Origin of the sequence: Nonomuraea sp. ATR24 (assembly GCF_041950485.1) — a bacterium.
GTDB classification, from domain to species: domain Bacteria; phylum Actinomycetota; class Actinomycetes; order Streptosporangiales; family Streptosporangiaceae; genus Nonomuraea; species Nonomuraea ceibae.
Genome location: NZ_JBGNUU010000037.1, coordinates 1 through 48977 on the forward strand (window position 1 = coordinate 1; position 48977 = coordinate 48977).

Annotated in this window: 47 protein-coding genes and 1 rRNA gene; 35 read left to right on the forward strand and 13 right to left on the reverse strand. The window is 72.5% G+C overall.

What is annotated here, in order from left to right; all coding sequences use genetic code 11:
* Nucleotides 1–116, forward strand: a 5S ribosomal RNA gene (gene rrf, locus ACBI99_RS44350).
* A 126-nt stretch (nucleotides 117–242) separates the two neighbouring features.
* Here the strand turns inward: rrf and ACBI99_RS44355 are convergent.
* A complete protein-coding gene (locus tag ACBI99_RS44355; protein ID WP_375075260.1) occupies nucleotides 243–989 on the reverse strand; it encodes an SAM-dependent methyltransferase in 747 nt (248 codons plus the stop codon).
* 273 nt (nucleotides 990–1262) lie between these two features.
* Nucleotides 1263–2858, reverse strand: a complete 1596-nt coding sequence (locus tag ACBI99_RS44360) for a hypothetical protein (protein ID WP_375075261.1) — start codon at nucleotides 2856–2858, stop codon at nucleotides 1263–1265.
* Here ACBI99_RS44360 and ACBI99_RS44365 point away from each other — a divergent pair.
* Nucleotides 2796–4025, forward strand: coding sequence for a hypothetical protein (locus ACBI99_RS44365; RefSeq protein WP_375075262.1), 1230 nt, complete (start codon nucleotides 2796–2798; stop codon nucleotides 4023–4025). The two genes, ACBI99_RS44360 and ACBI99_RS44365, sit on opposite strands and share 63 nt — an antisense overlap.
* A gap of 39 nt (nucleotides 4026–4064) precedes the next feature.
* Here the strand turns inward: ACBI99_RS44365 and ACBI99_RS44370 are convergent, their stop codons facing one another.
* On the reverse strand, nucleotides 4065–4991 hold the full coding sequence (locus ACBI99_RS44370) for an MBL fold metallo-hydrolase (RefSeq protein WP_219519529.1): 927 nt from the start codon (nucleotides 4989–4991) through the stop codon (nucleotides 4065–4067).
* A gap of 110 nt (nucleotides 4992–5101) precedes the next feature.
* On the opposite strand from ACBI99_RS44370, the gene ACBI99_RS44375 reads away from it, so the two are divergent.
* On the forward strand, nucleotides 5102–5494 hold the full coding sequence (locus tag ACBI99_RS44375; RefSeq protein ID WP_375075263.1) for a single-stranded DNA-binding protein: 393 nt from the start codon (nucleotides 5102–5104) through the stop codon (nucleotides 5492–5494).
* Nucleotides 5495–5609: 115 nt separating this feature from the next.
* On the opposite strand, the gene ACBI99_RS44380 is transcribed toward ACBI99_RS44375, so the two are convergent.
* On the reverse strand, nucleotides 5610–7223 hold the full coding sequence (locus tag ACBI99_RS44380) for a DUF1015 family protein (RefSeq protein WP_375075264.1): 1614 nt from the start codon (nucleotides 7221–7223) through the stop codon (nucleotides 5610–5612).
* 111 nt (nucleotides 7224–7334) lie between these two features.
* Here ACBI99_RS44380 and ACBI99_RS44385 point away from each other — a divergent pair, with 111 nt between their 5' ends.
* Together ACBI99_RS44385 and ACBI99_RS44390 are read left to right on the forward strand one after the other, a co-directional pair.
* The gene (locus ACBI99_RS44385; RefSeq protein ID WP_219519537.1) at nucleotides 7335–7760 is read left to right on the forward strand and encodes a M48 family metallopeptidase; all 426 of its coding nucleotides are present in this window, start codon (nucleotides 7335–7337) and stop codon (nucleotides 7758–7760) included.
* 836 nt (nucleotides 7761–8596) lie between these two features.
* On the forward strand, nucleotides 8597–9568 hold the full coding sequence (locus ACBI99_RS44390) for an HAD-IIA family hydrolase (protein WP_375075265.1): 972 nt from the start codon (nucleotides 8597–8599) through the stop codon (nucleotides 9566–9568).
* Nucleotides 9569–9911: 343 nt separating this feature from the next.
* Here ACBI99_RS44390 and ACBI99_RS44395 read toward each other — a convergent pair whose 3' ends face one another.
* Nucleotides 9912–10259, reverse strand: coding sequence for an SCP2 sterol-binding domain-containing protein (locus tag ACBI99_RS44395; RefSeq protein WP_219509895.1), 348 nt, complete (start codon nucleotides 10257–10259; stop codon nucleotides 9912–9914).
* Nucleotides 10260–10385: 126 nt separating this feature from the next.
* Between ACBI99_RS44395 and ACBI99_RS44400 the strand changes: the two genes are divergently transcribed.
* The 13 genes from ACBI99_RS44400 to ACBI99_RS44460 all read left to right on the forward strand — a co-directional run bounded on the left by ACBI99_RS44400 (nucleotide 10386) and on the right by ACBI99_RS44460 (nucleotide 23074).
* Nucleotides 10386–10544 carry a hypothetical protein gene (locus tag ACBI99_RS44400; protein ID WP_219509896.1) on the forward strand — a complete coding sequence of 53 codons (159 nt, stop codon included), beginning with the start codon at nucleotides 10386–10388 and terminating at the stop codon, nucleotides 10542–10544.
* Nucleotides 10541–11353 (forward strand): TlyA family RNA methyltransferase, encoded by an 813-nt coding sequence (locus tag ACBI99_RS44405; RefSeq protein WP_357586626.1) that lies wholly within the window; start codon nucleotides 10541–10543, stop codon nucleotides 11351–11353. Before ACBI99_RS44400 ends, ACBI99_RS44405 begins: the two co-directional genes overlap by 4 nt.
* Nucleotides 11350–12261, forward strand: a complete 912-nt coding sequence (locus ACBI99_RS44410) for an NAD kinase (RefSeq protein ID WP_219509898.1) — start codon at nucleotides 11350–11352, stop codon at nucleotides 12259–12261. The genes ACBI99_RS44405 and ACBI99_RS44410 overlap by 4 nt, the downstream gene beginning before the upstream one ends.
* A 75-nt stretch (nucleotides 12262–12336) precedes the next feature.
* Nucleotides 12337–14046 carry a DNA repair protein RecN gene (gene recN / locus ACBI99_RS44415; protein ID WP_219509899.1) on the forward strand — a complete coding sequence of 570 codons (1710 nt, stop codon included), beginning with the start codon at nucleotides 12337–12339 and terminating at the stop codon, nucleotides 14044–14046.
* 74 nt (nucleotides 14047–14120) lie between these two features.
* Nucleotides 14121–15317 (forward strand): putative cytokinetic ring protein SteA, encoded by a 1197-nt coding sequence (gene steA, locus ACBI99_RS44420; protein ID WP_219509900.1) that lies wholly within the window; start codon nucleotides 14121–14123, stop codon nucleotides 15315–15317.
* On the forward strand, nucleotides 15314–16306 hold the full coding sequence (locus ACBI99_RS44425; RefSeq protein WP_375075266.1) for a copper transporter: 993 nt from the start codon (nucleotides 15314–15316) through the stop codon (nucleotides 16304–16306). Before steA ends, ACBI99_RS44425 begins: the two co-directional genes overlap by 4 nt.
* Before the next feature lies 1 nt (nucleotide 16307).
* The gene (locus ACBI99_RS44430) at nucleotides 16308–17159 is read left to right on the forward strand and encodes a hypothetical protein (protein ID WP_357586628.1); all 852 of its coding nucleotides are present in this window, start codon (nucleotides 16308–16310) and stop codon (nucleotides 17157–17159) included.
* A gap of 70 nt (nucleotides 17160–17229) precedes the next feature.
* A complete protein-coding gene (gene murJ / locus ACBI99_RS44435) occupies nucleotides 17230–18828 on the forward strand; it encodes a murein biosynthesis integral membrane protein MurJ (RefSeq protein ID WP_375075267.1) in 1599 nt (532 codons plus the stop codon).
* Between the two features lie 53 nt (nucleotides 18829–18881).
* Complete coding sequence (locus ACBI99_RS44440; RefSeq protein ID WP_357586632.1) at nucleotides 18882–20018, forward strand: glycosyltransferase family 4 protein; 1137 nt, start codon at nucleotides 18882–18884, stop codon at nucleotides 20016–20018.
* Between the two features lie 183 nt (nucleotides 20019–20201).
* Nucleotides 20202–21185 (forward strand): TerC family protein, encoded by a 984-nt coding sequence (locus ACBI99_RS44445; protein ID WP_219509906.1) that lies wholly within the window; start codon nucleotides 20202–20204, stop codon nucleotides 21183–21185.
* Nucleotides 21186–21296: 111 nt separating this feature from the next.
* Nucleotides 21297–21938: a phosphatidylserine decarboxylase gene (locus ACBI99_RS44450; protein ID WP_219509907.1), complete on the forward strand. Its 642-nt coding sequence runs from the start codon at nucleotides 21297–21299 to the stop codon at nucleotides 21936–21938.
* Complete coding sequence (pssA, locus tag ACBI99_RS44455; protein WP_219509908.1) at nucleotides 21925–22746, forward strand: CDP-diacylglycerol--serine O-phosphatidyltransferase; 822 nt, start codon at nucleotides 21925–21927, stop codon at nucleotides 22744–22746. Before ACBI99_RS44450 ends, pssA begins: the two co-directional genes overlap by 14 nt.
* A gap of 64 nt (nucleotides 22747–22810) precedes the next feature.
* Entirely contained in the window at nucleotides 22811–23074 is a 264-nt protein-coding gene (locus ACBI99_RS44460) for a hypothetical protein (RefSeq protein WP_219509909.1), read from the forward strand.
* Between the two features lie 14 nt (nucleotides 23075–23088).
* On the opposite strand, the gene ACBI99_RS44465 is transcribed toward ACBI99_RS44460, so the two are convergent.
* Nucleotides 23089–23745 (reverse strand): MBL fold metallo-hydrolase, encoded by a 657-nt coding sequence (locus tag ACBI99_RS44465; RefSeq protein ID WP_219509910.1) that lies wholly within the window; start codon nucleotides 23743–23745, stop codon nucleotides 23089–23091.
* Nucleotides 23742–24518, reverse strand: coding sequence for a maleylpyruvate isomerase family mycothiol-dependent enzyme (locus ACBI99_RS44470; RefSeq protein ID WP_219509911.1), 777 nt, complete (start codon nucleotides 24516–24518; stop codon nucleotides 23742–23744). Before ACBI99_RS44470 ends, ACBI99_RS44465 begins: the two co-directional genes overlap by 4 nt.
* Nucleotides 24519–24752: 234 nt before the next feature.
* Here ACBI99_RS44470 and uvrA point away from each other — a divergent pair, with 234 nt between their 5' ends.
* On the forward strand, nucleotides 24753–27593 hold the full coding sequence (uvrA, locus tag ACBI99_RS44475) for an excinuclease ABC subunit UvrA (RefSeq protein ID WP_219509912.1): 2841 nt from the start codon (nucleotides 24753–24755) through the stop codon (nucleotides 27591–27593).
* A 77-nt stretch (nucleotides 27594–27670) separates the two neighbouring features.
* The gene (locus ACBI99_RS44480) at nucleotides 27671–28891 is read left to right on the forward strand and encodes a CdaR family transcriptional regulator (RefSeq protein WP_219509914.1); all 1221 of its coding nucleotides are present in this window, start codon (nucleotides 27671–27673) and stop codon (nucleotides 28889–28891) included.
* A gap of 69 nt (nucleotides 28892–28960) precedes the next feature.
* Here the strand turns inward: ACBI99_RS44480 and ACBI99_RS44485 are convergent, their stop codons facing one another.
* On the reverse strand, nucleotides 28961–29824 hold the full coding sequence (locus ACBI99_RS44485; RefSeq protein WP_375075268.1) for an SGNH/GDSL hydrolase family protein: 864 nt from the start codon (nucleotides 29822–29824) through the stop codon (nucleotides 28961–28963).
* 63 nt (nucleotides 29825–29887) lie between these two features.
* Nucleotides 29888–31033 carry an alkaline phosphatase PhoX gene (locus ACBI99_RS44490; RefSeq protein WP_375075269.1) on the reverse strand — a complete coding sequence of 382 codons (1146 nt, stop codon included), beginning with the start codon at nucleotides 31031–31033 and terminating at the stop codon, nucleotides 29888–29890.
* 211 nt (nucleotides 31034–31244) lie between these two features.
* On the opposite strand from ACBI99_RS44490, the gene ACBI99_RS44495 reads away from it, so the two are divergent.
* The 7 genes from ACBI99_RS44495 (at nucleotide 31245) to whiA (ending at nucleotide 37652) form a co-directional block, all read left to right on the forward strand.
* Complete coding sequence (locus tag ACBI99_RS44495; RefSeq protein ID WP_246646025.1) at nucleotides 31245–31649, forward strand: Rieske (2Fe-2S) protein; 405 nt, start codon at nucleotides 31245–31247, stop codon at nucleotides 31647–31649.
* A 106-nt stretch (nucleotides 31650–31755) separates the two neighbouring features.
* Nucleotides 31756–32229, forward strand: a complete 474-nt coding sequence (locus tag ACBI99_RS44500; RefSeq protein WP_357586642.1) for a Rieske (2Fe-2S) protein — start codon at nucleotides 31756–31758, stop codon at nucleotides 32227–32229.
* 46 nt (nucleotides 32230–32275) lie between these two features.
* The gene (locus ACBI99_RS44505) at nucleotides 32276–32734 is read left to right on the forward strand and encodes a Rieske (2Fe-2S) protein (RefSeq protein WP_375075270.1); all 459 of its coding nucleotides are present in this window, start codon (nucleotides 32276–32278) and stop codon (nucleotides 32732–32734) included.
* Between the two features lie 125 nt (nucleotides 32735–32859).
* A complete protein-coding gene (gene uvrC / locus ACBI99_RS44510; RefSeq protein ID WP_375075274.1) occupies nucleotides 32860–34761 on the forward strand; it encodes an excinuclease ABC subunit UvrC in 1902 nt (633 codons plus the stop codon).
* The gene (gene rapZ, locus ACBI99_RS44515; RefSeq protein ID WP_219509921.1) at nucleotides 34758–35627 is read left to right on the forward strand and encodes an RNase adapter RapZ; all 870 of its coding nucleotides are present in this window, start codon (nucleotides 34758–34760) and stop codon (nucleotides 35625–35627) included. The genes uvrC and rapZ overlap by 4 nt, the downstream gene beginning before the upstream one ends.
* Entirely contained in the window at nucleotides 35624–36601 is a 978-nt protein-coding gene (gene yvcK, locus ACBI99_RS44520) for a uridine diphosphate-N-acetylglucosamine-binding protein YvcK (protein ID WP_357586646.1), read from the forward strand. Before rapZ ends, yvcK begins: the two co-directional genes overlap by 4 nt.
* Before the next feature lie 70 nt (nucleotides 36602–36671).
* Complete coding sequence (gene whiA / locus ACBI99_RS44525) at nucleotides 36672–37652, forward strand: DNA-binding protein WhiA (RefSeq protein WP_219509922.1); 981 nt, start codon at nucleotides 36672–36674, stop codon at nucleotides 37650–37652.
* A gap of 24 nt (nucleotides 37653–37676) precedes the next feature.
* Here whiA and ACBI99_RS44530 read toward each other — a convergent pair whose 3' ends face one another.
* Nucleotides 37677–38330, reverse strand: coding sequence for a hypothetical protein (locus ACBI99_RS44530; RefSeq protein WP_357586648.1), 654 nt, complete (start codon nucleotides 38328–38330; stop codon nucleotides 37677–37679).
* Between the two features lie 185 nt (nucleotides 38331–38515).
* Here ACBI99_RS44530 and gap point away from each other — a divergent pair, with 185 nt between their 5' ends.
* The 5 genes from gap (at nucleotide 38516) to ACBI99_RS44555 (ending at nucleotide 42297) form a co-directional block, all read left to right on the forward strand.
* A complete protein-coding gene (gap, locus tag ACBI99_RS44535) occupies nucleotides 38516–39520 on the forward strand; it encodes a type I glyceraldehyde-3-phosphate dehydrogenase (RefSeq protein WP_219509925.1) in 1005 nt (334 codons plus the stop codon).
* Between the two features lie 66 nt (nucleotides 39521–39586).
* Nucleotides 39587–40774 carry a phosphoglycerate kinase gene (locus tag ACBI99_RS44540; protein WP_364169950.1) on the forward strand — a complete coding sequence of 396 codons (1188 nt, stop codon included), beginning with the start codon at nucleotides 39587–39589 and terminating at the stop codon, nucleotides 40772–40774.
* A 1-nt stretch (nucleotide 40775) separates the two neighbouring features.
* A complete protein-coding gene (gene tpiA / locus ACBI99_RS44545) occupies nucleotides 40776–41552 on the forward strand; it encodes a triose-phosphate isomerase (protein WP_281427240.1) in 777 nt (258 codons plus the stop codon).
* A 99-nt stretch (nucleotides 41553–41651) separates the two neighbouring features.
* Nucleotides 41652–41882 carry a preprotein translocase subunit SecG gene (secG, locus tag ACBI99_RS44550; RefSeq protein WP_049564200.1) on the forward strand — a complete coding sequence of 77 codons (231 nt, stop codon included), beginning with the start codon at nucleotides 41652–41654 and terminating at the stop codon, nucleotides 41880–41882.
* 70 nt (nucleotides 41883–41952) lie between these two features.
* Nucleotides 41953–42297, forward strand: a complete 345-nt coding sequence (locus tag ACBI99_RS44555; RefSeq protein ID WP_090942943.1) for an RNA polymerase-binding protein RbpA — start codon at nucleotides 41953–41955, stop codon at nucleotides 42295–42297.
* Nucleotides 42298–42350: 53 nt separating this feature from the next.
* Here the strand turns inward: ACBI99_RS44555 and ACBI99_RS44560 are convergent, their stop codons facing one another.
* Together ACBI99_RS44560 and ACBI99_RS44565 are read right to left on the reverse strand one after the other, a co-directional pair.
* Nucleotides 42351–43958 (reverse strand): amidohydrolase, encoded by a 1608-nt coding sequence (locus tag ACBI99_RS44560; protein WP_375075271.1) that lies wholly within the window; start codon nucleotides 43956–43958, stop codon nucleotides 42351–42353.
* Between the two features lie 27 nt (nucleotides 43959–43985).
* Nucleotides 43986–45377, reverse strand: coding sequence for an NAD(P)/FAD-dependent oxidoreductase (locus ACBI99_RS44565; protein WP_375075272.1), 1392 nt, complete (start codon nucleotides 45375–45377; stop codon nucleotides 43986–43988).
* 109 nt (nucleotides 45378–45486) lie between these two features.
* Here ACBI99_RS44565 and ACBI99_RS44570 point away from each other — a divergent pair, with 109 nt between their 5' ends.
* On the forward strand, nucleotides 45487–46515 hold the full coding sequence (locus ACBI99_RS44570; protein WP_219509933.1) for a GNAT family N-acetyltransferase: 1029 nt from the start codon (nucleotides 45487–45489) through the stop codon (nucleotides 46513–46515).
* Here ACBI99_RS44570 and ACBI99_RS44575 read toward each other — a convergent pair.
* The gene (locus ACBI99_RS44575) at nucleotides 46507–47058 is read right to left on the reverse strand and encodes a Clp protease N-terminal domain-containing protein (RefSeq protein ID WP_219509934.1); all 552 of its coding nucleotides are present in this window, start codon (nucleotides 47056–47058) and stop codon (nucleotides 46507–46509) included. The two genes, ACBI99_RS44570 and ACBI99_RS44575, sit on opposite strands and share 9 nt — an antisense overlap.
* Nucleotides 47059–47129: 71 nt before the next feature.
* Here ACBI99_RS44575 and ACBI99_RS44580 point away from each other — a divergent pair, with 71 nt between their 5' ends.
* Nucleotides 47130–47909, forward strand: coding sequence for a hypothetical protein (locus ACBI99_RS44580; protein ID WP_375075273.1), 780 nt, complete (start codon nucleotides 47130–47132; stop codon nucleotides 47907–47909).
* A 458-nt stretch (nucleotides 47910–48367) separates the two neighbouring features.
* Nucleotides 48368–48835 carry a hypothetical protein gene (locus ACBI99_RS44585; RefSeq protein WP_357586654.1) on the forward strand — a complete coding sequence of 156 codons (468 nt, stop codon included), beginning with the start codon at nucleotides 48368–48370 and terminating at the stop codon, nucleotides 48833–48835.
* Nucleotides 48836–48977 lie beyond the last annotated feature (142 nt).

Genomic DNA, 48977 nt, shown 5'->3' on the forward strand with positions numbered 1-48977 from the left:
ACGGCGGTTATGGCGGGAAGGAAACACCCGGTTACATTCCGAACCCGGAAGTTAAGCTTCCCTGCGCCGATGGTACTGCACTCGGGAGGGTGTGGGAGAGTAGGTCACCGCCGGACAATCTTTCAGAAGAAGGCCCCGACAAGCTGATTGTCGGGGCCTTCTTCGCGTTCCAAACTTTTTGCGTTCCAAAAGGGCCTCCGGCACTGCCGGGGGCCCTTTTGGCGTTGTGGAGGACTGCTCTGTCAGACGTTCTTCTGGCGGAGCACGAACACGCCCCAGCCCAGATACTGCCGGCCGTACTCGAGATGGGACCGCCTGGCACGGTTCAGGAAGTCGCGCACGGCGGCGTGATCGGGATCGGCGGGGTTGTCGCGCAGCCAATCGCTCAGCGTCCACCACTGGCTGGCCATGTATCGGTCCCAGTCGTCCTGATTGGAGAGAACCATGTCCAGCAGCTCGAACCCGGCGGCGTCGAACACCTCCTCCGTTTCCGCGAGTGAAGCGAAGCTGCCCATCGGCACCTGCAGGGACTCGTACGCCTTCTCCGGCGGCGGGGAGATCCAGTAGCACTCGCCCACCAGGGCGAGGCCGTCGCGGCGCAGCGGGCGGCGCATGAGGTCCAGCGTGCCGGCCAGGCCGCCGCCGATCCAGGTGGCCCCAACGCAGGACACGATGTCGTACGTTTCTGGAGTGTCCTCATAGGTCCCGGCGTCGGCTTCGACGAAGCGGACGCGGTCGGCCACGTCCAGTTCGTTCACACGGGCTCTGGCGGCGTCCAGGAAGACCTTGCTGATGTCGACGCCCACGCCGTGCAGGCCGTACGTGGCGGACCAGGTGGCGAGCAGCTCGCCCTTGCCGCACGCCAGGTCGAGCTGGCGCGTACCGGGAGTGATGCGGCACATCTCGCCGAGCTGTTGAAGTTTGAGCTCGTTGAGTGGGTTAAGGATGTTGTGGCGGGATTCGGCGATCTCGTGGAAGCGCAAGGACATGCGGAGAGTCTGCCCGGGGGGGCCGCCTGCGTGCGATCGAATATGTGTCGGCCAAGGGACACGGTGTGGCTTGCTACGCTTGAGGGTACCGGGCCACCCCCCACGGGTGGCCTTCGTCGCGTAAGGCCTTCGACAGGCGGCGACCAGCCACGGCGGACCGCCGTACAGGTAGCAAGGGTCCGCTGAGTGAGCCAACGAAATGGACCAGAAGTGAACAGAGATAGCGGATCGGACGGCGGACAGCGCGAGCGCGGCGACTACGGGGAGAGGCGCTCAGACGGAGGCGACAGGAGCGGCGGGCAGGGTTCCCGCGAACGTGACTCCCGGGGCGACCGTCCGTTCCGCGCCGATGCCGATAGATCGCGGTCGTATAGCCGGGACAACCGGGATGACCGTGGCGGCCGTCGTGACGACGGCAGCAGGGGACCGCGCAGTGAGGACCGGCGGCCCTACCAGGACCGCAACTCGGGCGACCGCAGGTCGTGGGACGACCGCGGCCCCCGCCGCCCGTTCAGGGAGGGCGACGACCGGGGTCCGCGGCGTGAGGGCGGGTTCCGCGATGATCGTGGGCCGCGTAGCGACAGTGGTGGTTACCGAGGTTCGCGTGACGCCGGCGAGCGTCGGCCCTACCGCGACCGTGACGATCGCGGTCCGCGTAGCGACAGTGGTGAGCGTCGCCCCTTCCGTGACCGGGATGACCGTGGGCCGCGCAGTGACAGTGGTGAGCGTCGTCCGTTCCGGGATCGGGATGACCGGGGTCCGCGGCGTGAGGGCGGGTTCCGCGACGATCGTGGGCCGCGTAGCGACAGTGGTGGTTACCGGGGTCCGCGTGACGCCGGCGAGCGCCGTCCGTTCCGCGACCGCGATGACCGTGGCCCGCGCAGTGACAGCGGTGAGCGTCGCCCGTTCCGCGATCGGGATGACCGGGGTCCGCGGAGCGACAGTGGCGAGCGTCGTCCCTTCCGGGATCGCGATGACCGTGGTCCCCGTCGCGAGGGTGGATACCAGCGGGATGACCGGGGTCCGCGTCGTGAGGGCGGGTTCCGCGATGACCGTGGGCCGCGTTCCGACAGCGGTGGTTACCGGGGTTCGCGCGATGGCGGCGAGCGCCGTCCGTTCCGCGACCGCGATGACCGTGGCCCGCGCAGTGACAGTGGCGAGCGTCGCCCGTTCCGTGACCGGGATGACCGGGGTCCGCGGAGCGACAGTGGCGAGCGTCGCCCGTTCCGGGATCGCGATGACCGGGGTCCGCGCCGCGAGGGCGGATACCGTGACGATCGTGGGCCGCGTAGCGACAGCGGTGGTTACCGGGGTCCGCGTGACGCCGGCGAGCGCCGTCCGTTCCGCGACCGTGACGACCGTGGCCCGCGTAGCGACAGCGGCGAGCGTCGCCCCTTCCGTGACCGCGATGACCGCGGCCCGCGCAGTGATGCCGGCGAGCGTCGTCCGTTCCGGGACAGGGATGACCGGGGTCCGCGTCGCGAGGGCGGGTTCCGCGACGATCGTGGGCCGCGCAGCGACGGTGGCGGTTACCGGGGCTCGCGCGATGGCGGCGAGCGCCGTCCGTTCCGCGACCGTGACGACCGAGGCCCCCGAAGCGGTGGATACCGGGACGACCGTTCGCGGCCGTTCTCGCGTGACGAGCGGCCGGGCGGCACCCGGGCGCGGTTCGGCAGGCCGGAGGACGAGGCCGGCGCTCCGCAGCGCGAGAGGCTGCCCGAGGTCGAGCCCGACATCACCGCCGACGAGCTCGAGAAGGAAGTACGCGAGGAGCTGCGTTCCCTGCCTGGCGACCTGGCCGAGCTGGTGGGCAGGCACCTCGTCGCCGCCGAGCGGGCGCTCGAGGCGGACGACCCGGACAAGGCTCACGAACACACCAAGGTGGCCCGCCGTTTCGCGGCCCGCATCGGTGTCGTACGGGAGGCCGCCGGCATCGTCGCCTACCGTGCCGGGCACTTCTCGGAGGCGCTGAGCGATCTGCGCGCCGCGAGAAGGATGACCGGTTCGGAGGCGTACCTGCCGGTCATGGCCGACTGCGAACGCGGGATGGGTCGGCCTGAGCGGGCGCTCGACCTCGTACGTTCGCCCGAGGCCGAACGCCTCGACAGGGCCGGGAAGATCGAGCTGAGCATCGTGGAGTCCGGCGCCCGCCGGGACCTCGGCCAGCACGACGCCGCGGTCATCACGCTCCAGCGCCTGCCCGAGCTGCGCGACCCGCAGCCCCGGCCGTGGTCGGCGCGGCTCGCGTTCGCGTACGCCGACGCGCTGGCCGAGGCCGGGCACCAGGAGGCGGCCACCGACTGGTTCGGCCGGGCGATGGCCTTCGACGAGGACGGTGAGACGGACGCCGCCGAGCGGTACGCCGAGCTGACCGGAGCCGTCATCGAGGACGTCGAGGAGGAGTTCGACTACGAGGACGACTTCGACGACGCCGGCGCGGCCTCGGACCAGCCCGAGGAGGACGACTCGCCTGACGACGCCGAGGCGCTCGCCGAGGCCGGCGACCTGCTCGCCACCCCGGAGGCGGAGACGGTCGATGCCGAGCTTGAGCACCTGAGCGAGGCGCCGGACGAGGACGCCGATGCCGGGCAGTCCTCGGCGGAGACGGCCGCCGTCGGCTCTGTCCTGGATGATGCCGATTCCAGGGACGCCGATGAGGCGGCTGACGGGTCGGCCGGTGCCGACCGCGAGACGTCCGAGGAGGCGGCTGCGGCTGCGAGCGCCGAGTCTGCCGACGTGGTCCCGGACGCCGAGCCGTCGCCGGAGCCCCGGGCAGCCGAGGATGACGCGGACTCCCAGGAGCCCGAGTCGAAGCCCGAGGCCCAGGCCCCGAAGCAGGAGGCCCCGAAGGCGGGAACTCGTCAGGCGGAAACCCGCTCGGCGGAGGCTCCGAAGGCGGACGCCGGCTCCGAGCCGGTGAAGTCCGGTGATTCGGCCGCCGTGGCCGGTATCAACCCTGCCTTCATCGAGCCGGACTTCGGTGACGACCTCGACGAGGGCGACGAGGCCGACGAAGCGGCCAAGCGCGACGAGTAACACCTTGTGCGGGTACGGGTCCCGTACCCGCACAAACAATTACGGCGAGACGCGGTCGAGCCAGTGGAGGATGCCCGCGACGTTCGACGGGGCGCCGCTGAGGAGCTCGAAGTGCTCGGCCGTCTCGTCGTCGGCGGCGAGCGCCGTGTAACGCTCCTTGGTGCGGTCGCGGACCATGGCGACGGCGTGGTCGAGGTCCATGCCCTCCGCGTGCGCCTGCCGGGTGAGATCAACCCAGATGCGCAGTTCCTCCGCCGACCTTTCGAGCGTTTCCTGTACCGCGCCGACGGGCCCGTAGTGGCTGAACAGCAGCCGCTGCGGCCCGAGTGCCTCGAACAGCGCGATCGAGTCGAGCGCGGTCTGCAGGTCGAAGTCCGGCGGCGGGGTCGCCGGGCGCAGGTCGCCGGTCTGGGGCAGGTAGACGCCGGCCGCGTCGCCGACATACAGGTCCCCGGTGTACGAGTCGATCAGGCCGACGTGGTGCTTGGCGTGGCCGGGGGAGTAGTGGCTGCTCAGCGTCCTGCCGTTGCCGAGATCGATGGCGCCGGTGTCGCCCAGCGCGACGATGCGCTCGGCCTCGGTGGGGGACAATTCACCGAACAGCGTGTCGAGACGGTCTCCCCACACCATCCGGGCGCTGGCCATCAACCGTGACGGTTCGGCCAGGTGCCGCGCCCCCTTCTCGTGGACGACCACCTGGGCGGACGGGAAGAACCTCGCGATGTCTCCCACTCCGCCCGCGTGATCCAGGTGGATGTGCGTGACCACGACCGTCGCGAGGTCGCCCGGCCCGACGCCGAGCGAGGCCAGCGCGTCACGCACCACGGGCGCGGACGTGGACGTACCGGTCTCCACCAGGCATGGGCGATCGCCCAGGATCAGATAACCGGCCGTGATGCCCGAGTAGCCGGCCATTTTCGTGTCGATCTCATAGACGTCGCCGCCGAGGGCGGTGATGTTGTCCACAGGCAACTCCTGAACCGCGTCCGCTATCCCCAGAACGGCGTTCCAGCCGAACCGGCCTCGTCCTCATCGTAGAGAGTGATCCTCACCCGAACACCAATGGGAGGACGACTGTGGACCGTAACGAGGTCTTGCTGGCGGGCCGGCTGTCGGCGGGTGTCGAGGACCGCGAGCTGCCCAGTGGCGACACGATGACGAAGTGGCGGCTGCTGGTGCGCCGTCGCAGGCACCGGCGCCACGGCACGATGACCGACAGCATCCCGTGCGTCACGTTCGACACCGAGGTGGCCGACCTGGTCCGGAGCCTCAAGCCGCGAGACACGCTGGAGCTCACCGGCGCCTTCCGCTGCCGCATCTTCGGACCGGCGCAGGCCAAGGTCTGGAGCTACGAGGTGGAGGTGTCGTCGGCCAGGGTCATCGAAGCCGACCCCCTGCCCCAGGAGCCTCCCGAGCCGCCGCCACCGACCACTCCGCGCCCCGTGGCGGTCCTCGCCGAGACCGGCTGACCCCGCCACCCGGGTAGGCGGTCGCGGAGCCCATGCGAGCTGGGGGCGCGCATGGGCCACTCGCTCCGTCGTGGACGGCGTGCGAGCACCTCGGGAATGGCGCGACTGCCGGAGGTCAATCGATGGCGAAAGTCCTCAGGACGAGGCCCGTACGGGGCTTGGGGCCGAAGGAGGTGGATTTCCGGGGCACTCGTTCTCCACCGGCCGCGACCGCCAGCACATCATCCACGGCCAGCGGCTTGAGGAGCACGGCGGTGCCACCGGTCTCGACAGCCAGGCGCAGTGCCGCGTACGGGTCATGGTGCACGATCCGCACGGTCTTCTCGTCGTCCTGCAGCCCCCACACCTTGGGCAGCACGAACTGGGTGAGGATGGAGGTGTTCAGAGAGTTCCAGCGGTCCGAGCGGTCGGCGGGCATGGCCAGCGCGAGCTGCACCGGATCGGGATGGGTCAGCAGGTGGACGCCCTCCGCTCCGGCCAGCAGGAAGGCCGGGTTCTCGGCGGCGTCGAGGGCGGCCATGCCCTCTGCCAGATTCCCCTGGTCCTGAACCCGCCACGCGCCCTTGGCACGCGCGGCTGCCTCAGGCAAGGGGAGCCCGGGGATGACGCGGTGGATGGCCTTCAGGTCGGGCGGATACGCACGTGAGTCGACGAGCAGAGCCAGCCCGAAGTCCCACGGCCCGCCGCCGGCCCGACGGCTCAGCGGGGACGCACCGGAGGGAACCTGACTTCCTGCGGGCTGGGGGCGGGTTGCGTGTTCCTGGCGCTGGAGCATGCGGTAGGTGGCGTATCTGTGGTGGCCGTCGGCGATCAGGGCCTGGCGCGCGTGGAGGTCGGCGTTGACGGCATCGATCTCGGCCTCGTCCGTGATGGCCCAGAGGCGGTGCGTCAGGCCGTCTTCCGTATGGGCGGTCACCAGGGGCGGGCGGGTCGCGGCGACCTCGTCCACCAGGGTCGTCGCCGTGCCGGTGGCGCCGTCGTAGAGGAGGAAGATGGGCTCAAGGTTGGCCTGGGTGGTGCTCATCAGGGCGAGGCGGTCCGCGATGGGGCCGGGCATGACGTCCTCGTGGGGCAGGACGATGCCCTGCGCGGGGTCCGCCAGGCAAACGTCCCCGATGAGGCCGCGCTGCACGACGTGTTCGCCGCGCTGCTCGTACACGTAGAGAGCGGGACGGTCGTCGACCATCAGGACACCCGAGGCCAGCCACGCCTGCAACGTGTCGCGCGCCTGGCCATAGCGGGCCGGCGGCGCTTCGCTGCTGCGGGCCTCCGGGGTGACAGCGGCACGTCCGGGCTGTTCCGCGGTTGCGGGACGTCCAGATGGTGGCGCTGCTGCGAGGCGTCCAGGCTGCGGCGCGGCTGCAGGGCGTCCAGATGGTGGCGCTTCTGCGGGGCCTCCGGGCGTGGAGGCGGGCTTTGCGGGCGCATGGCCGTGCGGCTGGGAATGCGCGGGTGGTGTGCGTGGGTTTGCCGGGGTACCGGGGGCGGGAGTGCTCTCGCCGGAGTGGTCAGCGGGAGCCGGCTGGTTGGCGTCTCCCGGGGGCGAGATGGGAAGGATGAGACGGACGACGTTGTAGGGATGGGAGTCCAGCAGCGCGTGGACATCACCGTCCGAGATCAGGTCGTACGGCGGGGAGGTCACCTTGGCGGGATCGTCGACGGCGAATCGTACGCCCCGGAAGGGGCGCAGTTCGAGACCATCCGGTATCGGCAGTTCGGAATTCCCCATACCGGGCATGCTGTCATAGACGTCCGTGTCTTTCCGTGGTCGCCCCGACGCTCCGCCGGTGCCCGATTCCCCAGCGAACCCGTCGATTGCCGATGAAGGAGAGCTCACGCAATGGTCCAAGGTGAAAACCCTCACGAAGATTCCCCGACGGGCGCTCCGAGGGGTGACGTTTACGACTGGTACCAGCGTGGAGTGAAGTTGCTCAAGGAAGGCAGCCCGGCGGCCGCGGCCGCGCTGCTGGAACGGGCGGCCGGCGCCGAGCCGGACTCCCGCAGCATCAGGGAGGCGCTGGCCAGGGCCCAGTTCAACTCGCGGCAGTACGCGGAGGCGGCCGACAGCTTCCGGCGGATCGTCGACGCCAACCCCGCGGAGGACTACGCGTACTTCGGGCTCGGCCTGTCGTTGTGGCGCACCGGTGACATCGAGGGAGCGCAGGAGCCGCTCGCGATCGCCGTGGCGATGCGGCCCGATGAGGGGCACTACGTGTCGGCGTTGAAGAGCGTACGGGCGACCCTCCGCGCCCGACGGGAGATGTGACCCCGCCGCCAAGGCGGCCCATACGTCTGCGTCCCACCTCACCCTGCCTACTGCCACCGACGCCAACGAGCAGATGGACGTACGTGGACAGGGCGGGGCGACCAGTGAGCGGCGAGGGGCGACGTCGCTGAGAGAACGGCGCATGTTGCAAGGACGCCTACCCCGGCGGTGCTGAGCGGCGGCGAATGACGCTGGGGGCCCGGTGACCGGGGGGCGCGCGTGAGCCCACGATGGGCTGGCGTGTGCGGGCGAGCCTGCGTGAGGGTCGCGCTCGCAGTCGGGGGAGGACGCGTAGCCGGGAGGGACGCGTAGCCGGGAGGAGGGCGTGGCCGGGGAACGGGGTGTCGGCTGTCGTGGGCCGTGTGGCGGCCTGCTGAGCCCGGGGCAGAGGGGCGGCCGGTCGGGCGAGGGCAGGCCGATGGCCGGGGGCTACGCGAGCGCACGCGGTCACGCCCCCGGTGGCCGGTTGTTCAAGGGGCAGGCTCGGGGCTGGTAAGCCCGTCGAGGGCGGACCGGGCGGACCGGGCGATGGGGCGAGTCGAGCGGATCGGGTGGACCCGGGTGGACCGGGCGATGGGGGAGAGTCGGGCGGATGGGGCGGTCAGGCGGGGATGGGCCAGCCGGTCGGGCAGTGGTAGTCGGTGGGGCCCGGGGGCGGTCTTGGGGCAGACGGGGCGATCGGGCATGGGGGAGGGCCGGGCTTCGGCAGCGGGGAGGTCGGGCACCGGGGTGGTCCGGCTTCGGCAGCGTGGGGGGCGGGGGTGGGGCATCAGGGCGGGAGTTGGGGCGCGGTTAGAGTCTCACGGGATGTGGGTGGGCTAGGGGAATGAGGCATTGTGCTGATCGACGGCTATGACACCCTGCTGCTTGACCTTGACGGCGTTGTCTATCTGGGGCGGTACGCGGTGCCCGGGGCGCCGGAGGCGTTGGAGCAGGCTCGGCGGCGCGGGGCGCGGCTGGCGTACGTGACGAACAACGCCTCGCGGACGCCCGCCGCCATCGCGACGCATCTGCGGGAGCTGGGGGTGCCCGCTGAGGCGACGGACGTCGTCACGTCGGCGCAGGCGGCGGCGCGGGTGGTGGCCGAGCGGGTGCCCGCCGGGTCGAACGTGCTCGTGGTGGGCGGGTCGGGGCTGCGGCTGGCCGTACGGGATCGGGGGCTGAGGCCGGTGACCACGGCGGCGTCGGAGCCTGCGGCGGTGGTGCAGGGGATCGCGCCCGGGTTGTCGTACGAGCTGCTGTCGGAGGGGGCGCTGGCGGTGCGGCGGGGGGCGTTGTTCGTGGCGTCCAACGGGGACGCCACCATGCCGACCGGGCGAGGGGAGCAGCCGGGGAACGGGGCGATGGTACGGGTGATCGCGCATGCGACCGGGGTTGAGCCGGTCTATGCGGGTAAGCCTGATCCGCCGTTGCATCGGGAGTCGGTGATCCGTACAGGGGCGCGGCGGCCGCTGGTCGTGGGGGACCGGCTCGACACCGACATTGAGGGCGCGGTGAACGCGGGCGTGGACGGGCTGCTGGTGCTGACGGGGGTGGCAAGGCCGGTCGACCTGCTCACGGCAGCGCCGCGGCATCGGCCGACCTACGTGGGCGAGGACCTGGGGGCGTTGCTGGAGCCGTATCCGCCGGTGCGCGACGGGGAGTGCGGCGGGTGGCGGGCGCGATGGGCCGGAGGGGCGCTGCGGCTCGACGGTGGCGGGAGCCGGATCGACGGGCTGCGGGCGGCGTGCGACGCCGTGTGGGCGGCCGTCGGCGACGGCCGCGCCGAGGAGGATGCGGTCAAGGAGGCTCTCGACCGCATCGGCTGACGCAGGGGCACACGAACCGCGGGCACGCCAGGGCGGGTCAACCAGCGTGGGCGCTCTGAGCCGGCTCACCAGAGGGTGCTCAGAGCGCCCACCAGGGCGGGGGCTCAGAGCGGGCCTACCAGGGCGGGCCTACCAGGGCGGGTGGGTCTGAGCGCGCGCGGTCGGCGCAGGACCGGGTCGGCGCAGGACCGGGTCGGCGCAGGCCGGGCCAGGTCCTGCGGGACGGGTCCTGCGGGGCGGGGCGAGGGCCAGGTCCTGCGGGACCTGCGGGTCTGGGCCGGCGGGTCAGGTCCTGCGGGACAGAGCCTGGCGGTCAAGGCGGGGGCAAGTGGGGGTGGCGGGGTCAGAGGAGGCGGCGGAGGCGCAGGAGGTCGCCGAAGCTGGCGTCGATCTTGACGCGGCCGCCCAGCAGCGCGCGGGCCAGGTCGAGCTCCCCGTCGACCAGCGCGATGAGGTCGTCGGACACGATCGTCAGCTTGACCTCGGCCGGTTTGCCGTTCGCGGGCGGCTCCTCGGTGAACGGGTCGAGGCCGCCGTGGTGGAGCCGGCCGTGGAAGGTGACGTCGAGGTCGGACACCCGGCAGCTGACCGTGCGCTCGACCACGTGCTTGGCCCGGTCCTGCTCGTCGATCTCGTCGAACTGGGCGACGAGCTTGACCAGCGCCTCCCGGCACTCCTCGACGCTTGCCATGATCCGCCTTCCTTTCCTTGTCTTCAGGGTCCGTAGCGTTCCACATCGGAGCACCCGTATGACCCTCCAACGTGTGACACGCCCGCCAAGGTGCCGGGCGCTCGCCCGAGGCGTTACCGTCGAGTCATGAGTGAGCTGCCAGAGGCAACCGGCGACGAGCGGGTCGACGCGGTCCTCGCGGATCTGGGCCGCCTGGCCGGGCTGCCGGTGGGCGAGCACGTGGCGGTGTTCGAGGAGGCGTTCTCCGGGCTGGAGGCCGCCCTCGGCGCCGTGGAGGCGCGGTGAGCCGCAGGGTCCGGCTCGACACCGAGCTGGTGCGGCGCGGGCTGGCGCGTTCGCGGGAGCAGGCGGCCCAGCTGATCGAGGCGGGCCGAGTCGCCGTCGGAGGCCAGCGGGCCGGCAAGCCCGCCACCCAGGTCGACACCGCCTCGGCCATCGTCGTCGCCGAGTCGCCCGGCGGGCCTGATTACGTCTCGCGCGGCGCGCACAAGCTGCTCGGGGCGCTGGAGGCGTTCCCCGAGCTGGACGTGACGGGGCGGCGCTGCCTGGACGCGGGCGCGTCCACGGGCGGGTTCACCGACGTGCTGCTGCGCCGCGGCGCCGCGCACGTGGTCGCCGTCGACGTCGGCTACGGGCAGCTCGCCTGGTCGCTGCGCAGCGACGAGCGGGTCACGGTGATGGAGCGGCTCAACGTGCGCGACCTCACGCCGGGCATGGTCGGTGAGGCGCCCACGCTGGTCGTCGGCGACCTGTCGTTCATCTCGCTGCGGCTCGTGCTGCCCGCGCTGGCCGAGGTCGCCGCGCCGCGCGCCGACTTCGTCATGCTGGTCAAGCCGCAGTTCGAGGTGGGCAAGGAGCTCGTGGGGGCCGGTGGCGTGGTGCGTGACCCGGAGCTGCGGGCGGGAGCGGTGCGGCAGGCCGCCGCGAAGGCCGGTGAGCTGGGGCTGGCGGTGCGCGGCGTGACCGCGAGCCCGCTGCCGGGCCCGTCGGGCAATGTCGAATACCTGCTGTGGCTGGGCAAGGGCGAAGGGGCGCCGCCGGTCGCCGACCTGGAGTCCGAGATCCGGCGCGCCGTGGCGGAGGGGCCCCAATGAGCCGGGCAGCGAGCCGGACCGTCCTGGTCACCGCGCACACCGGGCGGGAGGCCGCCGTGGAGAGCGCCAGGCTGGTCATCGGGCGGCTGGTGGCGGCCGGGCTGAGCGTCCGGGTGCTCGACGGCGAGGCCGCCGACATCGGCTGCGGCGGCGTCGACGTCGTGCCCGCCGAGCCGGGCGCGGCCAAGGACGCCGAGGTGATGATCGTGCTCGGCGGCGACGGGTCGCTGCTGCGCTCGGCCGAGCTGGCCAGGCCCGCCGGCACCCCGCTGCTCGGCGTCAACCTGGGCCACGTCGGCTTCCTGGCGGAGGCCGAGGTCGCCGACCTGGCCGCCGCCGTCGACAGCGTGGTCGCGGGCCGCTACGACGTCGAGGAGCGCATGACGATCGACGTGCTGGCCCGGCAGAACGGCCGCGTCATCGCCGACACGTGGGCGCTCAACGAGGTCACCGTCGAGAAGCGGGAGCGGATGCTGGAGGTGGTCGCCGAGATCGACGGGCGGCCGCTGTCGCGCTGGGGCTGCGACGGCGTGATCTGCGCCACGCCGACCGGCTCCACCGCCTACGCCTTCTCCGCCGGCGGCCCGGTGGTGTGGCCGGAGGTGGAGGCGCTGCTCATGGTGCCGATCAGCGCGCACGCCCTGTTCGCGCGCCCGCTGGTGGTCTCGCCGCGCTCGACGCTCGCCGTCGAGATCCTGCCCGACACACCCGTCGGGGTCCTGTGGTGCGACGGGCGCCGCCATTTCGACCTTCCCGCCGGCACCCGCGTGGAGGTGCGGCGCGGCAGCGAGCCGGTACGGCTGGCCCGGCTGCACGGTGTGGAGAGCACCGGGGCGCCGTTCACCGACAGGCTGGTCGCCAAGTTCGAACTACCCGTCCAGGGGTGGCGCGGAAGGGTGCGACCCTGAGTGAATGGGGACGCGAACGCGTAGGATCGCATCCGCACGAGTGTTCGGAAAGCACGTAAGTGACGGGAGTGGGCAGTGCGACCAAGGGTCGAGGAGGTCCGCATCCAGGGGCTCGGCGTCATCGACGAGGCCGTGCTGGAGCTTTCGCCGGGCTTCAACGTGGTCACCGGCGAGACCGGCGCGGGCAAGACGATGGTCGTCACGGGTCTCGGGCTGCTGTTCGGCGGCCGGGCCGACCCCTCCCGGATCCGCCCCGGCGCCGACAAGGCCAGCGTCGAGGGCACGCTCGTCATCGACCCGGGCGGCCGGGTCGCCCAGCAGGTCGAGGACATCGGCGGCCAGGTCGACGACGGCGAGCTGATCATCTCCCGCACCGTCTCGGCCGAGGGCAGGTCGCGCGCCTGGCTCGGCGGCCGCACGGTGCCCGTCGGCACCCTGACCTACCTGGCCGACGACCTGGTGGCGGTGCACGGTCAGATGGACCAGCAGCGGCTGCTGCAGCCCGCCAGGCAGCGCGCCGCGCTCGACCGCTATGCCGGCAACGACCTGGTCAAGCCGCTGCGCGCGTACGCGCAGGCGTACAAGAGGCACAAGCAGGTGGCGGCGCTGCTGGAGGAGCTGACCACGCGCGCCCGGGAGCGGGCGCAGGAGGCCGACCTGCTCAGGTTCGGGCTGGAGGAGATCGAGAAGGTCGACCCGAAGGCCGGTGAGGACGCCGACCTGCGCGGCGAGGAGGAGCGGCTGTCGCACGCCGACGCGCTGCGCGGCGCGGCGACCACCGCGCACTCGGCGCTGCTCGGCGACCCGATGGAGGCCGCGGGCGGCGCGCGTGACGTGATCTCGCTGCTGGGCGAGGCGCGGGCGGCCGTCGACGCGGTGCGCGACTTCGACAGCCAGCTCGCCGGGATGGCCGACCGGCTGGCCGAGGCGGGCTACCTGATCTCCGACGTGGCCACCGACCTGGCCGCCTACGCCGAGTCGATCGAGGCCGACCCGGCCCGGCTGGCGGCCGTCCAGGAGCGGCGCTCCGCGCTGACCGGGCTGATCCGCAAGTACGGCGAGGACAGCGCCGGCGTGCTGGCCTGGGCGCAGCGCTCGGCCGCCCGGCTGGCCGAGCTGGAGGGCGACGACGAGCGCATCGGGGAGCTCACCCGCGAGCTGGAGGAGCTCACCGCGCGCCTCACCGACCTGGCCGCCGAGCTGACCAAGGTGCGCCAGGCCGCCGCCGAGCGGTTCGGCGCGGCCGTCACCGAGGAGCTGACCGCGCTGGCCATGCCGCACGCCCGGGTCGTCGTCCAGCTCTCCCGGGCCGCCGAGTTCGGCCCTGAGGGCGTCGACGAGGTCGAGCTGCGCATGGCCGCCCACCCGGCCGCGCCGCCGCTGCCGCTCAACAAGGGCGCCTCCGGCGGTGAGCTGAGCCGGGTCATGCTCGCCATCGAGGTGGTGTTCGCCGGCGCCGACCCGGTGCCGACGTTCGTCTTCGACGAGGTCGACGCGGGCGTGGGCGGCAAGGCCGCCGTCGAGATCGGCCGCCGCCTGGCCCGGCTGGCGCGCACCGCGCAGGTGATTGTGGTCACACATCTGCCCCAGGTCGCGGCCTTCGCCGACCAGCATCTGGTGGTCGAGAAGGCCAGCGACGGCAGTGTCGTGCGCAGCGGCGTGGTCACCCTCAACCACGAGGGCAGGGTGCGCGAGCTGTCGCGGATGCTCGCCGGACTGGAGGATTCCGAGCTGGGCAGGGCACACGCGGAGGAGCTGCTGGGACTGGCCGCCGCCGACAGGTGATCCTGGGTGACATAGCGGACACGCCCCGCAGTGCGTGACCTCCCACGTGTTTCCCTCTGGCAGGATGGTCACTGATGAAGGTTCCGGGGAACAAGATGCCGGGCCTCCGCGGAAGGAAGGTCAACGACCTTCCCGGTGTCACGGGTGTGGCGAGGATCGACCGGCGGACCAAGAGGCTCACCAAGCGCCTCAAGCCAGGCGAGATCGCCATCATCGACCATGTCGACGTGGACCGGGTCAGCGCGGAGGCACTGGTGGCGTGCGAAGCCGCGGCCGTGGTCAACGTGGCCGCGGGCATCAGCGGGCGCTACCCCAACCTCGGACCGAAGATCATCCTTGAGGCCGGCATCCCGTTCGTCGACAACGCCAGCCACGAGCTGTTCGAGCGCGTCAAGGACGGCGACGTCGTCCGGCTGCACGAGGGCGTCATCCACCTCGACGACGAGGTCGTCGGCAAGGGCGACGAGCAGCACATGGAGGCCGTCGAGGCGGCCATGGCCGAGGCCCGCGCCGGGCTGGCCGTGCAGATCGAGGCGTTCGCCGTCAACACGATGGAGTACGTGCGCGGCGAGGGCAAGCTGCTCATCGAGGGCGTCGGCGTGCCCGAGATCCGCACCCCCATCGAGGGCAGGCACGCCCTCATCGTGGTGCGCGGCTACCACTACAAGGAAGACATCGCCACCCTGCGCCCCTACCTGCGCGAATACCGCCCGGTGCTGATCGGCGTCGACGGCGGCGCCGACGCGCTGCTGGAGGCCGGCTACCTGCCCGACATCATCGTGGGCGACTTCGACTCCGTCTCGGCCAAGGCCCTCACCTGCGGCGCCGAGCTCGTCGTGCACGCCTACCGCGACGGCCGCGCGCCCGGCCTGGAACGGGTCCGCCAGCTCGGCCGCGACGCGGTGATCTTCCCGTCGACGGGCACCAGCGAGGACATCGCCATGCTCATGGCCGACGACAAGGGCGCCTCGCTCATCGTCGCTGTCGGAACCCACGGCACGCTGGAGGAGTTCCTCGACAAGGGGCGCTCCGGCATGGCCAGCACCTTCCTTACCCGGTTGCGCGTCGGCAGCAAGCTCGTCGACGCCAAGGGCGTCAGCCGCCTCTACCGCAGCCGCATCTCCACCCCGCAGCTGCTGCTGCTGGCGATCACCGCGCTGATCACGATGGGTGTCGCCCTGTCGTTCTCCCCGCTCGGCCAGACCTGGCTGAACGGGCTGCAAGACTTCTGGAACGCGTTCATCTTCTGGTTGGTCGGGCTCTTCTCGTGATCGATTTCCGTTATCACCTCGTCTCCATCGTCGCCATCTTCCTGGCGCTGGCCGTGGGCATCGTCATGGGCACCACGCTGCTCCAGGACCCCGCGATCAGATCGGCCGAGGAGCTCACCCGCCAGCTCACCGCCGACAAGCAGGAGCAGCGCGGCCAGATCGACGACCTGCGCAGCCGGGAGCAGGCGGGCGACGCGTTCGTCACCACGCTCACGCCCAAGCTCGTCGCCGGTGAGCTCACCGGCGAGGAGGTGCTGCTCGTGGAGGCGCCCGGAGCGGGCGCGGCGCAGCGCGAGGCCACCCAGGAGGTGCTGACCGACGCGGGCGCGACCATCACCGGCAGGCTCTCGCTGACGGAGAAGTTCTTCGACCCCAAGAGCGGCGGCGTCCTCGACGGCCTGGCCGGGCAGCTCAAGCCGGCCGAGATGACCTTCCCCACGCCCGCCACCGCCTACGAGAAGGCCGCCACCCTGCTGGCCGCCACCGTGACCACCACCGACCCGGCCGTCGCTGGCACCCCCAACGCGGCCACCGCCTCGGTGCTCGGCGGGCTGGAGACCGGCGGGTTCGTCAACCTCGACGGCGACCCGGCCAAGCGGGCCACGCTCGTCGTCATGTTCGCCCCGGACGTCCCGTACGAGGGCGAGAACGCCGAGACGCAGGCCGCCGCGTTCGTGGCGCTGGCCTCCGGGCTCGACGCGGGCGGCCGAGGCCTGGTCGTGGCGGGCACCGTCCCCGCCACCGGGCCCGGCGGCGCCGTCACCGCCGTGCGCGACAGCACCGAGGTGGCCAAGCGCGTCTCCACCGTCGACAGCGCCGATATCCCGGCGGGCCGCGTCGTGATCGTCTACGCTCTGCGGGAGCAACTGGCCGGGGCCGCCGGGCAGTACGGCATCGGCACCGGGATCACCGCGTTCCAGCCGGTGGTGCCGAGCCCGGCGCCGACCACGCCCCAGCCGACCCCGTCGTCCTCCGACTCAGGGAGCTGACATGGCCCGCAGCCTGCTCTACGCCGTCGCCGGCGCCGCGATCGGCGCCGCCGCCGCCCGCGCCGCCTACACCGCGTTCACCCGGGCGCGCGGCGTCGACCCGGGCAGCCGCTGGACCCGTAAGAACCACCGGGGCGAGGCTGTCACGCTGCTCGAAGGGCCCGCGTTCGTGGCCGGCGCGGGAGCTGCCGCCGCGCTCGCGCCCGGCCTGCCGCCCCGGGTACGGGCGGCCGCGCTGCTCGCCGGGGCGGGCAGCGGCGCGCTCGGCGCCTACGACGATCTCTACGGCACCACCTCCTCCAAGGGCTTCAAGGGCCACCTGACCGCGCTGGCCCGCGGCGAGGTCACCAGCGGCGCCGTCAAGATCCTCGGCATCGGCGCGACCGGGCTCGGCGCCGCCGCGCTCGTCTCCCGCGGCCCGGCCGACACGCTCGTCAACGGCGCCGCCATCGCGGGCGCCGCCAACCTGGCCAACCTGTTCGACCTGCGGCCCGGCCGCGCCATCAAGGTCGGCCTGCTCACCGGCGGCCCTCTCCTGGTCAGCGCGGTCGCGGGCGGCTCACCGGCGACCGCCGCGCTGGCCGCCGTGCCGCTGGGCGCCGCCGCCGCGCTGCTGCCCGACGACCTCGGAGAGCGCGCCATGCTCGGCGACGCCGGGGCCAACGCGCTCGGCGCGCTGCTCGGCCTGGCCGCCGTCACCCGGCTCGGCCGCCCCGGCAGGCTCGTCCTGCTCGGCACCGTCGCCGCGCTCACCGCCGCCTCCGAGAAGATCAGCTTCACCAAGGTCATCGCGGGCAACCCGGTGCTCAACCGGCTCGACCTGCTCGGCCGCCGCCCCGCCGACGCCGTCTGAGAGACCGCGTGACGCGCCTGTCCGTACGGCCTGCCATGATGTCCGGAATGACCGGAGAGGCGGGCAGGGCGTGACCCCACGGCTGGCGCGCGGCGTGGCCGGAGGCGCGCTGCTCATCGCGGTGATCACCGTGCTGGCGCGCGTCGCGGGCTTCGCCAAGCAGTACGCCCTGGCCCAGACCGTCGGCACCAACTGCCTGACCAGCGCCTACTTCACCGCCAACCAGATCCCCAACATCGTCTTCGAGGTGGTCGTCGGCGGCGCCCTGGCCGGGGCGGTCGTGCCGGTGCTCGCCGAACCCGCCGCCACGGGCGACCGCGAGCGGGCCGGGCGGATCGGCTCGGCGCTGCTGACGTGGAGCCTGGTCGTGCTCGTCCCCGTGGCGGTGCTGACCGCGCTGCTGGCGGGGCCGATCATGGGGCTGTTCGGCGGCGGCGACTGCGAGATGCACGCGGTCGCCACCCGGATGCTGGTCGTCTTCGCGCCGCAGATCCCGCTCTACGGCGTGGTCGTCGTGCTCTACGGCGTGCTGCAGGCGCACCACCGCTTCACCGGGCCCGCCGTGGCGCCGCTCGTGTCGAGCCTCGTGGTCATCGTGGCGTACCTGCTGTTCGTGCCGCTCAGCGACGGCCGGGCCGGAAGCGCCGAGGTGCCGCTCGCGGCGGAGCTCGCGCTGTCCGTCGGCACCAGCCTCGGTGTGCTGGCGCTCGTGCTCACCGTCGCCGGGCCGGTGGCGGGGCTCGGGCTGCGGTGGCGGCCCGCGTTCCGCTTCCCCGGCGGGGTGGCCGTGCGGGTGCGGCGGCTGGCGCTGGCGGGCATCGCGGCGCTGCTCGCCCAGCAGGCGGCCATGGCCGGGGTGCTGGCGCTGTCCAACAACGTGATCGGCGGCGGGGCGCTGGCCGTCTACAACTACGCGTGGGCGATCTACCTGGTGCCGTACGCGGTGCTCGCCGTGCCCATCGCCACCAGCGCCTTCCCCCTGCTGTCGGCCGTGGAGGGGGACCGGGCGGCGTTCGCGGAGCTCGCCGCCCGCACGACCCGGGCCGTCGTGCTCGTGTCCGGGGTGGCGGCCGGGGTGCTCGCGGCGGCGTCCGGGCCGGGGGCCGTGGTGTTCCTGGGGGACAAGTCGACCGTGTCGTCGCCGGTGGAGCTGGCGCGGGCCGTCGCGCTGTTCGCGCCGGGGCTGATCGGCTACGGGCTGATCGCGCACCTCAGCCGGGTGCTGTACGCCGCCGGGCGCGGGCGGGCGGTCGCGGCCGGGACGGTGGCCGGGTGGGGCGTGGTGATCGTGGCCCAGACCGTGTTCGCGCTGGCGTTCCCGCGCGAGTGGCAGGTGGCGGGGCTGGCGCTGGGGATGAGCGCGGGCATGACCGCCGGCGGGGCGCTGCTGCTGGCGTCCGTCGTACGGGCGCGGGGGGCCGCGGCGATCGCCGGGCTGGGCCGGGCCGGGGCGGCGGCGCTCGCCGGGGGTGGGGCTGGGTTCGTGGCGGGCGGCTGGCTCGCCGGGCTGTTCAGCGGGGCCGGGACGTGGGGGAGCGTGGCGGGCACGCTGCTGGCGGCCGTGGTGGCGCTGGCGGCGGGCGTGGGCGTCGTGGCGCTCGTGGACCGCGCCGACGCCGCCGCCGTGGCCGCGCTGCTGCGCCGCCGAGGCGGGCCGGCGGGTGGATGAGGTGGATGGTCCGGGTGGATGAGGTGGGCGGGCGAGTGAGCGGAGGAGCGGCTGTGCGGGTGGCGTTCGTGCTGGGGACCACGTCCGGCGGGACCGGGCGGCACGTGGCGATGCTGGCCCGGGGCCTGGTGCGGCGCGGGCACCGGGTGCTGGTGGTGGCGCCGCGCGAGGTCGGGGAGGGGTTCGCGTTCCGGGAGGCGGGGGCGCGGCTCGCGGAGGTGGAGGTCACCGACCGGCCCAGGCCGCTCGCCGACGCGCGGGCGGTGCTCGCCGCCGGGCGGCTGACCCGGGGCGCGGACGTCGTGCACGCCCACGGCCTGCGCGCCGGGGCCCTGGCCGGGCTCGGGCTCACCCTGGCCGGGCTCGGGCTCACCCTGGCCGGGCTCGGGCGCGTCCCGTCCCGGGGCCGGACGCGGCCACGGCTGGTGGTGACGCTGCACAACGCGCTCACCGCGGGCGGGACGGTCGGCCTGGTGTACGGGGTGCTGGAGCGGATCGTGGCGCGGCTGGCCGACCGCGTGCTGGTCGTCTCGCCCGACCTCGGGGAACGGATGCGGGCCCTGGGCGCGCGTGACGTGCGGGCCGCGGTGGTGCCCGCGCCGGTGCCACGCCCCGCCGGGCGGCCCGCCGCCGAGGTTCGCGCCGAGCTGGGGGCCGGGGAGCGGCCCGTCGTGCTCACCATCGCCAGGCTCGCCCAGCAGAAGGGGCTGGAGACCCTGCTCGACGCCGCCGCCGGGCCGTGGCCGGGGCCGGAGCCGCTGTTCGCGATCGCCGGGGAGGGCCCGCTGCGCGAGACGCTGCAGCGCCGGATCGACCGCGACGGGCTGCCCGTGGTGCTGCTGGGCAACCGGGACGACGTGCCCGACCTGCTGGCCGCCGCCGCCGTGGCCGTGTGGCCCAGCCGGTGGGAGGGGCAGCCGCTCAGCCTCAGCGAGACCCTCATGGCCGGCCGCCCGGTGGTCGCCACGGCCGTCGGCGGCATCCCCGAGCTCGTCGGCGACGCCGGTGCGCTCGTGCCCTACGGTGACGTGCCCGCCCTGCGCGCGGCCGTACAGGAAGTGATCGCCGATCCTGAGAAGGCGGCCGGACGGGCCGCGGCGGCGGCCCGGCGTGGCGCCGAGCTGCCGGACGAGGACGACGCCGTGCGGGCGGTGCTGGACGCCTACGGTTCGTCAACATCATCCGGATGATTAGGTGAGGCTTTCGCGTTCTCGTATACTGCGTGCGTTAAGGGAGGGGAGTATCCCTTCGCGGCAGCCTCGTCATCACGGTGCAGTCCCGCTCCATGGGGCCCCCGGGGCTGCCGGTCCGCCATGCCCAGCGGGCGGGAGAGACCTCCGGCGTTCTGACGTGTATGCCGGAGGTAATACAACGTGAGCGAACCATTGTGGGCCTGGATCGTCGTGATCGGCGGGCTCCTGCTCGTCCTGGCCGTCGACCTGTGGATCGTCGACCGCGGTGAAGCCCGCGAGTTCTCGATGCGCCAGGCGGGATTCTGGGTCACCTTCTACATCACGCTGGCCGTGATCTTCGGGGTGATCCTCTGGGTGACGACGGGGCCGGAGAAGGCGGGCGAGTTCTTCGCCGGCTACATCACCGAATACAGCCTCAGCGTCGACAACCTGTTCGTCTTCTTCATCATCATGAGCCGGTTCGCCGTGCCGAAGGCGTACCAGCACAAGGTGCTGCTCGTCGGCATCCTGCTCGCCCTGGTCATGCGGGGCATCTTCATCGCGCTCGGCGCCGCGGCGCTGGAGCGGTTCGGCTGGTTGTTCTACGTCTTCGGCGCGTTCCTCGTCTACACCGCGATCAACATCGTCCGCCAGCACGTCAAGGGCGAAGAGGAGCAGGTCCCCGAGAACGTCCTGCTCCGCTGGGTGCGGCGGGCCTTCCCCACCACGGACGGCTACGTCGGGTCCAAGGTCACCGTCAAGATCGACGGCAAGCGCATGGTCACTCCGATGCTGATCGTCATGATCGCCATCGGCAGCACCGACCTGCTGTTCGCTCTCGACTCGATTCCGGCGATCTTCGGGCTCACCACGGACCCGTTCATCGTCTTCACCGCCAACGCCTTTGCCCTGATGGGACTGCGTCAGCTCTACTTCCTGCTCGGTGGGCTGCTGCAGCGCCTGGTCTACCTCAGTTATGGTTTGGCGTTCATTCTGGGCTTCATCGGGGTTAAGCTGATTTTGGAGGCTCTGCACCACAGCGGGTTCTCCTGGGCCCCGGCGATCCCGATCTGGGTTTCGCTGTCGGTCATCGGCGCCACGATGGTCATCACCACCGTGGCGAGCCTGGTCAAGGCCCGCAGGGACACCCGCAAGAGCGAGGAAACCCACTCGGAGCAGGTCTAGAAAAACGGCTTTCGAGGCGCTTTGCTGGTGTAGTTGCGTCGTGTCATAGTTGTGCGTTCTGTAGCATCACGGCAAAGCGCTTCCGTTCCAGTCACCATCCAAAGGTTGTACGTGTCAGTCGATTCTGCCAAGCCGGGCCGTGTCAGGCTCGCACGCGGGGTCTCCCCGTGGCTCCTCCCGACGGCGGCCGCGGCGGCCGCCACCGCGTTCCTGACGCGACGGGACCGTCGCTGGGCGCTCGCGGCCGTGCCGCTGGGCGCCCTCACCGGTGGGATGCTCTGGTTCTTCCGCGACCCCGACCGCAGGCCGGGCGAGGGGCGGATCCTGTCACCGGCCGATGGGGTCGTCCAGAGCGTCGACCCGTGGCCGGACGGCCGCACCCGGGTCGCGATCTTCATGAGCCCGCTGAACGTCCACGTCAATCGGGCGCCACTTGCGGGAAATGTCACCTCCGTGCAGCATGTGCCAGGTGGGTTCCTGCCGGCTTTCAACAAGGACAGCGACCAGAACGAGCGCGTGGTGTGGCATTTCGAGACCACGCTCGGCGACATCGAGATGGTGCAGATCGCGGGCGCGGTCGCGCGCCGGATCGTGCCGTACCTGACCGCTGGGGCGAAGGTCGCGCAGGGCGAGCGGATCGGGCTCATCAGGCTCGGATCCAGGGTCGACATCTACCTTCCCGAAGGGATCTCACCCGCGGTGTCCGTGGGCGAGAAGACGGTTGCGGGGGTGACCAGAATTGACCACAGCTGACGCCGGCGGCTGGCCGGCCGAAGAGGAAGAACCTCGCGGCCCGGTCGGCAAGGCGTTCCGCCTGTCCGCCGCTGACTCTCTGTCCCTGGGCAACGCGCTGTGCGGCTTCCTGGCCGTGTGCGTGCTGGCCGCCTCGGCCATCGAGGCGCTGCGCACCGACGGCAGCTTCACCCCGGCGCCCAGCTACTTCGCGACGGCCGTGGTGCTGCTGCTCATCGGCGCCACCTGCGACCTGTTCGACGGGCTCGTCGCGCGGCGCTTCCGCGCCTCCGCGATGGGCGCCGAGCTCGACAACCTGGCCGACGTCATCAGCTTCGGCTTCGCGCCCGCGTTCATGGTCGTGATCTGGGGCGGGTTCACCCACCAGGTGCCGTTCTTCGCCGTGGTGGGCGCCGCCGCGGCCGTGCTCGTCGCCGGTGTCGTACGGCTGGCGCGGTTCGCCTGCGTCAAGACCAAGAGCGGCGACTTCATGGGGCTGCCGATCCCCATGGGCGCGATGACCGTGATCTCGATCGTGCTGCTGTTCGAGCCGGGGATCTGGTCGCTGCTGGCCGTGCTGGGCGTGGCCTGGCTCATGGTCAGCCGGATCGAGTACCCCAAGCCCAAGGGGCAGCTCGCCGCCGTGGTCCTCGGATGGATCATGGTGAACGTCGCGTTCCTCACCTTCTGGGTCGCCTGGCCCGAGGGCGGTGACCTGCCGATCAAGATCGGCGCCACCATGCAGATCGCGCTCGTCGCGGCCATCCCGCTGCGGATGCTCTTCTACAAGCGCGAACTGCGCCGTGAGGCCTCCCGCATCGGGCAGTGACCATTCGAGCAAGCGGCGCCGGAAGAAGCGGGACTTCTCCGGCGCCTTCGGCTTTGATGGAGCCATGCCGGTCGAGCACACGCGCACGTACTTCCTCGGCAAGCTCGCCGCCGAGCTGGAGCGGCGCGGGCTGACCGCCACGCTGAGAGCCGACCCGCCCGTGCTGCGGGTCAGCGATCCCGGCACCGCGCTGCTGGCCGAGACCGTCGACTGCGTGCCGCTCCAGGACGGATGGTTCTATCGCTGGTCGTGGGGCGAGCTGGTCGGGCAGGCCGACCAGCCGGGGCCGGCGGCCGAGCGCATCGTGCGCGTCCTGGCCCGCCGCTGACCCCCTTCCGCCGGCTACCAGCCCCGGGCCTTCCACTCGGGTAGGGACGGGCGCTCGGCGCCCAGGGTCGTGTCCTTGCCGTGGCCCGGGTAGACCCACGTGTCGTCGGGCAGCCGGTCGAAGACGCGCTCCACCACGTCGGTGTAGAGCTGCTCGAAGCGCTCGGGGTCCTTCCACGTGTTGCCCACGCCGCCGGGGAACAGCGAGTCGCCGGTAAACAGGTGCTTGTTGCCCTCGCCGCCGTCGTACAGCAGGGCGATCGAACCCGGGGTGTGGCCGCGCAGGTGGATCGCCTCCAGGGTGACGACGCCGACGGCGATGCGGTCGCCGTGCTCGACCAGGCGGTCGGCCGGGACCGGCAGGCCGGGCGCGTCCAGCGGATGGGCCAGCACCTTGGCGCCCGTCACCTTGCGCACCTGCTCCAGCGCCTGCCAGTGGTCGCCGTGCTGGTGGGTGGTGACGATCGCGCTGATCGGCTGGTCGGCGATCAGGGCCAGCAGCCGGTCCGGCTCGGCCGCCGCGTCGATGAGCAGGCCGTCGCCCGTCTCGGTGCAGCGCAGCAGGTAGGCGTTGTTCTCGTACGGGCCGACGGCGAGCTTGCAGATCGTCAGATCGGGCAGCTCCCGCACGTCGGCGGGGCCGCCTACCTGGACGTCGCCGGTGTAGGTCATGGGTAGTCCTTCGGGGGCGTCGCGGGCAGGTCAGCGGGCGCGGTCGTGGTCAGCCACGGCGGTGGCGGCGGGCACGGCCGTCCCTCGGGCACCACTTTAACTCCCTCACCTGCCGAGCGGCCGGTCAGCCAGGCCAGCACGTCGGCCGGCGCGCCCTCCACCACGGGCCCGTCGCCGAGCCCCTCCCACCCGGCGGCGACCGGGCCGTTCGCGGGGGTGACGAACCGCACCGCGCTCACCGTGCTGCGGTCGTGCGGCCAGGTGCGCAGGCAGTCGTGCAGCTCGCGGCGGACGAACGTCTCGGGCCAGTCGGCCGGGCCGTAGCCGGCGCCCAGGTCGGCATGGTGCAGCCCCACCTCACGGAGGCGGCGTACCAGGACGTACCAGGCGGGGTGGTGCGGCGGGCGCAGGCCGCCGACCGGGGTGGCCCAGGCGGGCTCGGGGACGGCGTCGGCGGCGGCGTCCAGGCGGCCGGCGCTCTCGCGCAGGTCGGCGAGCTGCTCGGCGGCGGGCCGGTGGCAGCCGGCCTCGATGCCCGCCTCGCGCGCCCGCGCGTCCGGGTACTGCGGCGTCGAGACGCCGGTCCGCGCCCAGGTGAGGAGGTTGACGAGGCTGTCGGCGTTCCTGGCGAGGTGCGTGAGGACGTGGCCGCGCGACCAGCCGGGCAGCCGGGAGGCGGAGGCGACGTCGGCGTCGGACAGGGAGGCGGCCGTGGCGAGCAGCCCGGACGTCGCCTCGGTCAGCTCGGCACGCAAGCTCTGAAGGACGGTCATAAGGGGATATTTCATCATCTGGAGGCCGGGTGCCGGCGGCGGACGGGCATAAAGCCGCAGGTCGCGGCGTTGATATGGCGTTGACAGGGAAAGGCCTCCTGCCCGGGTGGGCGCAGGCCGTAACCTGGGAGGGACGGATTTTCGCCAGGGCGGTATGCGGCCCTGCCGAAATTGTCGGAGCCCCCGTCTACCATCCCCCGTGGACCTATCCGCCTTTTCGACATCGGGATCGCCGTGGCTGACCGCCTGATCGTGCGTGGCGCACGTGAACACAACCTCAAGGACGTCTCGCTCGACCTGCCGCGAGACGCGATGATCGTCTTCACCGGCCTGTCCGGCTCCGGAAAGTCGAGCCTGGCCTTCGACACGATCTTCGCCGAGGGGCAGCGGCGTTACGTCGAGTCCCTGTCGGCCTACGCCCGGCAGTTCCTCGGGCAGATGGACAAGCCCGACGTCGACTTCATCGAGGGCCTGTCGCCCGCGGTGTCGATCGACCAGAAGGCCACCAGCAAGAACCCGCGCTCCACGGTCGGCACGATCACCGAGGTCTACGACTACCTGCGGCTGCTGTGGGCGCGCATCGGCAAGCCGCACTGCCCGGTGTGCGAGCGCCCGATCGCCAGGCAGACGCCGGAGCAGATCGTCGACCGGGTGATGGACCTGGAGGAGGGCACCCGCTTCCAGGTGCTGGCCCCGGTCATCAGGGGCCGCAAGGGCGAATACGCCGAGCTGTTCCGCGAGCTGCAGACCAAGGGCTTCGCCCGTGCCCGGGTCGACGGCACCGTCGTGCGGCTGGAGGAGCCGCCGGTGCTGAAGAAGTACGAGAAGCACGACATCGAGGTCATCGTCGACCGGCTCTCGGTCAAGGAGTCGTCGCGGCGCAGGCTCAACGACTCGGTCGAGACGGCGCTGCAGCTGTCCGGCGGCACGATCACGCTGGAGTTCGTCGACCTGCCCGAGGACGACCCGGGCCGCGAGCGCTTCTACTCCGAGCACCTCTACTGCCCCTACGACGACCTGTCGTTCGAGGAGCTGGAGCCGCGCTCGTTCTCCTTCAACTCGCCCTTCGGCGCCTGTCCGGAGTGCACCGGTCTCGGCACCAAGATGGAGGTCGACCCCGACCTCGTCGTGCCCGACCCCGAGCGCACGCTGCGCGACGGCGCGCTGCACCCCTGGTCCGGCGGCCACACCAGCGAATACTTCGTCCGGCTCGTCGAGGCGCTCGGCCACACCATGGGCTTCACTCTCGACACGCCGTGGGACAAGCTCCCGAAGAAGGCGCAGAAGTCGCTGCTGTTCGGCCACGACGAGCAGGTCCACGTCCGCTACGCCAACCGCTACGGCCGCCAGCGCTCCTACTACACCACCTACGAGGGCGTCATCCCGTGGGTGCAGCGCCGTCACGCCGAGGCGGAGAGCGACTCGACGCGCGAGCGCTTCGAGGGCTACATGCGCGAGATCCCCTGCCCGGCGTGCAAGGGGGCCAGGCTCAAGCCGGTCACGCTGGCCGTCACGGTCGCGGGCAAGTCGATCGCCGAGGTCGCGTCCATGTCGATCGGCGAGTGCGCCAAGTTCCTGGCCGCGCTCAAGCTGTCCGACCGCGACATGCACATCGCCGAGCGGGTGGTCAAGGAGATCAACGCGCGGATGGGCTTCCTGCTCGACGTCGGCCTCGACTACCTGAGCATGGACCGCGCCGCCGCCACCCTGGCGGGCGGCGAGGCGCAGCGCATCCGGCTGGCCACGCAGATCGGCTCCGGCCTCGTCGGCGTCCTGTACGTGCTCGACGAGCCGTCCATCGGGCTGCACCAGCGCGACAACATGCGGCTGCTCGACACCCTGATCCGGCTGCGCGACATGGGCAACACGCTCATCGTGGTCGAGCACGACGAGGACACCATCGCCGCCGCCGACTGGGTGGTCGACATCGGCCCGGGCGCGGGCGAGCACGGCGGCCAGGTCGTCGTCTCCGGCACCGTCCAGGACCTGCTCAACAGCGAGGAGTCGCTGACCGGGCAGTATCTGTCGGGCCGCCGGAGCATCCACGTGCCCGCCAAGCGCCGCAAGCGCGACAAGAAGCGGCAGATCACCGTCAAGGGCGCCCGCGAGCACAACCTCAAGGGCGTCGACATCGACTTCCCGCTCGGGCTGTTCACCGCCGTGACCGGCGTGTCCGGGTCCGGCAAGTCGACGCTGGTCAACGACATCCTCTACAACGCGCTGGCCAAGGAGCTCAACGGCGCCCGCACGGTGCCGGGCCGCCACTCCCGGGTCAACGGCATGGACCAGGTCGACAAGGTCGTGCACGTCGACCAGTCGCCGATCGGGCGCACCCCGCGCTCCAACCCGGCCACCTACACCGGCGTGTTCGACCACGTGCGCAAGCTGTTCGCGGCCACGACCGAGGCCAAGGTGCGCGGCTACCAGCCGGGCCGCTTCAGCTTCAACGTCAAGGGCGGGCGCTGCGAGGCGTGCGCGGGCGACGGCACCATCAAGATCGAGATGAACTTCCTGCCCGACGTGTACGTCCCGTGCGAGGTCTGCCACGGCGCCCGCTACAACCGGGAGACGCTGGAGGTCCACTACAAGGGCAAGACGATCTCCGAGGTGCTCGACATGCCGATCGAGGAGGCGCTCGCCTTCTTCGACGCGATCCCGGCGATCAAGCGCCACCTGCAGACCCTCAACGACGTGGGCCTCGGCTACGTGCGGCTCGGCCAGCCGGCCACGACGCTGTCCGGCGGCGAGGCGCAGCGCGTCAAGCTGGCCTCCGAGCTGCAGCGCAGGCAGACGGGCCGGACGGTCTACGTCCTGGACGAGCCGACGACCGGGCTGCACTTCGAGGACATCCGGCGGCTGCTGGGCGTGCTGGGGAGGCTCGTCGACGGCGGCAACACGGTCATCGTCATCGAGCACAACCTCGACGTCATCAAGACCGCCGACTGGATCATCGACATGGGCCCGGAGGGCGGCTCCCGCGGCGGCACGCTGGTCGCGGCCGGCACGCCGGAGGAGGTGGCCCAGGTGGACGAGAGTCACACCGGCCGCTTCCTGCGCAAGCTCCTGGGGTCCTGACGACGCGGGAACGCGGATGCGATAGCGCCACGGTTGGGTGCCTTGTTTACCGACGGGGGATTTGACAGGGTCTGACCGTGGCGGATCATGCGCTCCGGGCGCTCACGCTGGGCGGGTGCCCGGTGCACGAGCTCCTGGAGCGTCAGGCGGTGCGGCTGGCCAGGGAGCTGGTCGCCGCGTTCGCCGAGGAGATCCCGCTCTACCGGCGGCTGCCCCGCGAGGAGCTCGACGGCGACATCACCGGCATCACCGTGCACAATCTGCGCATGATCTGCGGGATGTTCCGGGAGCGGCGCCCGCCGACCCGCGCCGAGCTGGCGCCGCTGCGGGCGTCGGCGGCGCGGCGGGCGCAGGAGGGGGTGCCGCTGGACGCGCTGCTGTCGGCCTACCACCTGGGGGTGACCCGGGTGTGGGAGCACCTGTTCGCGCTCGCCGGGCCCGGCGACCTGGACGACGTGCTGGCCGCCAACCGCCTCATCCTCTCCTACACGGGCACCGTCACGTCCGCCGTGTGCGGCGCGTACCTGGGGGAGCGGGAGGCGATGCTCAGCCAGGAGCAGCACGCCATGCACGCCACCGTCTCGGCGCTGCTGGCGGGCGACCGGGCGGCGCTGGCCGGGGTGCGGCTGGCGCCCGGCTACCTGGTGGTGGCCACGGCGCTGGGCGCGCACCCCGACGAGGCCGGCGACCGGGTGAGCCGCGCCATCGCCGGGCGGCGCAAGCTGCACCGGGTCCGCACGGCCGTCCAGCGGCACGCCGCCGAGCAGGTGCTGTCGGCGCTCGACGCCACCGGCGGGCTGGTGCTCGTGCCGCTCGCCGAGGAGCCGGCCTGGTGCGAGGTCGGCGAGATGGTCGCGGAGGCCGCGCGGGCCGCCGGGGCGCCGGTGTGGGCGGCGGCGGAGTGGGCCGAGCCGGCGGGCGTGCCCGAGGCGGCCAAGCTGGCCGAGGAGGTGCTGGAGGTCGCGCGCGGGGCCGGGCTGCCGCCGGGGGCGCACCGGCTGGCCGACGTGCTGCTGGAGTATCAGCTGACCCGGCCCAGCGCCGCCGTGGCCGGGCTCGCCGGGCTGCTCGACCCGCTGGGCGCCCATCCCGACCTGCTGCGGACGCTGACCGCGTACCTGGACACGGGGCTGGACCGGCGGCGGACCGCCGAGTTGCTGCACGTCCACCCGAACACCGTCGACTACCGGCTGCGCCGGGCGGTGAGCCTGACGGGGCTCGACCCGATGGACCCGGCCCAGCTCCAGCGGATCGGGGCCGCGCTGACGGCCCGGCGGCAGCTCGGCCGCCGGGCCTGAGGAGCGCGCCCGGTCCGGGAGGGTGCCGGTCCCGGGCGCGTGCCCGGCCTGAGAGCGGGGCGGGCGGGGTCAGCGGGCCGCGGCGGTGACGGCGCCGGTGACGATGGTGGCGAAGTTGCGCATGCCCAGCGCGTTCGGGTGGAACGGCGCGGCGGGCGAGGCCGGGATGTACGGCTCGATCCAGCGCACCCCGGGGGAGGCGCACGGGTCGTGGCCGGCGCTGGGCGTCTGCAGGTCGATGAAGCCGATCCCGGCGGCGGCGGCCTGTTCGGCGAGCATCCGGTTGAAGTACATCAGGGTCGCCCGGATGTAGTTGGCGTCCTGCCGGATGATCGGGACGCGCGGGTAGCAGCCGTCCGGCCGGGCGTAGGTGGCGTAGCCGACCAGGAAGATCCGCGCCTGCGGCGAGCGGGCCCGGATGTCGCCGGCCAGCGTGACGAGCGTCGGGCGCAGCGCCTCGGTCTTGACCCGCCAGGTGTCCTGGCCGTTCTCGTCGGTGTAGTCGTTGTAGCAGGCGTCGCCGACGGGCGGCGGCAGCAGGTTGAGGCAGTCCTCGATGAAGCCGGTCAGGCCGACGTCGTTGGCGCCGATGTGCACGGTGACCAGCGTGGTGTCCGGGCGCAGCGCGTCGAGCTGGGGCGGCACCGAGCCCAGCTCGGTCTCCTGCGGCTGGTACATGTGCCGCGTCTTGGCCCCCGAGCACGTGACGTCGCGGAAGGACGCCGCGCCGAGCGCCCGCGCGGTCAGGTGCGGGTAGTTCCGGTCGGAACGCAGGCAGCCCAGGTCGGGCAGCACCTGGTCGGGCACGAGCGGCCCGGCGGCGGCCGAGTCGCCCAGCGCGACGTAGGACTCGCCCTGCTGGGCGTGGGCGGGAGGAGCCAGGCCGGCCAGCAGCAGGGCGGCGGCGAGCGCGACCGTCGTTCGTCGGAGCATGCGGGCATCCTTCGGTGGGGGGTGGGGGTCCGCCGCGGGGTGACGGCGGCCGGGCAAGAGGGATCAGTGACGGAACGGGCCCGTCACCTCGTAGGTGATGCCGCCGGTGCCGGCGCGCTCGCCGCTGGTGCCGCGCTGCGAGGAGAAGTAGAGGCGGGTGCCGTCCGGGGAGAACGCGGGCCCGGTGATCTCCGAGCCGCCGTGGCCGTCGAGCCGCAGCACCGGCGCCACCACGCCGTCGGGCGTGATGATGTTGATCTCCATGTTGCCGCCGTCCTCGGCCACGTACAGGTCGCCGGTGGGCGCGCCGGTGATGTTGTCGACGCCGTCGAGCGTGCCGCCGCCGTCGTAGACCCAGCTCAGGCTCTGCCGCACGGCGTCGTACGCCCACACCCTGCGGTCGCCCTTGGCCGTGAAGTAGCAGATCCCGGCCGCGTAGTGGCAGCCCTCGCCGCCGTCGAAGTGCCGGGCGGCGCTCACCTGGTGGCGCGTCTGCCGCTCCAGCACGCCGGGCGCCGGGTCGGGCACCGGACGCCACTCCACCGGGCCGCCGGACGCGTCGCCGCACAGCACCTCCAGCCGCCCGCTGGACAGGTCGCCCCACGTGTCCGGGACGAACCGGTAGAAGCAGCCGTCGGACTCGTCCTCGGTCAGGTAGACGACCCGCCGGTCCGGGTCGCAGGTCGCCGCCTCGTGCTTGAACCGGCCCATCGCGGGCCGCGACCGTGCCGCGCGCTCACCGTACGGGTCGGTCTCGTACACGCGGCCCCGGAAGATCTCCTCGCAGGACAGCCACGTGTTCCACGGCGTACGGCCGCCCGCGCAGTTGACGTTGGTGCCGTCGAGGATGCGGTAGGCGCGCTCGACCGAGCCGTCCGGGCGGAACCGGATCGCGGTCGCGCCGCCGACCAGCGGCACCTCCGAGTTGGACACGTAGATCCAGCCCGTCCCCGCGGCGAAGCAGGCGCCGCCGTCGGGCGCCGGGTGCCACAGCGTGCCGCCGATCGGGTGGCCCGTCCTGGCCACCACCCGGCTGGTGAACCCGGCGGGCAGCGCGACGCCGTTCGCGTCCGGCGGGCCGAGCGGGCCGTACGGGCTCGCGCCCGCGGCGACCGCCGACGTGCTCGCCGCCTCGTGCCAGAGGGCGCCCGAGAAGGCGACGGCGCCCAGCCCGGCGGAGACGGTGCGGAGGAACGTGCGACGCTGCATGGCGACTCCCGTGCGTGCGTGAGGGCGTTCGCAGCACACGATGATCCGTCGGCGGCATCCTGTGAATTGGACGGCGCGGCAAAGTCGGCGGGCCGCCGCTGTGACCCGTCACAAAGCCCGCACCCGCACCCGCTTACCGGACCGGACATCACCGCCCCTAGGGTGAACCGTGACCTGCAGGGGGTCATCGATCATGGAGGGGGGCTCCGCCATGCCTGGAGTCGGCCGGCGTGAGGCGCTGGGAGCTGCCGGGGTGATGGCGTGCGGGGTGGCGCTCGGCGCGTGCGGCACCGGTGACGCCAAGACACGCCAGACGCCCGGGGTCAAGGGCCACGTCATCGCCAAGGTCGCCGACGTGCCCGTGGGCGGCGGCAAGGTCATCGGCAAGTGGAAGATCGTGGTGACGCAGCCGTCGGAGGGCGTCTTCAAGGCGTACAGCGCGAGCTGCCCGCACCGCGGATGCGCGGTCGGCTCGCCCGAGGACAACGTGATGCGGTGCCCGTGCCACGGCAGCGAGTTCGCCGCCGACACCGGCGCGGTGCTGAGCGGTCCGGCGCAGGGGCCGCTGACGCCCTACGCGGTCAAGATCGAGGGCGACGCCATCGTGGTGGTGTGAACGGGTAATTGTGCGTGGTTCCCGGGATCGGGGCGCGGGAGGCTGAACCGGCTCACGGCCGCCGGCCGTACCTGCGAGTGAGACCCGAAACCTGGAAGGACGCACCATGACCGATACGACGCGCCGGGCGGTGGTGTTCGGAGCCGGAGGCGCCGGGCTGGCCGCGGTCCTGACCGCCTGCGCCGCCTACGGGCAGCCCACCGGGGAGGCGGCCGTCGACGCCGCCGTCGACGCGGCCGAGGAGCCGCCCGCCGAGGAGTCGCAGGCCGCGCCCAAGAAGAAGAAAGAGCCGAAGGCGGCGCTGGCCGAGACCGCCGACATCCCCGCCGGCGAGGGCGTGATCTTCGACAAGCAGAAGGTCGTCGTCACCCAGCCGGTCGAGGGCGAGTTCAAGGCGTTCACGGCGACGTGCACCCACGCGGGCTGCACGGTCGCCGAGGTCGTCGGCGGGACGATCAACTGCCCGTGCCACGGCAGCAAGTTCAGGATCGAGGACGGTTCCGTGGCGGAGGGCCCGGCCACCGAGCCGCTCGCCGAGAAGAAGATCACCGTGTCCGGTGGCAAGATCAGGCTGGGCTAAGGGGTTCTTCATCGAATTCTCACCTGGATGCGGTTGGCTGGCCGGCATGGGACGAGACCTTCAGAGCCGCAGAGCGGTGATCGCCGGGGTGGGCGCGAGTGGCCTGGCCGTGGCCCTGACCGCGTGCGGCGGCGACAGCGGCACGACCGGCGCGACCACCGCCACTACCGCGACCAGCGCGCCCGCCGCGCCCACCGAGTCCGCCGGGAGCGCGCCGCAGGGCGGGCTGGCCAAGACCTCCGACATCCCCGTCGGCGGCGGGACGATCTTCAAGGAGCAGAAGATCGTCATCACCCAGCCGGCGGAGGGCCTGTTCAAGGCGTTCAGCGCCGACTGCACCCACAAGGGCTGCCCGGTCGCGAGCGTGGAGAACGGCACCATCGACTGCCCGTGCCACGGCAGCAAGTTCAAGATCGAGGACGGTTCCGTGGCCCAGGGCCCCGCGACCGAGGCGCTGCCCGCCCGGCAGATCAAAGTCGAAGGCGACCAGATCTCCCTCGCCTGACCCACCCCTGCCCGCCGTGCCTACCCGTCGTGCCCGCCCGTCGTACCCGCCCGGGGGCACGGCGGGTGAGCTTGTCGGTGGCGGCCACTAGGCTGGAAAACGTGGCGAGATCAGCGGGCAGCCCCTTGAGTTTCCGGCCGAAGTCAGGGTCGATCCCCGATTCCCCCGGGGTCTACCGGTTCCGCGACCCCCACGGCCGGGTGATCTACGTCGGCAAGGCCAAGAGCCTGCGCCAGCGGCTCAACTCCTACTTCGCCGACTTCTCCACGCTGCACCCGCGCACCCAGAGCATGCTCACCACCGCCGCCGGCGTCGACTGGACCGTCGTCGGCACCGAGGTCGAGGCGCTGCAGCTCGAATACTCCTGGATCAAGGAGTACGACCCGCGCTTCAACGTCAAGTACCGCGACGACAAGTCCTACCCCTACCTCGCCGTCACCATGGGCGAGGACTTCCCGCGCGTGCAGGTCATGCGCGGCGCCAAGCGCAAGGGCACCCGCTACTTCGGCCCCTACTCCCACGCCTGGGCCATCCGCGAGACCGTCGACCTGCTGCTGCGCGTCTTCCCGGTGCGCACCTGCAGCGCCGGGGTGTTCAAGCGGGCCGGGCAGATCGGCCGGCCCTGCCTGCTCGGCTACATCGACAAGTGCTCGGCGCCGTGCGTGGGCCGCGTCACGCCCGAGGAGCACCGCGACCTCGCCGAGGACTTCTGCGACTTCATGGCGGGCAACACCGGGCGCTTCATCAAGCGCCTGGAGAAGGACATGCGCGAGGCCGCCGCCGAGCAGGAGTACGAGCGCGCCGCCCGGCTGCGCGACGACATCCAGGCGCTCCAGCGGGCGCTGGAGAAGCAGGCGGTCGTGCTCGGCGAGGGCACCGACGCCGACGTCGTGGCGCTCGCCGAGGACCCGCTGGAGGCCGCCGTCCAGGTCTTCTACGTACGCGGCGGGCGCATCAGGGGCCAGCGCGGCTGGGTCGTCGACAAGGTGGAGGAGACCTCGCCGGGCGAGCTCGTCGAGCAGTTCCTGCTGCAGATGTACGCCGAGGCGAGCCCCGAGTCGATGCCCCGCGAGGTGCTCGTCCCGGCGCTGCCGCCCGACGCCGAGGCCGTCGTCGAGCTGCTGTCGGAGCAGCGGCGCGCCCGCGTCGACGTGCGCGTCCCGCAGCGCGGCGACAAGCGCTCGCTCATGGAGACCGTCGAGCGCAACGCCAAGGAGTCGCTCGCCCAGCACAAGGTCCGCCGCGCCGGCGACCTCACCACGCGCAGCAAGGGCCTGCAGGAGATCGCCGACGCGCTCGACCTCGACCAGGCGCCGCTGCGCATCGAGTGCTACGACGTCTCCCACCTGCAGGGCGAGAACGTGGTGGCGTCCATGGTGGTGTTCGAGGACGGCCTGGCCCGCAAGTCCGAATACCGGCGCTTCGCCGTCAAGACCAAGGAAGGCGACGTCGCCTCCATCCACGAGGTGATCCTGCGCCGCTTCCGCCGCTACCTGGAGGAGCGCTCGGCCACGGGCGAGCTGGCGGCCGACGACGGCGCCCACAGCCCCATCGACCCCGAGACGGGCAAGCCGCGCAAGTTCGCCTATCCGCCCAACCTCGTCGTCGTCGACGGCGCCGGGCCGCAGGCCGCCGCCGCCCAGCGGGCGCTCGACGAGCTCGGCATCGACGACGTGGCCGTCGCCGGGCTGGCCAAGCGGCTGGAGGAGGTGTGGCTGCCGGGCGACGACCAGCCGGTCATCATGCCGCGTTCCAGCGAGGGCCTCTACCTGCTGCAACGGGTCAGAGATGAGGCGCACAGGTTCGCCATCACCTACCATCGAGCCAAGAGGTCCAAGACGGTGAAGGAGAGCGCGCTCGACAGCGTGCCCGGTCTCGGCCCGGCTCGCCGCCAGGCCCTGCTCCGGCACTTCGGCTCCGTCAAGAAGCTGCGCGAGGCCACCGCGGACGAGATCCGCGAGGTCCCGGGCATCGGCCCGGCCACCGCCGAGGTGATCGTGTCGACCCTGAAGGGGGAGAGTCAGTGAAGTCCACCGAGCCGGCGTTCGTCATCGTCACCGGCATGTCGGGGGCCGGGCGGAGCACCGCCGCCAAGGCCCTGGAGGACCTCGGCTGGTTCGTCATCGACAACCTGCCGCCGGGGCTGCTGTTCGCCATGGCGGAGGAGGCGGGCAAGGTCAAGCTGGCCGCCGACAAGGTGGCCGCCGTCGTCGACGTGCGCAGCCTGGCGTTCACCACCGACCTCAACGCCGCCATCGAGGAGCTGCTCGGCCGCGGCGTCCGGGTGCGCGTGGTGTTCCTGGAGGCCAGCGACGAGGAGCTGGTGCGCCGCTTCGAGGCCGTGCGCCGCCCCCACCCGCTGCAGGGCGAGGGCCGGCTGGTCGACGGCATCACCCGCGAGCGCGGCATCCTGCGCGAGGTGCGGGCCAACGCCGACCTCGTCATCGACACCAGCGCCCACAACGTGCACGAGCTGCGCAACAAGATCGTGGCCTACTTCGGCGGCGAGGACCGGCCGGGCCTGCGGGTCAACGTCGTCTCCTTCGGCTACAAGTACGGCCTGCCCGTCGACGCCGACCTGGTCGTCGACTGCCGGTTCCTGCCCAACCCGCACTGGGTGCCCGAGCTGCGGCCGATGAACGGCACCGACGCGCCCGTCCGCGACTACGTGCTGGGCCAGCCCGGCGCCAAGGAGTTCCTCGACGCCTACGAGGAGGTGCTGCGCGTCATCGCCGGCGGCTACTCGCGCGAGGGCAAGAGCTACGCCACGCTCGCCGTGGGCTGCACCGGCGGCAAGCACCGCAGCGTCGCCATGGCCGAGCAGGTCGCCTCCCGGCTGCGCGACCGGGGCATGGAGGTCCAGGTCAGCCACCGGGATGTGGGCCGGGAGTGACGGATGAGGGCTTCGCCGATCCGCTGAGCGGCATCGACTTAGAGACGGGCCCGCGGGTCGTGGCGCTGGGCGGCGGCCACGGCCTCTACGCCGCGCTGTCGGCGCTGCGCGCGGTGACCGACGCGCTGACCGCCATCGTCACCGTCGCCGACGACGGCGGCTCCAGCGGCCGGCTGCGCCGCGAGCTGGGCGTGCTGCCGCCCGGCGACCTGCGCATGGCGCTGGCCGCCCTGTGCGGCGACGACGAGTGGGGCAGCACCTGGAGCGAGGTCGTCCAGCACCGCTTCCGCAGCGAGGGCGAGCTGCACGGCCACGCCGTCGGCAACCTGCTCATCGTCGCGCTGTGGGAGCTCCTCGGCGACCCCGTCGCCGGGCTCGACTGGGTGGGCCGGCTGCTCGGCGCGCACGGCCGGGTGCTGCCGATGGCCTCGGTGCCGCTCGACATCGTCGCCGAGGTGGAGCTCGACGGCGTCGTCTCCACGGTGCGCGGCCAGGTGGCGTGCGCGCTCACGCCCGGCCGCGTGCGGGCCATCTCCCTGGTGCCCGAGGACCCGCCCGCGCGGCCCGAGGCCGTCGAGGCGGTGCTGGAGGCCGACTGGGTGGTGTTCGGGCCCGGCTCGTGGTTCACCAGCGTGCTGCCGCACCTCAAGGTGCCCGAGCTGGCCCGCGCGCTGCACCGCACCGAGGCCCGCAGGCTGGTCACGCTCAACCTCGCGCCGCAGCCGGGCGAGACCGACGACTTCTCCCCCCAGCAGCACCTGGAGGTCCTGCGGCGGCACGCCCCCGAGCTCTCCCTCGACGTCGTCCTCGCCGACACCGGCGTGGTCGACGACCCCGCCGCGCTGGAGAAGGCCGCCGCCGCGTTCGGCGCCCGGCTGGTTCTGGCCGACGTCGCCGCCCGCGACGGCTCGCCGAGGCACGATGCACGACGTCTTGCCTCCGTCCTGGACGAGATTTTCCTCCAGAAGCGTTGATCCTGGTCGGCGTGGCGAGAAGGTGCGAGAGACTGCTAGGACCGGTCTGATGGGGGAGGACTAAACGCTTATGGCAATGACGGGTGTGGTCAAGGACGAGCTGAGCCGGCTGCCGGTGCTCAAGCCCTGCTGCCGCAAGGCGGAGGTGTCCACGCTGCTGCGCTTCGCCAGCGGCCTGCACCTCGTGGGCGGGCGCATCGTGATCGAGGCCGAGCTCGACACCAACGCGACCGCGCGGCGGCTCATCAAGGACATCGGCGAGGTGTTCGGCCACAAGGCGGAGGTGCTGGTGCTCGCGCCGGCCGGGCTGCGCAAGGGATCACGTTACGTGGTCCGCGTCTACCGCGACGGCGAGGCGCTGGCCCGCCAGACCGGGCTGATCGACAACCACGGACGGCCCGTGCGCGGCCTGCCCCGGCAGGTGGTCGCGGGGGCGGCCTGCGACGCCGAGGCGGCCTGGCGCGGCGCGTTCCTGGCCCACGGCTCGCTCACCGAGCCGGGCCGGTCGATGTCGCTGGAGGTCACCTGCCCCGGCCCGGAGGCGGCGCTGGCCCTGGTCGGCTCGGCCCGGCGGCTGAAGATCCACGCCAAGGCGCGCGAGGTGCGCGGCGTCGACCGGGTCGTGGTCCGCGACGGCGACGCCATCAGCGCCCTGCTCACCCGTCTCGGCGCCCACGACAGCGTGCTCGCCTGGGAGGAGCGGCGGATGCGCCGCGAGGTCCGGGCCACCGCCAACCGGCTGGCCAACTTCGACGACGCCAACCTGCGCCGCTCGGCCCGCGCCGCCGTCGCCGCCGGCGCCCGCGTGCAGCGCGCCCTGGAGATCCTCGGCGACGAGGCGCCGGACCACCTCGTGGTGGCCGGACGGCTGCGGGTGGAGCACAAGCAGGCGTCCCTGGAGGAGCTCGGCCAGATCGCCGACCCGCCGCTGACCAAGGACGCGATCGCGGGCCGCATCCGGCGGCTGCTCGCCATGGCCGACAAGCGCGCCTCCGACCTCGGCATCCCCAACACCGAGGCCAATCTCACGGTCGAGATGCTCTCCTCCTGACGTCCCCCGTACGGGACCGCCGGGTCACGTCGCGTCGCGGTCGGGCGGCGTGAAGAGGCTGGGCGGGGTGGTGGCCGGCTTGGCCGCCTGCAGGGGCTCGAAGGGAGCCCGGTACTCGGGCTCCTCCCCCTCCTCGGGCTTCTCGGGCTTCTCGGCGGCCGCCGCCGCCCTGGCCTTCCTGCGCAGGCGCAGGACGCGTACGAGGACGAGCAGGAAGGCGGGCAGGGCCGCGGCGGCCACCACCGCGGGGATCTGCCACGACCGATACAGCTGCGGCCAGACGAGGGCGGCGGCGTCGGGCAGTGCGGCCAGGAAGTCCTCGAGCGGGAGAAGCGGCGGCTTCCACGGCTCCGAGGCCGGCGTGTAGGCGAAATACTCGGGGACCGCCGCCGTGCTCGCGATCGCGCCGGCCACGACGGCCCCGGCCGCGTACAGGGCCGCCACGAGCGGGAGCACGAGGGCGCGCGGGCGGATCAGGCAGATCGCCGCGCCGACCAGGAGACCGGCGACCAGGGCGATCCCGGCGGACAGCGGGACGCCGTCGCCGAAGGCGCGCACGGCCTCGGGAACGAGGTCGCCGTCGTAGAGGAAGGCCGCCGCGACGCCGGCCGCGCACAGCAGCATCGCGATGAAGCCGATGATCAGGCCGGACAGCAGGCCGGATCGGTGTTGTGACATCTCAGCCCCCAGAGAATGCCTGAATTTACTCCGACGAGTCGGGCACTTTACTCGAACCTCACAAATTGTGCTTACCGAACCTCGATTCTCCAGGCGGGGGTGGCAGTGGTCTAAACCAATTTGGTTCCGATAGGGTTCGAGAGTTGAGGTATCAGCCCGTCATCACGTACGAGGAGATCGGTTCCGTGAGCATCCGCGTAGGCGTCAACGGCTTCGGCCGCATCGGTCGCAACTTCTGGCGCGCGGTCGCCGCCAGTGGCAAGGACATCGAGATCGTCGCGGTCAACGACCTGACCGACAACGCGACGCTGGCCCACCTGCTCAAGTACGACAGCATCCTGGGCCGCCTGCCGTACGAGGTGAAGGCCTCCAGCGACGAGATCACCGTCGACGGCAAGGCCATCAAGGTGTTCGAGGAGCGCGACCCGGGCAAGCTGCCGTGGGGCGACCTCGGGGTCGACGTGGTGGTCGAGTCGACCGGCCTGTTCACCGACGCCAACAAGGCCCGGGTGCACGCCGAGAACGGCGCCAAGAAGGTCATCATCTCCGCCCCGGCGAAGAACGAGGACGTCACCATCGTCATGGGCGTCAACCACGACTCCTACGACCCGGCCCAGCACACGATCATCTCCAACGCCTCCTGCACCACCAACTGCCTGGCCCCGATGGCCAAGGTCATCCACGACACCTTCACCATCGAGAAGGGTCTGATGACCACCATCCACGCCTACACGCAGGACCAGAACCTGCAGGACGGCCCGCACAAGGACCTGCGCCGCGCCCGCGCCGCCGCGCTCAACGTGGTGCCCACCTCCACCGGCGCCGCCAAGGCGATCGGCCTGGTGCTGCCGGAGCTCAAGGGCAAGCTCGACGGCTTCGCGATGCGCGTGCCGATCCCCACGGGCTCGGCCACCGACCTGACCGTCGAGGTCGGCCGCGACGTCACCGTCGAAGAGGTCAACGCCGCGCTCAAGGCCGCCGCCGAGGGCCCGCTCAAGGGCGTCCTGACCTACACCGAGGACGAGATCGTCTCCTCCGACATCGTCACCGACCCGGCCTCCTGCATCTTCGACGCCGGCCTCACCAAGGTGATCGGCAACCAGGTCAAGGTCGTCGGCTGGTACGACAACGAGTGGGGCTACTCCAACCGCCTCGTCGACCTCATCCAGCTGGTGGGCGCGGACATCTGACCGATTCCGGAGCGAAGCGGGGCCGTCCGCCCGGGCGGCCCGCGCGCCTCCGCAGAAGGAGCACAGTTGCGGACGATCGACGATCTCGATGTGAAGGGACGGCGCGTGCTGGTGCGCGCCGACCTGAACGTGCCGCTCGACGGCGAGACGATCACCGACGACGGGCGCATCCGCGCGTCGGTGCCCACCATCCAGGAGCTGGCCGGACGCGGCGCGAAGGTCGTCGTCTGCGCCCACCTGGGGCGGCCCAAGGGCGAGGCCAACCCGAAATACTCCCTGCGGCCCGTCGCGGCCCGCCTGGGCGAGCTGCTCGGTCAGGAGGTGGCCTTCGCCTCCGACGTGGTCGGCGACAGCGCCCAGGCCACCGTGCAGGGCCTCCAGGAGGGCCAGGTGGCCCTGCTGGAGAACCTGCGCTACGAGCCGGGCGAGGAGTCCAAGGACGACGCGGCCCGCCGCGCGTTCGCCGAGAGGCTGGCCGCGCTCGCCGACCTCTACGTCGGTGACGGCTTCGGTGCCGTGCACCGCAAGCACGCCAGCGTCTACGACGTGCCGGCGCTGCTGCCGCACGCCGCGGGCGGGCTGGTCGTGGCCGAGGTGGACGTGCTGAGACGGCTCACCGAGGACACCGAGCGCCCCTACGTGGTCGTGCTCGGCGGCGCCAAGGTCAGCGACAAGCTCGGCGTCATCGCCAACCTGCTGACCAAGGTCGACCGGCTGCTCATCGGCGGCGGCATGGCCTACACCTTCCTCAAGGCCCAGGGCCACGAGGTCGGCGGGTCGCTGCTGCAGGAGGACCAGCTCGACCAGGTGCGCGGCTTCCTCGACGAGGCCGGCCGGCGCGGCGTCGACCTGGTGCTGCCCGTCGACGTGCTGGCGGCCACGCACTTCGCCGCCGACGCCCCGCACGAGGCGGTCGCGGCCACGGCCATCCCGGCCGACCGCGAGGGCCTCGACATCGGGCCCGAGACCCGCGAGCTGTTCGCCGCCAAGCTGGCCGACGCCAAGACCGTCTTCTGGAACGGCCCGATGGGCGTGTTCGAGTTCGACGCGTTCTCCGGCGGCACCCGGGCGGTGGCCGAGGCCCTGATCGGAGCCGACGCCTTCACCGTGGTCGGCGGCGGCGACTCGGCGGCCGCGGTGCGTAAGCTGGGCCTGCCCGAGGACGGCTTCTCCCACATCTCCACCGGGGGCGGGGCCAGCCTTGAATATCTGGAGGGCAAGACGCTCCCCGGACTCGCCGCCCTGGAGGACTGACTTGAGAAAGCCGCTCATCGCCGGCAACTGGAAGATGAACCTCAACCACCTCGAGGCGATCGCGCTGGTCCAGAAGCTGGCCTTCGCGCTCGGCGACAAGGACTTCGACCGCGTCGAGGTGGCCGTCCTGCCCCCGTTCACCGACCTGCGCAGCGTGCAGACGCTCATCGACGGCGACAAGCTGCGCATCGTGCACGGCGGCCAGGACCTGTCCCCGCACGACGCGGGCGCCTACACCGGTGAGGTGTCGGGCGTGATGCTCGCCAAGCTGGGGTGCACGTTCGTCGCCGTCGGCCACTCCGAGCGGCGGCAGTACCACCACGAGGACGACGACCTGGTCAACGCCAAGGTGCTGGCCGCGCTGCGCCACTCGCTGACGCCGATCCTGTGCGTGGGCGAGGGCCTGGAGGTGCGCCAGGCGGGCGGTCACATCGCGCACACGCTGGCCCAGCTCGACGGAGCCCTGCGCAAGGTCTCCGCCGAGCAGGCACAATCGATGGTGGTGGCCTACGAGCCGGTGTGGGCGATCGGCACCGGCGAGGTGGCCACCCCCGAGGACGCCCAGGAGGTCTGCGGGGCGCTGCGGGTGCGACTCGCGGAGCTCTACAACCCCGAAGTGGCCTCGGCGGTCCGTATCCTTTACGGTGGCTCGGTCAAGTCGGGAAACATCGCAGGGATCATGGCTCAGCCGGATGTCGACGGCGCCCTCGTGGGAGGGGCCAGCATCGACGCCGCGGAGTTCGTGAAGATCTGCCGTTTCACCGATATGCCCGGCTAACTCAGCCGTTCTGGGGGTGCGACTTGACACGAGGCCGTACCCTCAAGAGGCAAGTTTGAATCGTCACGCGTACCAGACCATTGAAGGAACAGGCATACCGTGGAACTCGGAATCTCCATCGCCCTCATCCTGACGAGCCTGCTCATGATCTTGCTCGTCCTGCTCCACAAGGGCAAGGGTGGCGGCCTGTCTGACATGTTCGGCGGCGGTTTCTCGTCGAACTTCGGTGGTTCCTCGGTGGTGGAGCGCAACCTCGACCGGCTCACCGTCATCACGGGCGTCGTCTGGTTCGTCTGCATCATCGCTCTGGGCCTGCTCGTCAGGCCCTGAGACAAGCGACAACGCGTGACAGTGATTCTCCCCCCGTGTCACACGGGGCGATCGAGCGAGGAGTTCATCCGTGGGTAGTGGCAACGCGATCCGTGGCAGCCGTGTCGGCGCCGGCCCTATGGGGGAGGCCGAGCGCGGCGAGGCAGCTCCGAGAGTGCGGGTCTCGTTCTGGTGCGCCAACATGCATGAGACGCGCCCCAGCTTCGCCAGTGACGCGGCGGTCCCCGAGCTGTGGGACTGCCCGCGTTGCGGCCTCCCGGCCGGCCAGGACGAGGAGGCCCCGCCTGCTCCGCCGAAGAACGAGCCGTACAAGACGCATCTGGCCTACGTGAAGGAGCGCCGGAGCGACAAGGACGGCAAGGCGATCCTCGAGGAAGCGCTGGAGCGCCTGCGCAACAACAAGTCCCCTTGGTAGCGGGCTGACGTGAAAGGGCCCCGGCGGTTCTCCCGCCGGGGCCCTTTCGTCGTTCAGGCCCGTTCGTGGACGGCGACGCCGTCGACGAACGTCATCCGCACCCGCGTCGTCCAGATGTCCTTCTCCGGCAGCGTGAACGGGTCGCGGTCGAGCACCACCAGGTCGGCCGGGCGGCCCGGCTCGATCACCCCGGCGGGCGAGCGGTTGATCCACGCCGAGCCCGCCGTGTACGCGGTCAGCGCGGTCGCCAGGTCGATGCGCTGATCGGGCAGGAACGGCGTCTGCGCCGTCGGGTAGCCCGCGTGCACCGAACCGCCCGGCTCGGTCCGGTTGACGGCCACGTGCATGCCCTGCAGCGGGTCGGCGTCCGACACCGGCCAGTCGCTGCCCGCGCAGAACCGGGTGCCGTGCGCCAGCAGGTCCGCGAACGGGTACTGCCACGACGAGCGCGGCTCGCCCAGGAACGGCAGCGTCAGCTCGTCCATCTGCGCGTGGTGGGTGGCCCACAGCGGCTGCAGGTTGGCCGTGACGCCCAGCGCGGCGAAGCGCGGCACGTCCGACGGCTCGATGATCTGCAGGTGCGCGATGTGGTGACGGTTGGCCGGATCGGTGCCCTCGAAGCTGTCGAGCGCCTCGCGCACCGCCCGCTCGCCGATCGCGTGGAAGTGGACCTGGAAGCCCAGCCGGTCCAGCTCGGCCACGTACTCCTTCAGTTTGACCGGGTCCACGTACGACAGTCCCGTGCCGCCGCAGCGGCAGTAGGGCTCCAGGGTGGCGGCGGTGAAGTTCTCCGTGATGCCGTCCTGCATGATCTTGACCGAGCCGGCCGCGAACCGGTCCAGGCCCTCGGCCGACGCCCGGCGCTCCACCAGGCTCTCGATCTGGTCCAGGCCGCGGGTCCTGTCCCACCACAGGGCGCCCACCACGCGGGCCCGTAGCCGCCCTGAGCGGGCCGCCGACAGGTAGGTGGGCAACTGGTCGTCGGAGCCCGCGTACGAGCCCACGATGGCGTCCTGCCAGCCGGTGATGCCCAGCGAGAACAGGTGCGCCTCCGCCTCGGCCAGCGCGGCGTCCAGGTCGGCGGCCGTCGGGCGGGGCGTGAGCAGGCCCACCAGGTCCATCGCGCCCTCGTGCAGCACGCCCGTCGGGGTGCCGTCGGGGTCGCGTTCGATCCGCCCGTCGGCCGGGTCGGGCGTGTCGCGGGTGATCCCGGCCAGCTCCAGCGCCCGGCTGTTGACCCAGGCGGCGTGGTGGTCGCGCTGGATCAGGTAGGCGGGCCGGTCCAGGAAGTCGAGCTGCTCCCTGCGGGGCAGCCCGCCCGGGAACGCCGACATGTCCCAGCCACCGCCGTCGATCCACTCCTTGCCGGGATTGGCGGCGGCATACGCACGGACTGCCGCGAGGTAGGCGTCCAGCCCGAACACCTCGGCCAGGTCGCACCTGGCGCGTTCCAGGCCCGCCTGCACCGGGTGCAGGTGGGCGTCGGTGAAGCCCGGCACCAGCAGGCCGCCGCCGAGGTCCACCGTCTCGTGGGAGGGCGCCAGCCGGGCCAGCTCCCGTTCGGCGCCCACGGCCGCCACGACGCCGTCGCGCACCAGCACCGCCTCGGTGAAGGCGCCCGTCGCGGTGAACACGCGCCCGCCCCGGAACAGCACGCTCATGGAAGATCTCCTATCTGGCAGGGATGGTCAGTGACCGGTGATCAGGTCGGCGAAGCGAGCCAGGACCGAGGTGCGCGGCATCGACCGCTCCCGCTGGTCGGCCATCCGGTAGAGGCGGTACATGCTGTGCACGCCCAGCCAGCGCAGCGGCTCGGGTTCCCACGCGCGCACCTTGCGCCCCACCCACGGCAGCGCCGTCAGCTCGGTCTCCTCGCCCAGCACCAGGTCGCGCAGGGTCCGGCCGGCCAGGTTCGTGGTGGTGACGCCGTGGCCGGTGTAGCCGCCCGCCCAGCCGAGCCCGGTCGCCGGGTCCACGTGGACGGTCGAGCACCAGTCGCGCGGCACCGCCAGCACGCCCGACCAGGCGTGGGCGACGGAGGACGAGCGGGCCGCCGGGAAGAAGTCGACCAGCAGGTCCCACAGCGCCTCGACGGTCCACTCGTGCGTGTGGCCGCGGGCGTCGACGCGCGAGCCGTACAGGTAGGGCCGGCCGCGCCCGCCGAACGCGATGCGGTCGTCGGCGGTGCGCTGGGCGTACATGTAGTAGTGGGCCAGGTCGCCGAGCAGCTCCGCGCCCTCCCAGCCGACCGACTCCCAGAACCAGGCCGGCAGCGGCTCGGTGACGATCATCGAGCTGTTCATCGGCAGCCACTGCCGCCGCAGCCCCTCCATCCGCGCCGTGAAGCCCTCGGTGGCGCGGAGCACGTGCCCGGCCCGCACGGTCCCGTACGGCGTCTCCGCCCGGTGCGGCGCGATGCGGGTGACGGGCGTGCGCTCGTAGATCGTCACGCCGAGGTCGCGCACCACCCGGGCCAGGCCCTGGGCCAGCTTGGCGGGCTGGATGCGCGCGCAGTGCGGGCTCCAGGTGGCGCTCACGGCCCCCGCCACCCTGAGGTGGGCGTCCGGGTCGACCAGGCGCAGGTCCTCCTCGGTGATGCCCCAGGCGCGGGACTCGGCCACCGAGGCGCGCAGCCGGGCGGCCTGCGCGGTGGAGCGGGCCACGTTGACGACGCCGCCCTTGACGATGTCGGCGTCGATGCCCTCCTTCTCGCACACCGCGATGACCTCGTCGACCGAGGAGAACATCTCCCGCTGCAGCCGCCGGGCGGCGTCGCGGCCGTGGGTGCGGGCGTAGCGCGCGTGCGAGCCCGCCAGGTCGCCCGTCAGCCAGCCGCCGTTGCGGCCCGAGGCGCCGAACCCGGCGAACTCCTGCTCCAGCACCACCACGTCGAGCGACGGGCGGGCCCGCTTGAGGTAGTAGGCCGTCCACAGCCCCGTGTAGCCGGCGCCGACGATGACGACGTCCGCCTCGCGGTCGCCGTCGAGCCTGGGACCGGGGGCGGGAACGCCCGAGGAGCGGTACCAGAAGGACACGTCGCCATTGACGAACCCGGACGACAGGGGAACATGCACGCTCATGGGGCCATATCCTGCTATATCCGGAGAAGGTGTCGCATCTCGCCACGAATTCCGTGATGGAAACACGACGTTAGCGGCAACGTAACAGCGACCCCGCATCCTTCTTCGTATGGGACTCCTGCGCATCCGCACCACGGTCGACGAACGCCCGGGACGGCTCGCCTCGCTCGCCGCCGCCCTGGCCGCCCGGGGCGGCAACATCCTCGGCCTGAGCGTACAACCCGACGTCGACGGCACCGTCGACGAGTTCGTCGCCGACATCCCGGCCACCCCCGAGAACGTGCGCGAGGCCCTGGAGGCGGCGGGCGGGCGCCGCGTCCGGGTCGTCGCCGCCACCGCCCACGAGCTGACCGACGAGCCCACCCGGGCGCTGCTGCTGGCCTCCCGGCTGCGGGCCGCGCCCTGGCGGCTGCCCGAGCTGCTCGCCGAGCTGCTGCGCGCCGACGACGCCCGGTGGATCTACGGCGAACCCGCGAACGACCTGCCCGACCCGACCCGGCTCGTGGTGCCCGTCGCCGCCCGGCGGTCGGTCCGGCTGCGCCGCGCCGGGCTGCCCTTCACGCTGACCGAGGCCGCCAGGGCCGCCGCGTTCGCCCGGCTCGTCCAGCCGCCGGCCGGCCCCGACGGCAAGCCGGCCGAGCGCCCCGTCAGGCTCGCCGACGGCGCCGAGATCGCCGTCCGCCCGCTCACCTCCCTCTACCGCGAGGCCGTACGCGACCTGCACGACAGGTGCTCGCCCGAGACGCGCAGGTTCCGCTACTTCACCTCGATGCCCGAGCTGCCGCCGCGCGTGTTCGACCGGCTCTGCGACCGCGCCCGCGGCCACTCCGTGGTGGCGGCCGACGACGGGCAGGTGGTCGCGCTGGCCAGCCTGATGTTCACCGCCGACCCCGGCATCGCCGAGCTCGCGCTGCTCGTCGAGGACCGCTGGCAGGGGCGCGGCCTGGGCACGGCCCTGGCCAGGGCGCTGGTGTGCGCCGCGCGCGACCTGGGCTACGCCGAGGTCAGGGCCGGCATGCTAGCCGACAACGCGCGCATGCGCCGGCTGATGCTCGGACTCGGCGCCACGCTCTCCCGCACCGAGGACCCCGCCGTGGTGGAGGCCAGGCTGGCCGTGGGGGCGCTGGCGTCAGTCTGAGCCGGTCCGCCGGATGCCGAGATGGCGTTCGATGCGCTCCAGGCTCTCCTCGATGCGGGCCAGCCGCCCGGCCAGCTCCGGGGCGCTCACCGGCGACGCGTCGCCGGGCGGCTCCCGGCGCCCCACCTCTTCCAGCACGCGCTGCCGTACCTCATCCGGGTCGGCGCCCGCGGCGGCCAGCGCGCGGAGCACCGGCGCGTCGCCGTCGCGCAGCAGCCCGAGCAGGACGTGCCCGGTGCCGATGAAGTCGTGCCGCCGCTCCAGCGCCTCACGCAGCGACAGCTCCAGCACCCTCTTCGCCCGGGCCGTGAACGGCGCGTGCCCGGCCGGGTCCCGGCGCGGCTCCTCGGCCTCCACACAGGCCCGTACGCCCTCCAGCGACACGCCGCACTCGGCCAGCACCCGCGCCGCCGGACCCTCGCCCTCCCGGACGAGCCCCAGCAGGAGATGCCCGGTGCCGATGGCGCCGTGACGCATCGCCCGCGCCTCCTCCCGGGCGAGGACGACGACCTGGCGGCTGCTCTCGGTGAAGCGCTCGAACACGGGGGCCTCCGTTCGAGTGGGCTGCCTCCACTATGCGCTACGAACCAGCCCGGGCGGGGTATCCCCCTTGTGTGGATCTCGAGGAGGTCACCGGCAGGCTGTACGGGCTCGCGCCCGCCGACTTCACCGCCGCCCGCACCGCCGAGGCCCGCGCGGCCAAGGACGCGGGCGACGCCGCGCTGGCCCGGGAGATCGGCAAGCTGCGCAAGCCCACGATGTCGGCGTGGGCCGTCAACCGGATCTCCCGCGAGCACCCCGACGCCCTGGAGGAGCTGCTGGAGCTCGGCCAGGAGCTGCGCGACGCCTGGCAGGAGCACGACGCCGACGCGCTCGCCGAACTGACCCGGCGCCGCGGCGAGGTCACCGGGCGGGTCGCCGGGCTGGTCCGCGACGAGCTGTCGCCCGCCGCCGCCACCGAGGTGGACCAGACGCTCGACGCCGCCGTCGTGGACGCCGGAGCCGCCGACGAGGTGCGGCGCGGCCGGCTCGCCAAGCCGCTGCGCTACAGCGGCTTCGCCCCGGCGCCCGCCCCCGCCGGCCGCCCCCCTGGCCGCCGCCGCAAACCCGGCACCCAGGCGGACGAGACGGCCGAGGCCGACGCGGCGCGCCGCCGCGCCGAGACCGAGGCCAGGAAGACCAAGGAGCGCAAGGTGGCCGAGGCGGCCCACCGCGAGTGGAGCCAGGCCCTGGAGGAGGCCGAACGCGACCACGCCGAACGGGCCGACAAGGTCGCCCGCCTGGAGGCGAAGCTCGCCAAGGCCCGCAAACGCCTCGCCGAGACGGCCCAGCGCCTCGAAGTCACCCGCCGCGAAGAACGCCACGCCCGCCAACGCCTCCCCGACCACACCTGACCGCACTTTCCGCCCACAGCGGCCCCACGACCTCCACCGATGGCGGCCCCACGACCTCCACCCACAGCGGCCCCACTCCCGTCCCTGGCGAAACACCAAGGGTGGCCGCAGGGGGAGGCAGGGGAGGCCGCGCGAGGTCTTCCGGAGAGGCCCGCGCCGCGTGCGTGCCGCGAGGGAGGCCACGCGAGCCTCGGGAGGGGCCGGTTGTGTGCGTGCTCTGAGGTCCACCGACGGTGGCCGCAAGGGCGGGGGAGGCACCCGGGGTCCTCCAGGAGGGCCCGCCGCGTGTGTGCCGTGAGGTCCGCGGGAGGTGGCCGCGGGGGCGAGGCGAGGTAGCTCGCGTGTGTGGCGCGGGACCCCTCGGAAGGAGGGCGCGGAGGCAAGGCAGGTCGCTGTCCTCCGAAGAGGGCCGTCCCGGCCGACCGCGCGATCCTCGGGTGCCGGGTGCCGGGTGCCGGGTGCCGGGTGCCGGGTACGACCGCCCCGTCTCGGACGGGGCGGCACCCCTCTTCACCCGCATCATGCACGACCGGCCGTACGCGGGCGGCATCCGCCGCACCTGGCTGCTCCAGGGCGACCGATGCGCCATCCAGGTCACGTTCGCCCACGTCCCCATCCCGCTCGTGTCCGGGTCCAAGCTCGGGTGGGAGGCCATCATCTTCGGCTACCACTCCCAGGCCCCGCAGAGCCCCGGCGAGCAGCCGCACACCAACGACTGCCCGTACGTCGAGGGCGGCGTCTGCCACTTCGAGGGCACCGAGGCCCGCGCCGCCTGGCTCATGGTCCAGTGGGTCGCGGCCAACTACGACGACGACGTCATCTGGGCCGCCGCCGAACGGGCCTACCGGGAACTGTTCGTGGAGCCGATCGACTTCGTGGAGTGGATGGTCCGCGAAGTCGGCGACATCAGGCCGGACACCCTGTGACGACCTCCCCTAGGAGCAACGCCGTTCAGTTAGGGCTGGGGTCGTGGCGTCAAGGGCTGGCCCGGAGCATGTTGATGCTGATGGTGGCTTTGTAGGTGGTCCGGTCGATGGCGGGTCCGCGGGCGTTGTATTTGGAGATCGC

What these genes read in the sequence shown, in the direction of transcription:
- ACBI99_RS44465 (WP_219509910.1), bottom strand. Translation starts at nt 23,745, where the DNA reads ATGACCTACACCGGCGACGTCCAGGTAGGCGGCCCCGCCGACGTGCGG.
- ACBI99_RS44485 (WP_375075268.1), bottom strand. Translation starts at nt 29,824, where the DNA reads ATGCTCCGACGAACGACGGTCGCGCTCGCCGCCGCCCTGCTGCTGGCC.
- ACBI99_RS44505 (WP_375075270.1), top strand. Translation starts at nt 32,276, where the DNA reads ATGGGACGAGACCTTCAGAGCCGCAGAGCGGTGATCGCCGGGGTGGGC.
- ACBI99_RS44565 (WP_375075272.1), bottom strand. Translation starts at nt 45,377, where the DNA reads ATGAGCGTGCATGTTCCCCTGTCGTCCGGGTTCGTCAATGGCGACGTG.
- ACBI99_RS44385 (WP_219519537.1), top strand. Translation starts at nt 7,335, where the DNA reads ATGGTCCAAGGTGAAAACCCTCACGAAGATTCCCCGACGGGCGCTCCG.
- ACBI99_RS44380 (WP_375075264.1), bottom strand. Translation starts at nt 7,223, where the DNA reads ATGGGGAATTCCGAACTGCCGATACCGGATGGTCTCGAACTGCGCCCC.
- ACBI99_RS44395 (WP_219509895.1), bottom strand. Translation starts at nt 10,259, where the DNA reads ATGGCAAGCGTCGAGGAGTGCCGGGAGGCGCTGGTCAAGCTCGTCGCC.
- ACBI99_RS44490 (WP_375075269.1), bottom strand. Translation starts at nt 31,033, where the DNA reads ATGCAGCGTCGCACGTTCCTCCGCACCGTCTCCGCCGGGCTGGGCGCC.
- ACBI99_RS44570 (WP_219509933.1), top strand. Translation starts at nt 45,487, where the DNA reads ATGGGACTCCTGCGCATCCGCACCACGGTCGACGAACGCCCGGGACGG.
- ACBI99_RS44400 (WP_219509896.1), top strand. Translation starts at nt 10,386, where the DNA reads ATGAGTGAGCTGCCAGAGGCAACCGGCGACGAGCGGGTCGACGCGGTC.
- ACBI99_RS44430 (WP_357586628.1), top strand. Translation starts at nt 16,308, where the DNA reads ATGGCCCGCAGCCTGCTCTACGCCGTCGCCGGCGCCGCGATCGGCGCC.
- ACBI99_RS44410 (WP_219509898.1), top strand. Translation starts at nt 11,350, where the DNA reads ATGAGCCGGGCAGCGAGCCGGACCGTCCTGGTCACCGCGCACACCGGG.
- whiA (WP_219509922.1), top strand. Translation starts at nt 36,672, where the DNA reads ATGGCAATGACGGGTGTGGTCAAGGACGAGCTGAGCCGGCTGCCGGTG.
- ACBI99_RS44495 (WP_246646025.1), top strand. Translation starts at nt 31,245, where the DNA reads ATGCCTGGAGTCGGCCGGCGTGAGGCGCTGGGAGCTGCCGGGGTGATG.
- ACBI99_RS44460 (WP_219509909.1), top strand. Translation starts at nt 22,811, where the DNA reads ATGCCGGTCGAGCACACGCGCACGTACTTCCTCGGCAAGCTCGCCGCC.
- ACBI99_RS44530 (WP_357586648.1), bottom strand. Translation starts at nt 38,330, where the DNA reads ATGTCACAACACCGATCCGGCCTGCTGTCCGGCCTGATCATCGGCTTC.
- steA (WP_219509900.1), top strand. Translation starts at nt 14,121, where the DNA reads ATGAAGGTTCCGGGGAACAAGATGCCGGGCCTCCGCGGAAGGAAGGTC.
- ACBI99_RS44470 (WP_219509911.1), bottom strand. Translation starts at nt 24,518, where the DNA reads ATGACCGTCCTTCAGAGCTTGCGTGCCGAGCTGACCGAGGCGACGTCC.
- ACBI99_RS44355 (WP_375075260.1), bottom strand. Translation starts at nt 989, where the DNA reads ATGTCCTTGCGCTTCCACGAGATCGCCGAATCCCGCCACAACATCCTT.
- ACBI99_RS44560 (WP_375075271.1), bottom strand. Translation starts at nt 43,958, where the DNA reads ATGAGCGTGCTGTTCCGGGGCGGGCGCGTGTTCACCGCGACGGGCGCC.
- ACBI99_RS44500 (WP_357586642.1), top strand. Translation starts at nt 31,756, where the DNA reads ATGACCGATACGACGCGCCGGGCGGTGGTGTTCGGAGCCGGAGGCGCC.